At 53.6% G+C, this 57,671-nt stretch carries 47 protein-coding genes (2 of these 47 only partly in view); 32 read left to right on the plus strand and 15 right to left on the minus strand.

The annotated features are described in order from the left end of the window. The 5 genes from ssuD to HV213_RS06380 all read left to right on the plus strand — a co-directional run. Positions 1–768, plus strand: the 3' portion of a protein-coding gene (ssuD, locus tag HV213_RS06360; RefSeq protein WP_181485074.1) for an FMNH2-dependent alkanesulfonate monooxygenase. 405 nt of this gene lie to the left of the window's left edge; only the last 768 of its 1,173 coding nucleotides appear in the window; its start codon lies off the left edge, out of view; its stop codon occupies positions 766–768. 30 nt (positions 769–798) lie between these two features. Beyond that, positions 799–2,196 (plus strand): FAD/NAD(P)-binding protein, encoded by a 1,398-nt coding sequence (locus HV213_RS06365; RefSeq protein ID WP_181485075.1) that lies wholly within the window; start codon positions 799–801, stop codon positions 2,194–2,196. A gap of 73 nt (positions 2,197–2,269) precedes the next feature. Then, positions 2,270–3,676 carry an LLM class flavin-dependent oxidoreductase gene (locus tag HV213_RS06370; RefSeq protein ID WP_181485076.1) on the plus strand — a complete coding sequence of 469 codons (1,407 nt, stop codon included), beginning with the start codon at positions 2,270–2,272 and terminating at the stop codon, positions 3,674–3,676. Positions 3,677–3,948: 272 nt separating this feature from the next. After that, positions 3,949–4,911: an IS110 family RNA-guided transposase gene (locus tag HV213_RS06375; protein WP_197975051.1), complete on the plus strand. Its 963-nt coding sequence runs from the start codon at positions 3,949–3,951 to the stop codon at positions 4,909–4,911. A gap of 214 nt (positions 4,912–5,125) precedes the next feature. After that, the gene (locus HV213_RS06380) at positions 5,126–6,148 is read left to right on the plus strand and encodes an IS110 family RNA-guided transposase (RefSeq protein WP_181482372.1); all 1,023 of its coding nucleotides are present in this window, start codon (positions 5,126–5,128) and stop codon (positions 6,146–6,148) included. Between the two features lie 321 nt (positions 6,149–6,469). Here HV213_RS06380 and HV213_RS06385 read toward each other — a convergent pair whose 3' ends face one another. From HV213_RS06385 to queF, 5 genes are all read right to left on the minus strand, one after another. Then, positions 6,470–7,411: an aliphatic sulfonate ABC transporter substrate-binding protein gene (locus tag HV213_RS06385; RefSeq protein WP_181485077.1), complete on the minus strand. Its 942-nt coding sequence runs from the start codon at positions 7,409–7,411 to the stop codon at positions 6,470–6,472. A gap of 133 nt (positions 7,412–7,544) precedes the next feature. After that, a complete protein-coding gene (locus HV213_RS06390; RefSeq protein ID WP_181485078.1) occupies positions 7,545–8,912 on the minus strand; it encodes an L-serine ammonia-lyase in 1,368 nt (455 codons plus the stop codon). A 48-nt stretch (positions 8,913–8,960) separates the two neighbouring features. Continuing rightward, positions 8,961–10,250, minus strand: a complete 1,290-nt coding sequence (locus HV213_RS06395) for an HAAAP family serine/threonine permease (RefSeq protein WP_181485079.1) — start codon at positions 10,248–10,250, stop codon at positions 8,961–8,963. Between the two features lie 676 nt (positions 10,251–10,926). Beyond that, on the minus strand, positions 10,927–12,294 hold the full coding sequence (ppnN, locus tag HV213_RS06400; protein WP_181485080.1) for a nucleotide 5'-monophosphate nucleosidase PpnN: 1,368 nt from the start codon (positions 12,292–12,294) through the stop codon (positions 10,927–10,929). A gap of 111 nt (positions 12,295–12,405) precedes the next feature. After that, positions 12,406–13,251 (minus strand): NADPH-dependent 7-cyano-7-deazaguanine reductase QueF, encoded by an 846-nt coding sequence (gene queF, locus HV213_RS06405; RefSeq protein WP_181485081.1) that lies wholly within the window; start codon positions 13,249–13,251, stop codon positions 12,406–12,408. Positions 13,252–13,320: 69 nt separating this feature from the next. Between queF and syd the strand changes: the two genes are divergently transcribed. From syd to HV213_RS06445, 8 genes are all read left to right on the plus strand, one after another. Continuing rightward, positions 13,321–13,866: a SecY-interacting protein gene (gene syd / locus HV213_RS06410; RefSeq protein ID WP_181485082.1), complete on the plus strand. Its 546-nt coding sequence runs from the start codon at positions 13,321–13,323 to the stop codon at positions 13,864–13,866. 633 nt (positions 13,867–14,499) lie between these two features. Then, positions 14,500–14,829 (plus strand): YqcC family protein, encoded by a 330-nt coding sequence (locus tag HV213_RS06415; protein WP_181485083.1) that lies wholly within the window; start codon positions 14,500–14,502, stop codon positions 14,827–14,829. Further along, positions 14,829–15,623 (plus strand): tRNA pseudouridine(65) synthase TruC, encoded by a 795-nt coding sequence (truC, locus tag HV213_RS06420; protein ID WP_181485084.1) that lies wholly within the window; start codon positions 14,829–14,831, stop codon positions 15,621–15,623. The genes HV213_RS06415 and truC overlap by 1 nt, the downstream gene beginning before the upstream one ends. Positions 15,624–15,625: 2 nt before the next feature. Next, positions 15,626–16,069, plus strand: a complete 444-nt coding sequence (locus HV213_RS06425) for a flavodoxin (protein WP_181485085.1) — start codon at positions 15,626–15,628, stop codon at positions 16,067–16,069. Between the two features lie 484 nt (positions 16,070–16,553). After that, positions 16,554–17,912: a galactarate/glucarate/glycerate transporter GudP gene (gudP, locus tag HV213_RS06430; protein WP_110275879.1), complete on the plus strand. Its 1,359-nt coding sequence runs from the start codon at positions 16,554–16,556 to the stop codon at positions 17,910–17,912. Next, a complete protein-coding gene (locus HV213_RS06435; RefSeq protein ID WP_181485086.1) occupies positions 17,909–19,249 on the plus strand; it encodes an enolase C-terminal domain-like protein in 1,341 nt (446 codons plus the stop codon). The genes gudP and HV213_RS06435 overlap by 4 nt, the downstream gene beginning before the upstream one ends. A 21-nt stretch (positions 19,250–19,270) precedes the next feature. Then, on the plus strand, positions 19,271–20,611 hold the full coding sequence (gene gudD, locus HV213_RS06440) for a glucarate dehydratase (RefSeq protein ID WP_181485087.1): 1,341 nt from the start codon (positions 19,271–19,273) through the stop codon (positions 20,609–20,611). 70 nt (positions 20,612–20,681) lie between these two features. Then, positions 20,682–21,821, plus strand: a complete 1,140-nt coding sequence (locus tag HV213_RS06445; protein ID WP_181485088.1) for a glycerate kinase — start codon at positions 20,682–20,684, stop codon at positions 21,819–21,821. A 39-nt stretch (positions 21,822–21,860) separates the two neighbouring features. Here the strand turns inward: HV213_RS06445 and barA are convergent, their stop codons facing one another. Next, positions 21,861–24,614 (minus strand): two-component sensor histidine kinase BarA, encoded by a 2,754-nt coding sequence (gene barA / locus HV213_RS06450; RefSeq protein ID WP_181485089.1) that lies wholly within the window; start codon positions 24,612–24,614, stop codon positions 21,861–21,863. Between the two features lie 123 nt (positions 24,615–24,737). Between barA and rlmD the strand changes: the two genes are divergently transcribed. From rlmD to eno, 11 genes are all read left to right on the plus strand, one after another. Beyond that, positions 24,738–26,039, plus strand: a complete 1,302-nt coding sequence (gene rlmD / locus HV213_RS06455) for a 23S rRNA (uracil(1939)-C(5))-methyltransferase RlmD (RefSeq protein ID WP_181485090.1) — start codon at positions 24,738–24,740, stop codon at positions 26,037–26,039. 46 nt (positions 26,040–26,085) lie between these two features. Beyond that, entirely contained in the window at positions 26,086–28,326 is a 2,241-nt protein-coding gene (gene relA / locus HV213_RS06460) for a GTP diphosphokinase (protein WP_181485091.1), read from the plus strand. A 199-nt stretch (positions 28,327–28,525) separates the two neighbouring features. Continuing rightward, positions 28,526–28,984 (plus strand): IS200/IS605-like element IS1541B family transposase, encoded by a 459-nt coding sequence (gene tnpA / locus HV213_RS06465; RefSeq protein WP_141132629.1) that lies wholly within the window; start codon positions 28,526–28,528, stop codon positions 28,982–28,984. A 438-nt stretch (positions 28,985–29,422) separates the two neighbouring features. Then, positions 29,423–29,959: a fimbrial protein YehD gene (gene yehD / locus HV213_RS06470; protein WP_181485092.1), complete on the plus strand. Its 537-nt coding sequence runs from the start codon at positions 29,423–29,425 to the stop codon at positions 29,957–29,959. 54 nt (positions 29,960–30,013) lie between these two features. After that, positions 30,014–33,112, plus strand: a complete 3,099-nt coding sequence (locus tag HV213_RS06475; RefSeq protein ID WP_228288594.1) for a fimbrial biogenesis outer membrane usher protein — start codon at positions 30,014–30,016, stop codon at positions 33,110–33,112. A gap of 12 nt (positions 33,113–33,124) precedes the next feature. After that, the gene (locus HV213_RS06480) at positions 33,125–33,382 is read left to right on the plus strand and encodes a fimbrial protein (protein ID WP_181485093.1); all 258 of its coding nucleotides are present in this window, start codon (positions 33,125–33,127) and stop codon (positions 33,380–33,382) included. A gap of 114 nt (positions 33,383–33,496) precedes the next feature. After that, complete coding sequence (locus HV213_RS06485; protein WP_181485094.1) at positions 33,497–34,147, plus strand: fimbrial protein; 651 nt, start codon at positions 33,497–33,499, stop codon at positions 34,145–34,147. A 136-nt stretch (positions 34,148–34,283) separates the two neighbouring features. Next, entirely contained in the window at positions 34,284–34,616 is a 333-nt protein-coding gene (locus tag HV213_RS06490) for a hypothetical protein (RefSeq protein ID WP_181485328.1), read from the plus strand. A 21-nt stretch (positions 34,617–34,637) separates the two neighbouring features. Next, positions 34,638–35,444: a nucleoside triphosphate pyrophosphohydrolase gene (gene mazG / locus HV213_RS06495; RefSeq protein ID WP_181486346.1), complete on the plus strand. Its 807-nt coding sequence runs from the start codon at positions 34,638–34,640 to the stop codon at positions 35,442–35,444. 226 nt (positions 35,445–35,670) lie between these two features. Then, positions 35,671–37,308 (plus strand): glutamine hydrolyzing CTP synthase, encoded by a 1,638-nt coding sequence (pyrG, locus tag HV213_RS06500; protein WP_181485095.1) that lies wholly within the window; start codon positions 35,671–35,673, stop codon positions 37,306–37,308. 80 nt (positions 37,309–37,388) lie between these two features. Then, complete coding sequence (gene eno, locus HV213_RS06505; protein ID WP_110275870.1) at positions 37,389–38,687, plus strand: phosphopyruvate hydratase; 1,299 nt, start codon at positions 37,389–37,391, stop codon at positions 38,685–38,687. Positions 38,688–39,455: 768 nt separating this feature from the next. Here the strand turns inward: eno and HV213_RS06510 are convergent. The 3 genes from HV213_RS06510 to HV213_RS06520 are packed head-to-tail and all read right to left on the minus strand — an operon-like array spanning position 39,456 to position 41,777. Next, a complete protein-coding gene (locus HV213_RS06510; RefSeq protein ID WP_181485096.1) occupies positions 39,456–40,244 on the minus strand; it encodes a hypothetical protein in 789 nt (262 codons plus the stop codon). A 25-nt stretch (positions 40,245–40,269) separates the two neighbouring features. Further along, the gene (locus HV213_RS06515) at positions 40,270–41,172 is read right to left on the minus strand and encodes a TPM domain-containing protein (RefSeq protein ID WP_181485097.1); all 903 of its coding nucleotides are present in this window, start codon (positions 41,170–41,172) and stop codon (positions 40,270–40,272) included. Positions 41,173–41,186: 14 nt separating this feature from the next. After that, positions 41,187–41,777: a LemA family protein gene (locus tag HV213_RS06520; RefSeq protein ID WP_181485098.1), complete on the minus strand. Its 591-nt coding sequence runs from the start codon at positions 41,775–41,777 to the stop codon at positions 41,187–41,189. 211 nt (positions 41,778–41,988) lie between these two features. Here HV213_RS06520 and queE point away from each other — a divergent pair, with 211 nt between their 5' ends. Beyond that, a complete protein-coding gene (gene queE, locus HV213_RS06525) occupies positions 41,989–42,660 on the plus strand; it encodes a 7-carboxy-7-deazaguanine synthase QueE (RefSeq protein WP_181485099.1) in 672 nt (223 codons plus the stop codon). 39 nt (positions 42,661–42,699) lie between these two features. Here queE and HV213_RS06530 read toward each other — a convergent pair whose 3' ends face one another. After that, positions 42,700–44,178, minus strand: coding sequence for an FGGY-family carbohydrate kinase (locus HV213_RS06530; RefSeq protein WP_181485100.1), 1,479 nt, complete (start codon positions 44,176–44,178; stop codon positions 42,700–42,702). A gap of 26 nt (positions 44,179–44,204) precedes the next feature. Then, complete coding sequence (locus tag HV213_RS06535; protein WP_181485101.1) at positions 44,205–45,503, minus strand: MFS transporter; 1,299 nt, start codon at positions 45,501–45,503, stop codon at positions 44,205–44,207. Between the two features lie 321 nt (positions 45,504–45,824). On the opposite strand from HV213_RS06535, the gene HV213_RS06540 reads away from it, so the two are divergent. From HV213_RS06540 to HV213_RS06560, 5 genes are all read left to right on the plus strand, one after another. Beyond that, positions 45,825–46,610, plus strand: a complete 786-nt coding sequence (locus HV213_RS06540; protein ID WP_181485102.1) for an SDR family oxidoreductase — start codon at positions 45,825–45,827, stop codon at positions 46,608–46,610. A 192-nt stretch (positions 46,611–46,802) separates the two neighbouring features. Next, positions 46,803–48,257 (plus strand): FAD-binding oxidoreductase, encoded by a 1,455-nt coding sequence (locus HV213_RS06545; protein ID WP_181485103.1) that lies wholly within the window; start codon positions 46,803–46,805, stop codon positions 48,255–48,257. A 131-nt stretch (positions 48,258–48,388) separates the two neighbouring features. Further along, the gene (locus tag HV213_RS06550; RefSeq protein WP_181485104.1) at positions 48,389–49,801 is read left to right on the plus strand and encodes an MFS transporter; all 1,413 of its coding nucleotides are present in this window, start codon (positions 48,389–48,391) and stop codon (positions 49,799–49,801) included. Next, positions 49,779–50,561: an adenine nucleotide alpha hydrolase family protein gene (locus HV213_RS06555; protein ID WP_181485105.1), complete on the plus strand. Its 783-nt coding sequence runs from the start codon at positions 49,779–49,781 to the stop codon at positions 50,559–50,561. The genes HV213_RS06550 and HV213_RS06555 overlap by 23 nt, the downstream gene beginning before the upstream one ends. Then, positions 50,558–51,412 (plus strand): electron transfer flavoprotein subunit alpha/FixB family protein, encoded by an 855-nt coding sequence (locus HV213_RS06560; protein ID WP_181485106.1) that lies wholly within the window; start codon positions 50,558–50,560, stop codon positions 51,410–51,412. Before HV213_RS06555 ends, HV213_RS06560 begins: the two co-directional genes overlap by 4 nt. Before the next feature lie 122 nt (positions 51,413–51,534). On the opposite strand, the gene HV213_RS06565 is transcribed toward HV213_RS06560, so the two are convergent. The 4 genes from HV213_RS06565 to queD all read right to left on the minus strand — a co-directional run bounded on the left by HV213_RS06565 (position 51,535) and on the right by queD (position 54,208). After that, the gene (locus tag HV213_RS06565; protein WP_181485107.1) at positions 51,535–52,110 is read right to left on the minus strand and encodes a glycerol-3-phosphate responsive antiterminator; all 576 of its coding nucleotides are present in this window, start codon (positions 52,108–52,110) and stop codon (positions 51,535–51,537) included. 132 nt (positions 52,111–52,242) lie between these two features. Beyond that, positions 52,243–52,503: a ferredoxin family protein gene (locus HV213_RS06570; protein WP_181485108.1), complete on the minus strand. Its 261-nt coding sequence runs from the start codon at positions 52,501–52,503 to the stop codon at positions 52,243–52,245. After that, positions 52,494–53,765, minus strand: a complete 1,272-nt coding sequence (locus HV213_RS06575; RefSeq protein WP_181485109.1) for an FAD-dependent oxidoreductase — start codon at positions 53,763–53,765, stop codon at positions 52,494–52,496. The genes HV213_RS06570 and HV213_RS06575 overlap by 10 nt, the downstream gene beginning before the upstream one ends. A gap of 80 nt (positions 53,766–53,845) precedes the next feature. Continuing rightward, positions 53,846–54,208, minus strand: a complete 363-nt coding sequence (gene queD / locus HV213_RS06580; protein WP_181485110.1) for a 6-carboxytetrahydropterin synthase QueD — start codon at positions 54,206–54,208, stop codon at positions 53,846–53,848. 446 nt (positions 54,209–54,654) lie between these two features. Between queD and cysJ the strand changes: the two genes are divergently transcribed. Together cysJ and cysI are read left to right on the plus strand one after the other, a co-directional pair. After that, positions 54,655–56,454 carry an NADPH-dependent assimilatory sulfite reductase flavoprotein subunit gene (gene cysJ, locus HV213_RS06585; RefSeq protein WP_181485111.1) on the plus strand — a complete coding sequence of 600 codons (1,800 nt, stop codon included), beginning with the start codon at positions 54,655–54,657 and terminating at the stop codon, positions 56,452–56,454. Beyond that, a protein-coding gene (gene cysI, locus HV213_RS06590; RefSeq protein ID WP_110275854.1) for an assimilatory sulfite reductase (NADPH) hemoprotein subunit crosses the window boundary here: on the plus strand, positions 56,454–57,671 show its 5' portion. 495 nt of this gene lie beyond the right edge of the window; only the first 1,218 of its 1,713 coding nucleotides appear in the window; it begins with the start codon at positions 56,454–56,456; its stop codon lies off the right edge, out of view. Before cysJ ends, cysI begins: the two co-directional genes overlap by 1 nt.

Consider the following 57,671-nt stretch of genomic DNA (forward strand, 5'->3'; position numbering starts at 1 on the left):
CAGGTCACCCGCGAATTTCTCGATGTCTACTCGCGCCTGCTGAAAGGCGAAAAGCTGGACTATCACGGCGAGCATATCCACGTTGAGGGCGCGGAAGTGCTGTTTCCTCCGGTGCAGGAAAACGGACCGCCGCTCTATTTTGGCGGTTCTTCTGAAGATGCCATCGATGTCGCTGCTGACCAAATCGATACTTACCTGACCTGGGGCGAGCCGCCCGCGCTGGTGGCCGAAAAGCTGGCCGTAGTGCGCGAACGTGCCGCCGCTCGTGGACGCACGTTGCAATACGGTATTCGTCTGCACGTGATTGTTCGTGAAACCGAAGAGGAAGCGTGGGCTGCTGCCGATCGCCTGATTTCTCATCTTGATGACGAGACTATCGCCCAGGCGCAGAAAGTTTTTGCCCGCATGGACTCCACCGGACAGTCGCGGATGAGCGCGCTGCATAAAGGGTCGCGCGACAATCTGCGCATTGCGCCAAACTTGTGGGCGGGCGTAGGGCTGGTGCGAGGTGGGGCAGGGACGGCGCTGGTTGGCAACCCACAGCAGGTGGCGGAACGCATTCGTGAATATCAGGCGCTCGGTATCACCAACTTTATCTTCTCCGGCTATCCGCATCTGGAAGAGGCGCATCGCTTCGCAGACCTGGTGATGCCGCTACTGCCGCTGGCAGGCCATGATCAGCCGAAAGCACGTAGTGTGAATACCGGCCCGTTTGGCGAAACCATCGGCGGCGATAAGCGCCCGGTAAAACAGGTCAGCGCAAGCTGAGAGGAGGCCAAATGTTGAAGGCGCTGGACTATGCAAACTGAACCCCATGTGGTGATTGTCGGCGGCGGATTCAGCGGCGCGGCGGTGGCGATTCATCTCCTGCGCCTGGCCCCGGTTGGCGTGCGGGTGACTCTACTGGAACCGCGCGAGGTTCCCGGCGCGGGCGTCGCGTATTCGACTACCGAACCGAGCCATCGGATCAACGTTCCTGCCGCACGGATGCAGCTTGCGGGTGAAGAGGAGGGCGCGTTCGATAGCTGGTACCGCCGCCAGCCTGCTTTTGCTGATGACCCGCAGGCCCTGCTAGCGGACGGTGTGGTTTATCCGCAGCGCGGGCAGTTTGGCCGTTACGTTGCCGAGCGTTTTGCCGGGGCAGCGCGCGCCAGTGAAGGACGGCTGGTACATCTGCGCGAACAGGCGCTGAGCTTTAATGATGGCGAGGTGGTCACCGACGGTGGTCGTCGATTATCAGCCGATCTGTTGGTACTGGCGATAAGCCATCCGCCGCCTTCTTTACCGCTGCTGGCTAAACCGTTTGAGAAACATCCGGCGTTAATCGCGAACCCCTGGCGAGCGGGCGCTCTGGAAAATATCGCACCAGAGGTGAGCGTGGCGGTTATGGGGACTGGCCTGACGATGGCGGACACCGTTGCCACCCTAACGCGCCTGGGCCATCGGGGGCCTATTACCGCGTTTTCACGCCGTGGGCTGTTATCCCGCAGCAACCTGAGCGGCAACAGCGGGAGCTGGCCCGCTGAATACGGCGAGGGTTCGCTGCGCCAGCGGCTGCGGAAGATCCGCAAGGATATCGACTGCGCAGCGGAGCAGGGACAGGCCTGGCAGGTGGTACTGGACGCGGTGCGTAATCAGGGGCAACGCATCTGGCAGGGACTGACGGTTGCCGATCGTCAGCGTTTTCTGCGCCATTTGCGCAGCTACTGGGATGTTCACCGCTACCGTATCGCCCCGCAGGTTGCTGAGGTGCTTGAACAGCGCCAGCGTGACGGCAACCTGAGCGTACAGGCCGCCAGGCTTATGGCACTTGAAGGAGACGCGCAAAAGCTGACGCTAACCCTGTCACCCCGGCGCGGTGAACCGCAACGAGTGACTGTTGAACATTTAATTTTAACCACCGGCCCGGCGCACGGCGCGTTGACCGACAGCCAGCCGCTGCTGCGCCAACTGAGCCAGCGCGGGCTGATTCGCGCCGATGCCCTTGGGCTGGGGCTGGATGTTGATGAGCGCTCCCGCGCCGTTGATCGGGAGGGCCGTGCCGTGCCCAACTTGCTGATCTCCGGTCCTGCCGCGCGGGGGTTCTTTGGTGAACTGATGGGCCTGCCGCAGGTGGCTGACCATGCCGCCGACGTCGCCGCCGAAGCTCTGCTAACCCTGGGCATCAAACAATCCACCCGATGTCCGGCGTTCTGAACGTCTTTTATCCCTGATTCCCTTAATGATTATGCGTGCGTCCCGCTGCCGGGGCGCGCCGTGGAGAAGTGCTATGTCATCACAACGTGAAATCCGCCTGAATGCTTTTGATATGAACTGCGTCGGCCATCAGTCGCCGGGGCTATGGGCCCATCCGCGCGACCGCTCCTGGCAGTATAAAGACCTTGAGTATTGGGTCGATCTGGCGCGGTTGCTGGAGCGCGGTAAGTTTGATGGCCTGTTTATTGCCGATGTGCTCGGCGTTTACGATGTGCTGAACGGCAATGGCGATGCGGCGCTTCGCCAGGCGGCACAGGTGCCGGTTAACGATCCGCTGGCCCTGATTACGCCGATGGCGCTAGTGACGGAGCATCTGGGATTCGGCCTGACCGCTTCGCTCTCCTTTGAGCATCCGTACCCGTTCGCCCGCCGTCTGTCGACTCTCGACCATCTGACCAAAGGGCGGGTCGGCTGGAATATTGTGACTTCATACCTTGAGAGCGGCGCGCGTAATATTGGCCAGAAAGCGCAGACCGATCACGACGCCCGCTATGACTATGCCGATGAGTATCTGGAGGTGGTCTATAAGCTGCTGGAGGGGAGCTGGGAAGATGGTGCGGTGCTGCGCGACAGGGAGCGTAAGATCTTCAGCGATCCGCGAAAGATTCACCCGATAAACCACCAGGGCAACTTTTTTTCGGTGCCGGGGATCCATCTATGTGAACCGTCACCGCAGCGCACGCCGGTGCTCTATCAGGCGGGAGCTTCCAGCCGCGGTAAGCAGTTTGCCGCCGGGCATGCGGAGTGCGTGTTCGTTGGCGCGCCGTCAAAAGTGTTGCTGAAAAAGACGGTGGCGGATATTCGCCGTCGTGCCGAAGAGGCCGGCCGCGATCCGCGCAGCATTCTGATCTTCAATATGCAGACGGTCATCGTCGGTGAGACCGATCGCGAAGCGCAGGCGAAATGGCAGGAGTATAAACCGTACGTCAGCTACGAAGGGGCGCTGGCGCTGCTCTCGGGCTGGACCGGAATCGACCTTGGTCAGTATCAGCCAGATCAGGTGCTGGAGTATCTGCATACCAATGCGATTCAGTCGATGGTGGAGGCGTTTTCAACCGCTGACCCGAATAGCCAGTGGACGGTGCAGAAGCTGGCGGATTGGGCGGGGATCGGCGGCTTCGGCCCGCTAGTGGTGGGTAGCCCGCAGACGGTTGCCGATGAACTGCAGTCCTGGGTGGAGGAGACCGACGTCGATGGCTTCAACCTCGCCTATGCGGTGACGCACGAAACCTTCCGCGACGTGGTCGACCTGCTGATCCCTGAGCTGCAAAAGCGTGGCGTGTTTAAGCAAGAGTATCGCGAGGGAACCCTGCGTGAAAAGCTGTTTGGCGCAGGTCCACGGCTGACAGCGCCGCATCCGGGGGCCAGCTATCGCCACGGCGCACCGGTCGCGGTCGGGAGCGAAGAGAAGGTGGGTTGAGTTTTACCAGGCCAGAACAGATGATGCAGTTGGTTCCCCTCACCCTAACCCTTATGTCTTGACCTTCTCCGTTCCGGCGGAGAAGATCCCCGACTGATCATCGGGAGGTTACCGGTGAGCATCACCCAGCCCTGGAGCCCCTGAGCCCGCGGGAGAGATTATGCCCCGGTAACCTGTTTCCCTGTCGCCTCAAGACCGAACGGTATCCTGTGCCCTGAGCACCCACATATAAGGATGGTCCGGCGATAATATTCATAAGGTTACGGAGTACCATGATGAATCTTGTCCCTGTCGGCGTTGATATCGCCAAACTCAAATTCGACGTTGCTGTCCTGCTGCCAAACCAGAAGTACAAAACCAAAAAATTCGCCAATACCCCAGCCGGATGCCGCGAATTTCTGAACTGGCTGGCGCGTTTTGGTCACTGTCATGTCTGCATGGAGGCAACAGGTTGCTACAGCACTGAACTGGCCACCCTGCTGGCCGATAATGGCTGCTGCGTCAGCCTTGAAAACCCGGCACGTATCCATGCGTTCGCAAACACTGAACTGACCCGCAATAAAACGGACAAAAGCGACGCGGCGCTGATAGCGCGCTACTGCGCTCTGTATCAGCCGGCCCCCTGGCATCCTGCGCCGCTGAGCGAACGACAACTGACGGCTCTGGTACGCCACCTGCGTAACCTGGAAGAGATGCGTCAGATGGAGATGAACCGCCTTGAGGCAGCAGATGAAGTCATCGTTCCTTCCCTGAATGAACACGTTACGATGCTGGATGAGCTGATTGAAGAAACCCGCAATAAAATCAACCGGCATATCGATGATAACCCAGACCTGAAGCGGGACCGGGAGCTACTGAAAAGTATCCCCGGAATAGGAGACATGCTGAGTGTGAGCCTGCTGGCGTTCGCAGGAAATCTGCGACGGTTCAGCAACAGCAAGGCACTGGTGGCGTATGCTGGTTTGAATCCTCGTCGTTGTGAGTCAGGGATGTGGAAAGGGAAAAGCAGGCTGTCGAAAGTGGGCCATGCAGAGCTGCGTAGCGCACTGTATATGCCAGCGGTAGTGGCAGGAAGATGCAATAAGGTGGTGAAAAACCTGATGGAAAGGCTTGCAGCCCGGGGTAAGACAGGGAAAGAGCGAGTGTGTGCAGGAATGAGGAAATTACTGCAGCTGGCTTATGGTGTGGTGAAATCCGGGCATGAATTTAACGCTGAAATACCACTTGCAGGATAACCGGCAAGACGGTATCTCTCCCCAAAGGGGCGAGGGACTGGCTCGTGCGGTTTGTGAGGGCGGAGCGCTTTCCCGGAGGCGGCGCGCTGCGCCTGTCCGGGCTACCGATCCGTGCTGTTTTGTAGCCCGATGTGATGGACACCTCCCACCTTACGGCATCAGAACGTGCCAGACTGGAAGTGTTACCTGCAGTCCACAGGAGGAGGTGTCCACCATGAATATTAAACGTATCGGTCTTGACCTGGCAAAAAATGTCTTTCAGATCCATGCTGTGGATCACCATGAACATGTCGTCGTGCGGAAATCTCTCCGCCGCGCCCACATGCACGCTTATTTCTCTCAGCTGGCTCCCTGCACCGTCGGGATTGAAGCCTGCGCGTCATCCCACTACTGGGCCCGCGAACTCACCCGCATGGGACATACCGTGCACATTATTCCCCCGAAGTTTGTTAAGCCCTACCTCAGGGGCAACAAGAATGATGCCAACGATGCCGAAGCCATCTGTGAAGCCATCAGCCGCCCCGCCATGCGCTTCGTCGCGGTTAAGACAGAGCGCCAGCAGACTCTTCAGGCTGAGCATCGCGTGCGGGCCAGAGTGATAAAAAGCCGCACGGCGCTGTGCAACGAGATACGGGGCTTTCTGGGCGAATTCGGCGTGGTGCTGCCGGTCGGCATCAGCCAGTTGCGTAAGGCGCTGCCGGAGATACTGTCACAGCAGGAGCAGTGGGATGACCGGTTTATGCGCCTGCTGTGCGAGCTGGCCGAAGAGCTGCGGATGCTGGATGACCGGGTGGCGGGGCATGACCGGCGGCTCGCAGAGGCGGCGCGGGAAGATATCTGCATCCAGCGGCTGATGAAAATAGAAGGTATCGGCGTGATAACCGCCAGCGCGATGGTGGCGTTGTTGGGTGACGCGACGCAGTTTAAGAACGGTCGGGAGATGGCGGCTTATGTGGGGCTGGTTCCCCGGCAGCACTCAAGCGGCGGTAAGCAGCAGCTGGGGCATATCAGCAAGCGGGGTGACAGCTACCTGCGTACGCTGGTCATCCACGGGGCACGGTCAGTTCTGAAGACATGTGCAGGCAAAGAAGACCGGCGGAGCCAGTGGCTGCAGTCGGTGGCGGAAAGACGGAACCGGAATATCGCGACGGTGGCGCTGGCGAACAAGAATGTGCGGATAGCGTGGGCGGTGATGAGTCGCGGAGAAGATTACCATGGCTCACGGGTCGCCGGTTAACCGACGCCCCGTGAGCCATGCAGTAAAAAGAGCAGTAACCCTGTCGTGAGATTGCGAAGCGATTTAGCGTGATGAGTAACCGGTAAGACCAGCACCTGAGAAATCCGGCCTGTCCGAAGGCTCCCTGCGAAGCAAAGCCGATAGCCCGAAAGGAAGCAGGTGCGCAGAACACATCATGGCCCGGGTACGACGGTACCGAAAGAGAGGCCGGATATACGAACGCAACTTACCCTGGTGACTCACACAAAAAATAGCTTGCATCACGGGAGGTGTCCATATACGGACAGATGCGTAGCATCGCCTCCGGGAAGGGAAAGCGAATTATTGTTTATCCAGCGACCAGGTGGCGCTGCGAACATCGACTTTCACCGGCAGCAGGCCGATGCGGGTGAAGGTGTCCGCCAGCGCCTGCTGCTCGTTGTAGACCGCAGGCGTCATGCGCTCGGCACCATAGGGCAGGCGCGCCAGCGTCTTCAGCCAGATGGCCTTATCCAGCCCGGTTGAGGTGGAAAGGATCCCGGCGGCATCATCCTGATGGCTATTGGCCCATTCGCTGAGTTTATCCAGTTCATCAACCACTTGCTTCGCAGTATCCGGATAAGTATCGGCAAATTTACGGCTTGCCAGATAGAAGGTGTAGTGCGGCACCAGCCCTTCGGCGTTGCGAATCTGTCGGGCTTTGGCATTAGTTTCCACTTCCGCCAGGAACGGATCCCAGATAACCCACGCGTCAATCGCCCCGCGCTGGAAGGCGGCGCGGGCGTCGGCAGGCGGTAGGTAGACCGGGGTGATATCTTTATAGCTTAGTCCAGCTTTTTCCAGCGCGGTCACCAGCAGGTAGTTCACATCGGAGCCTTTGTTTAACCCCACGCGCTTGCCTTTAAGATCGGCGACAGTCTTAATCGCTGAGTTTTCCGCCACCACAATGGCTTCTGTTTTCGGGTTCGCCGGTGAATGGGCCAGATAGACCAGATCTGCCTGTGCGGCCTGGGCAAAGGCCGGTGGCGCATCGCCGGTCGCGGCGAGGTCGATGCTGCCGACGTTCAGCCCTTCGAGCATTTGCGGCCCGGCCGGGAACTCTATCCAGCGCACGGCGATCCCCTGCTTTTTAAAGTTCTCATCAAGAGTGCCGCGATATTTAAGCAGCGCGAAGATGTTGGCTTTCTGGTAGCCGATATTGACGGTTTCCGGCGTTTTCGCCAGCGCGGAAGTGGATAAGCCAGCAAGTAGTAGCAGCAGGGCCGGGCGAGATAGTTTGAGCATGATTCGTTCTCCTTAAGCGGTTTTGCGTAAGGTAACAAATCGTCTTTATAACCAATAAATAACTAAATTTTCATTTATATAACGTAAATGAAGGAGAGAGGCCCGATATGCCGCAGCATACCGGGCGTGAGCGTTAATCGCAGGCGACAATCTTCATCGCCAGGCCGCCGCGAGAAGTTTCGCGGTATTTGGCATTCATATCTTTGCCGGTTTCGTACATGGTTTCGATGACTTTATCGAGGCACACGCGCGGCTCGCTGGTGCGGCGCAGGGCCATACGCGCGGCGTTGACGGCTTTGACCGCAGCGATAGCGTTACGCTCGATGCACGGCACCTGCACCTGCCCGGCAACCGGGTCGCAGGTCAGGCCGAGGTTGTGTTCCATGCCGATTTCTGCGGCGATGCACACCTGACCGGGGCTACCGCCCAGCAGTTCGGTCAGACCGGCCGCTGCCATTGAGCAGGCCACGCCGACTTCACCCTGGCAGCCTACTTCAGCGCCGGAGATCGATGCGTTCATTTTATACAGTGAGCCAATGGCGCTGGTAACCAGCAGATAGCGCGCCAGCGAGTTGGCGTTCACTTTGCGGATAAACTTGTCGTAGTAGGCCAGCACCGCAGGCACGATGCCGCAGGCACCATTGGTCGGCGCGGTCACCACGCGGCCACCGGCGGCGTTCTCTTCGTTGACCGCCAGGGCGAACATATTGATCCAGTCCACCACCGCCATCGGGTCGCTATTGGTGTTGTCCTGACTTACCAGCATCCGGCGCAGCGCGGCGGCGCGACGCGGTACGCGCAGCTTGCCCGGCAGGACGCCTTCGGTGGTGATACCGCGTTCAATCCCGCCGCTCATCACTTCCCAGACCGCAGCGAAGTGCTGTTCTAACTCTTCTTTACTGTGTAGCGCCAGCTCGTTTTGCATCATCAGGCCAGAAAGCGACAGCCCGCTTTCCTGGCAATGGCGCTGTAAATCGGCGGCGTTTTTGTAGGGATAAGGGACGGCGACCGAGGCGTCGTTGGTCAGACCGAAATGGTCTTCGTCGACGATAAAGCCGCCGCCGATAGAGTAGTAGGTCTGGCTATAGAGAACCTGGTCACCGCCCAGGGCGGTAATCCGCATGCCGTTCTCATGCAGCGACAGGTTGTCGGCATGGAAATTCATGCATTGATCGACCGGAAACGCGACTTCCTGCTGGCCGTTTGCCAGCATCAGGCGGCCATGGGTGTTGACGTCCTGGATAAAGCCAGGGATAGCGTCGATGTCGACGGTATCCGGCAGGTTGCCCGCCAGGCCCATAATAATCGCGATGTCGGTGTGGTGGCCTTTACCGGTCAGGGAAAGGGAGCCGTAGACGTCGACGATGACTTTGGTTACCTCGGGAAGCAGCCCGCGCTCAATAAGATCGTCCGTGAATTGTTTGCCCGCTTTCATCGGTCCAACGGTGTGGGAGCTGGAAGGGCCAATGCCGATTTTAAAAATATCGAATACGCTGATCATGATGCATCCAGTGCTGTCTGCGCCGCCGTTAAGCGGCGCGGGGGGATATTAGCTAAACAGGGAGTAGAAAATCGCGGAGATAGCAATCAGGCCCATCAGCACCACGAAGACGTTGCTGACGTGGCCGCTGTATTTGCGCATCGCCGGAACTTTCTGGATGGCGTACATCGGCATCAGGAACAGAATCATCGCAATAATCGGGCCGCCAAGGGTTTCGATCATCCCGAGGATGCTCGGGTTCAGGGTCGCCACAATCCAGGTGGTGACCAGCATGAACAGAGCAGTGATCTTGTTCAGTTTGGTGATTTCGATGGATTTTCCTTTACCGCGCAGGGATTTAATCACCATGCCGTTAAAGCCTTCACGAGCGCCCAGATAGTGGCCGAGGAAGGATTTGGTGATAGCAATCATCGCAATTATCGGGGCCATCCAGGCGATAACCGGCGCGTTAAAGTGGTTTGCCAGGTAAGAGAGGATGGAGATGTTCTGATCTTTCGCTGCCGCCAGGTCTGCCGGAGAGAGGCTCAGTACGCAACTGAAGACGAAGAACATCACGGTCAGCACCATCATGATGTGTGCGCGCGCCAGAATGCTTGAACATTTTTTCTCTGCGCCCTGGCCGTACTCTTCGCGTTTTGCCACGGCAAAGGAGGAGATGATCGGCGAGTGGTTAAAGGAGAACACCATCACCGGAATCGCCAGCCACAGGGTCATCCACAGGCCGTTGCCGGTAGAGGCTGCGCTACTCAAGGAGAGGGTTTCCAGCGCAGAGCCGTTCCACTGAGGGATTAGGTACAGAGCCAGAATCATCAGCGCCACAACGAACGGGAACACCAGTACGCTCATCGCTTTGACGATCATATGTTCGCCGAAGCGCACAATGGTCATCATGCCGACAATCAGAATCAGGGAAAGAATGGCGCGCGGCGGCGGCGTTATGTGCAGCTGGTGCAGCATAAAGCTCTCGACGGTATTGGTGATCGCCACGCTATACACCAGCAGAATCGGGTAGATAGCGAAGAAGTAGAGCAGGGTAATCAGCTTGCCTGCGCCGACGCCGAAATGCTCTTCGACCACTTCAGTGATGTCTTCACCCGGGTTTTTACCGGACAGCACAAAACGGGTCATACCGCGGTGGGCGAAGAAGGTCATCGGAAAGGCCAGAATCGCCATGATGATCAGCGGGATCAAACCGCCGACACCTGCGTTGATCGGCAGGAAAAGTACGCCCGCGCCGATAGCCGTGCCGTACAGGCCCAGCATCCACATGGTATCCGTTTTACGCCAACCGCTACGGGTAGCATCCGAAACGATGGTGCTGGTTTGAGTGGTTTCCATCTGTATCTCCTGGAGGAAGCAACAAAATCTAATGAAGAAAAACGACTGAATAATATGAAATTTGTTTGTTTACGGTTTTTTAGGCATTTTCTCCGTAACAATTGGTGCGGGAAGATACATTTATATGGTGAATGCATCAGTGATCGCGATCCCAAATGCAATAATCCACTTTGAATGTGCGTATTTTTAGTTCAACAGCCTGTTTATGGTAATCAGCTAGATATTTGTGGCGCGGAGGCTATCATTTTCAGCATATGAGATAATAGTGGGCTTGCGTAATAACGAGGTTTTTACTGCAGAAACGCGATGTTCTCGACGTTTTTGCGCTAAAAAGTATTTTTTATAGTGATATTTATTGCTTTTTTTGGAAACGCAAACGATTGGCTGTGCAAAAATGTTTTAAAAGATTCATAAAGAAATCGAATTTATTGGAAAGCATGCGGACTGATTAATGGACGAGGGGGCGGGGCTTTTGTGCAGAGTGAGGCTTTAGCGGTTTGTGAGGAAGGGTAGCCCGGACAGATGCGCAGCATCGCCTCCGGGAAATGTGCCGGACCTGAGACATCACCGCGGCTTCTTCCCGGCTCGCGCTGCGCTTAGCCGGGCTACAGGTTTACAGCCATCTACTGGAAGGTAGCCCGGACAAGGCGTTAGCCGCTGTCCGGGATAAAAGAACTCAGGAGCAGATTTCGTAGCAGGGGATGTAGGCGGTACCGCCAGGCAGTTTCATACGATGCTGAGCAACAAAGCCCTGCAGCAGGTCATCCATGCGGCGCATCATCGACTGATCGCCATGAATTTTATACGGACCGAACTTCTCGATAGCCTGGATGCCCACTTCTTTTACGTTACCGGCGACGATACCGGAGAAGGCACGACGGAGATCGGCGGCCAGCACTTCCACCGGCTGATCCGGGTAGAGCTTGAGATTGGCCATGTTTTCATGCGTCGGTTCGAACGGCATTTGCAGATCCGGGGCGATGCGGATAGACCAGTTGAAGCTATAGGCATCACCGGTTTCGCGGCGATTCTCTTTCACCATTGGCATCGCTTTTTTCATCTGCCGCGCCACTTCTGCGGCGTCGTCAATGATAATGCGATAGTGACGGCGCGCGGATTCGCCCAGCGTATGCACGATAAACTCATCCAGCACGCGGAAATAATCGGCGCTCTCTTTTGGCCCGGTAAGGATCAACGGCAGCACCTGCGACTTGTTCGACGGATGCATCAAAATGCCGAGCAGATAGAGCAGCTCTTCCGCCGTCCCCACGCCGCCCGGGAAGATGATGATGCCGTGGGCGATACGCACGAAGGCTTCCAGACGTTTTTCGATATCCGGCATGATGATTAATTCGTTCACCAGCGGGTTCGGCGGCTCGGCGGCGATAATAGACGGCTCGGTCATGCCGATAAAGCGACTGTCTCTGTAACGTTGCTGCGCATGGCCGACGGCGGCGCCTTTCATTGGCGCTTCCATCGCGCCCGGCCCGCAGCCGGTGCAGATGTTCAGTTCGCGCAGGCCTAGCTGATTGCCGACGCGGCGGGCGTACAGATACTCATTTTCGTTAATCGAGTGGCCGCCCCAGCAGACAATCATATTTGGCGCTTCGCCGACGTGCAGGGCACGGGCGTTACGCAGAATAGAAAAGACCAGGTTGGTGATATGCACCGAGCTTTCCAGATCAAGATTCGGGAAGCGCACGGTGTTGTGGATTTGGCCGTAGACGAACAGGATATCGCGCAGTACGGCAAACAGGTTGGCCTGCAGGGAACGGATAATACGCCCGTCAACGAAAGCGTCTTCCGGCGGGTTGATCAGTTCCAGCTTCACGCCGCGTTCGCGACGCAGCACGTTAATATCGAAGTTTTCAAAACGAGACAGGAGCTCCTTGCTGTTATCGGTCAGGCTCCCCGAGTTGAGCACAGCAAGCGAGCAGTTGCGAAAGAGTTGATACAGGTCACTGCTGGCGGTGCGTTTAAGCATATCCACTTCCAGCTGCGACAGCATATCCATTGAACCAAGCGGGCTAACATGTGTAATCAAGTGAACTCCTTACAGGACGATTATCGTCTTCCTGTGATTACAATAGCCCTGCTGACGGCGTTTTCACAACCTTGCGCGCGCGTTAACGCACGCAAATTGTGAAAATGTTTACTATTGACGGGCGAGGCGAGCGATGGCCGGGACAAATTCGCTATTGCTGCGCCACGGGTTGATATCCAGACCACCACGTCGCGTGTAGCGAGCATAAACGGAAAGGGATTCCGGCTGGCAGAAACGCTGAATATCGTTGAAGATGCGCTCAACGCACTGCTCGTGGAACTCGTTGTGGTGGCGGAATGACACCAGGTAGCGCAGCAGCTTTTCGCGATCGATTTTCGCCCCGCGATACTGAATCTGCACCGAGCCCCAATCCGGCTGGTGAGTAATCAGGCAGTTGGATTTCAGCAGATGGCTAACCAGCGTCTCTTCGACCACTTTGCCGCAAGCCGCACCCTGTAGATAGTCGGCGTTAAATTGGTAGTTGTCGATTTCAATATCCTGACTGTCGATGCAGGTGCCGTGCAGATGCGCCACCGGCTGGCCTTCGAGTTCATCAAGGCGATACAGCGACACCTTTACTTCGCCCTGTGCGCAGGCGCTAAGATCGCGCGCCAGCGTCGCCTGTACTTCCTGCCAGTCGGCGAAGCGGGTCTGGTTAAAACTGTTGAGATAAAGCTTAAAACTCTTTGATTCCACCAGATTCACGGTGGTGTCGTTCAGCTCAACGTGGCCCACGGCGACCTGCGGCAGACCTTTGGCGTTCAGCCAGGAGAGTTCATACAGCGTCCAGATATCGGCACCGTGAAACGGCAGGTTATCGGCGTGCAGATCCAGCGGATCGCGGTTCAGGCTGCGCGGGACGCCCTGAAGCAGGCTGGCGTCGTAGGTATCGCGGTAATCAGTTGATTTACCGAGCGTCAGGCCAGCCAGCGCCTGATGATTATCGTAAGAAGACATGTTTCACCATAGTTAAAGCGGTTACACTATATGCCAAGTGTATCCTGTCTAACGTGAAGAGAGAAACCGGTGGACCATCAAACCGCAGAAGCGCTGCAAGCATTTACTCAACGTTATTGCGATGCGTGGCAGCAGCAATACTCCAGCCTGCCGCGTAGCGAGGAGCTTTACGGCATCCCGTCGCCGTGCATTAGCGCGACGGATGATGATGGCGTTTTCTGGCAGCCGCAGCCGTTTTCTTTAGAGCCCAACATTAGCGCAGTTGAACGGGCGCTGGATATTGTGGTACAACAGCCGCTTCATGCTTTTTATACCACTCAGTTTGCGGGTGATATGACGGCGCGCTTTGCCGATGAGTCCATGACGCTGCTGCAAACCTGGAGCCCGGATGACTTCCAGCGGGTGCAGGAGAATTTAATTGGTCATCTGCTGGTGCAAAAGCGTTTGAAGCTGTCGCCCACATTGTTTATCGCCACGCTGGACAGCGAACTGGATGTGATTTCGGTCTGTAATATGAGCGGTGAAGTGATCAAAGAAACGCTCGGAACCCGTAAACGGACCACCCTTTCTCCCTCGCTTGCGAGTTTCCTTAATTCCCTTAAGCCTGGTCTGTAATCCAAACCACCCAAAACTTTGTGAGAGATCTCTTACAAGACCTGTAAGAGATCGTCATCATTTAAGCCGATCCGTTATCACCCTTGTTTTGATAAAAGCAATATTATTCAATTGATTATGGATTTTTCGATTCTTGCTAATAGCGATAAATCTTAAGATATTGTCTCAAGAAGGGTTGTAAGACGAGGCGGAATCAGGGATTCTATACACATCGACAGGGAGTCGAGAGATGAAGTGAACATCAGGATGATGACACTTCTACAGGACCCGCCGGGAAGGCGTAGCAAGGACAGGCTTCAGGATGAAGCACAGGATAACGCAGGATAGCGTAAAGGGACACCTCCAGGAAGGAGAACGAGAGCCGGTCAGGATGTTCGGTGGATCAGGAAGATCAGGATAGACTTACGGATGAGTTATTTCACATCGGGGTGGTGTGGAAGCAGGATGCAACAGTTTACGGATGAACATGGTCAGGAGACCTCAGGAAAAGTTTTCAAGGATGAGCAGGGAGCACCAATGTAGCTGGACTGCTGCAAAACGAACCGGGAGCACTGTTTTATACAGTGCTCCCTTTTTTTATTTCTCTTCTGAATTTGCTATTCTGCGCCGGTTTACAACTCACTGAGGTTCCCCATGACTCTTCACCATCGCGTGCGTGAGCGCCTGCTCACCATTGAAGCGCTGCTGCGCGAAACGGAACACTGGCAGGAAAATGCGCCAGAGAGCCGTGCGTTCGCCAGCGATCAACCGTTCTGCCTCGACACCATGGAACCGCTGGAGTGGTTGCAGTGGGTATTAATCCCGCGTATGCATCAACTTCTGGAAAGCGAGATGCCGCTACCGCAGAATTTCGCCGTCGCCCCCTATTATGAGATGGCTCTGGATAATGCCCATCCGGTACGTGAGCAGGTACTGGCGGAATTAGTCCTGCTGGATACGCTGTTTGCGGGCGGTAAGGTCTGATGCTGGAGATCGTCTATCAGGACCAGTGGCTGGTGGCGGTGAACAAACCTTCAGGCTGGCTGGTGCATCGTAGCTGGCTGGATCGCGATGAAAAAGTGGTGGTGATGCAAACCGTGCGCGATCAGATAGGCCAGCACGTGTTTACCGCACACCGCCTCGACCGACCCACCTCCGGCGTGCTGCTGATGGGGTTATCGAGCGAAGCGGGAAGACTGCTGTCGCAGCAGTTCGAGCAGCATCAAATGCAGAAACGCTATCATGCGATAGTTCGCGGCTGGTTGAGTGAAGAAGCGGTGCTTGATTACCCGCTGGTCGAGGAACTGGATAAAATTGCCGACAAATTCGCCCGCGAAAATAAAGACCCGCAGCCAGCGGTGACGCATTATTGTAGCCTGGCGACGGTAGAAATGCCGGTGGCAACCGGGCGCTATCCCACGACTCGCTATAGCCTGGTGGAGCTTGAACCGAAAACCGGGCGTAAACACCAGTTACGCCGCCACCTCTCCCATCTTCGCCATCCGATTATCGGCGATAGTAAACATGGCGATCTGCGGCAAAATCGCAGCGCGGCGGAGCATTTTGGCTGCGAGCGGCTGATGCTGCACGCCAGCCAGCTATCGTTAACGCATCCCTTTACCGGCGAGCCGCTGGTGATTCGCGCTGGTCTGGACGACGTCTGGATGCGCGCGCTGTCGCAGTTTGGCTGGCGCGGCCTTCTCCCGCTAAATGAAAGGGTTGAGTTTGCCGACGACAGCGGTCAGGATGAGAGTGTTGAGGATAATCCAGGGAGATAGTCATGGCGGAAGTCGGAATTTTTGTCGGCACGATGTATGGAAATTCGCTCCTGGTCGCAGAAGAGGCGCAGGCCATTCTGAGCGGACTGGGGCATCAAGCAAAAGTGTTTGAAGATCCAGAGGTCAAAGACTGGGAATCATATACCGGGAAATACGCGCTGGTTGTGACATCGACCACTGGGCAGGGTGATTTACCGGATAATATTGTGCAATTGTACGAAGGCATCAAAGACATGTATCAGCCGCATTTGCGCTATGGAATTATCGCGTTGGGCGATAGCACCTACGCCAACTTTTGCGGCGGCGGTATGAAGTTTGATGCGTTATTACAGGAGCAGGGCGGTAAGCGAATTGGCGAGATGCTAATGATTGACGCCAGTGAAGATCCTGAGCCCGAAAGCGTCTCTAATCCCTGGGTAGAGCAGTGGGCGACGCTGCTGGATTGAAAAGTTTCGCCCTCTCCCTACGCAGAGGGCGTCCCTTTTTACTTATTTTCAATGCCAGTGGCCGGATTAACGGCCAAAAAGATCGTAACAATTCTCTGCCGTCCCGGCTTCGGGCATTTGCCTTAAAACCTCTACCATACCAGGGTATTTGCCGGGCTATTTCACGGGGTCAAGAGAGTTGATTCACACTCCTGTCTTTTGTGCCGCTATTTCCCCTTCAGAACCGGCTTTGCTTTTCATTTCCGTGAACTATCCCCCATGCCGTTAGGCATAAGCCACAAATCAGATTTACTACTGCAATGAAAGCTGTGTATTTGCACGGTGAGCCCGTCAACCCCTCTTTTTATACTTTTCCTGCCAGTTACAAATGCAGTGCCAGATATAACGACAATTATGAAAAAACACTAACACGTCATTCTGAGTACCCTACAGGTTGTGCTGTTCAGAATGAACGTAGCTAACGCTATGATTCAGGAGTGCAACAATGAGTTCATTAAGTCAGGCGGCGAGCGGCGCTGAAAAGCGCACCAATGCTCGCTACTGGATAGTGGTGATGCTGTTTATCGTCACATCCTTCAACTACGGTGACCGCGCCACCTTATCCATTGCCGGTTCGGAGATGGCCAAAGATATTGGCCTTGATGCTGTCGGTATGGGGTACGTTTTCTCTGCGTTCTCATGGGCTTATGTTATCGGCCAGATCCCCGGCGGCTGGTTGCTCGACCGCTTTGGTTCAAAACGCGTCTACTTCTGGTCCATCTTTATTTGGTCCATGTTTACCCTGCTGCAAGGCTTCGTCGATATCTTTAGTGGCTTCGGCATTATCATCGCGCTGTTTACGTTGCGATTCCTTGTCGGTTTAGCTGAAGCACCTTCCTTCCCCGGCAACAGTCGCATAGTCGCGGCGTGGTTCCCGGCACAGGAGAGGGGCACGGCGGTATCGATTTTTAACTCTGCTCAGTACTTTGCCACCGTTATCTTTGCGCCAATCATGGGTTGGCTGACTCACGAAGTGGGCTGGTCGCACGTGTTCTTCTTTATGGGCGGCCTCGGGATCATTATCAGCTTTGTCTGGCTGAAGGTGATTCATGAACCGAATCAGCATCCCGGCGTAAACCAAAAAGAGCTGGATTACATCGCCGCAGGCGGCGCGCTGATCAACATGGATCAAGCCGCAGCCAAAGCCAAAGTACCGTTTAGCGTGAAGTGGGGACAAATCAAACAACTGCTGGGTTCACGCATGATGATTGGCGTGTATATCGGCCAGTACTGTATTAACGCTCTGACCTACTTCTTTATCACCTGGTTCCCGGTCTACCTGGTGCAGGCGCGGGGGATGTCGATTTTGAAAGCGGGTTTTGTCGCTTCGGTGCCGGCTATCTGCGGCTTTGTCGGCGGCGTGCTTGGCGGAATTATTTCCGACTGGCTGATGCGTCGTACCGGCTCGCTGAATATTGCGCGTAAAACGCCAATCGTCATGGGGATGCTGTTGTCGATGGTGATGGTGTTCTGTAACTACGTCAACGTGGAGTGGATGATCATCGGTTTTATGGCGCTGGCCTTCTTTGGTAAAGGTATTGGTGCGCTGGGCTGGGCGGTGATGGCGGATACCGCGCCGAAAGAGATCAGCGGCCTCAGCGGCGGTCTGTTCAATATGTTCGGTAACATTTCCGGTATCGTCACGCCGATTGCTATCGGCTACATCGTTGGCACCACCGGTTCGTTCAACGGCGCGCTGATCTACGTCGGTGTCCATGCGCTGATTGCGGTGCTGAGCTATCTGGTGCTGGTGGGCGATATTAAGCGTATCGAACTGAAACCTGTCGCAGGACAATCATCATGACAACACAATCAAGCCCCGTTATCACCGACATGAAGGTTATTCCGGTGGCCGGGCATGACAGCATGTTGCTCAACATCGGCGGCGCACATAACGCGTACTTTACCCGCAATATCGTGGTACTTACCGATAATGCCGGGAATACCGGCGTCGGTGAAGCGCCGGGCGGTGAAGTGATTTATCAGACGCTAGTCGATGCTATCCCGATGGTATTAGGCCAGGAAGTCGCCCGCCTGAATAAGGTGGTACAGCAGGTGCATAAAGGTAATCAGGCCGCTGACTTTGATACCTTTGGCAAAGGTGCCTGGACCTTTGAACTGCGGGTGAACGCGGTAGCCGCTTTGGAAGCGGCGCTGCTCGACCTGCTGGGCAAAGCGCTCAACGTGCCAGTTTGCGAACTGCTAGGGCCGGGCAAGCAGCGCGATGAGGTCACCGTGCTGGGCTATCTATTCTACGTAGGCGATCGCACGAAGACCGATTTGCCTTATCTGGAGACAACGCCGGGCAACCATGATTGGTATCACCTGCGCCATCAGCAAGCGATGAACAGCGAGGCGGTAGTGCGTCTGGCGGAAGCCTCGCAGGATCGCTATGGCTTTAAAGACTTCAAACTCAAGGGCGGCGTGCTGCCCGGCGAGCAGGAAATTGAAACCGCCCGTGCGCTGAAAAAACGCTTCCCGGACGCGCGTATTACGGTTGACCCCAACGGTGCCTGGCTGCTGGATGAAGCTATCGCACTGTGTAAAGGGCTGAACGATGTGTTGACCTACGCCGAAGATCCTTGCGGTGCCGAACAAGGTTTCTCTGGTCGCGAAGTGATGGCGGAGTTCCGCCGCGCGACCGGTTTGCCTGTGGCGACCAACATGATTGCCACTAACTGGCGCGAAATGGGTCACGCGGTGATGCTTAACTCGGTGGATATTCCGCTGGCCGATCCGCACTTCTGGACGCTTTCCGGCGCGGTACGCGTGGCGCAGTTGTGCGATGACTGGGGCCTGACCTGGGGTTGCCACTCGAACAACCACTTTGATATTTCGCTGGCGATGTTTACCCATGTTGGTGCAGCAGCACCCGGCAAGCCGACGGCTATCGATACTCACTGGATCTGGCAGGAGGGCGATTGCCGCCTGACCAAAAGTCCGCTGGAGATTAAGAACGGGAAAATTGCTGTTCCGGATGCGCCTGGGCTGGGCGTAGAGCTGGATTGGGATCAGGTTAACAAGGCTCATGAAGCCTACAAGAGACTGCCCGGCGGCGCGCGTAATGACGCGGGTCCGATGCAGTATCTGATCCCTGGATGGACTTTTGACCGTAAACGCCCTGTTTTCGGCCGTCACTGATTACGCAATAAGGATTGAATTATGAGCACTCAATTTACGACTCCAGTTGTTACCGCGATGCAGGTGATCCCCGTTGCGGGCCACGACAGTATGCTGATGAACCTGAGCGGCGCACATGCCCCGTTCTTCACGCGTAATATTGTGATTATCAAAGATAACTCCGGGCACACCGGCGTCGGCGAAATTCCCGGGGGCGAGAAAATTCGCCAGACCCTGGAAGATGCGATTCCGCTGATAGTGGGTAAAACTCTTGGCGAATATAAAAATGTGCTGAACGCGGTACGTAACCAGTTTGCCGATCGCGATGCCGGTGGACGCGGTTTGCAGACCTTCGATCTGCGTACCACTATTCATGTGGTCACTGGCATTGAAGCCGCAATGCTTGACCTGCTCGGCCAGCATCTGGGCGTAAACGTCGCGTCTCTGTTGGGCGATGGCCAGCAGCGTAGCGAAGTCGAAATGCTCGGTTATCTGTTCTTCGTCGGCAACCGCAAAGCGACGCCGCTACCGTATCAGAGCCAGCCGGATGAGAAATGTGACTGGTATCGCCTGCGTCATGATGAAGCGATGACCCCGGATTCGGTGGTGCGCCTGGCGGAAGCGGCGTATGAGAAATATGGTTTCAACGACTTTAAACTGAAAGGCGGCGTGTTGGCTGGGGAAGAAGAGGCGGAATCCATTGTTGCGCTGGCGAAACGCTTCCCACAGGCGCGTGTGACGCTGGATCCAAACGGCGCTTGGTCGCTCAATGAAGCGATCAAAATTGGTAAGTATCTGAAAGGCTCTCTGGCTTACGCAGAAGATCCGTGTGGTGCAGAGCAGGGCTTCTCCGGGCGTGAAGTGATGGCGGAATTCCGTCGGGCTACCGGTCTGCCGACCGCGACCAATATGATCGCCACCGACTGGCGTCAGATGGGGCATACGCTGTCGCTGCAATCCGTGGATATCCCGCTGGCGGACCCGCACTTCTGGACCATGCAGGGCTCAGTTCGCGTGGCGCAGATGTGCCATGAGTTCGGCCTGACCTGGGGCTCGCACTCTAACAACCACTTTGATATTTCACTGGCGATGTTCACCCACGTCGCGGCTGCGGCTCCGGGTAAGATCACCGCCATCGATACCCACTGGATCTGGCAGGAAGGCAACCAGCGCCTGACCAAAGAGCCGTTTGAAATTAAAGGCGGCATGGTGCAGGTGCCGGCGAAACCGGGTCTGGGCGTAGAGCTGGATATGGATCAGGTGATGAAAGCCCACGAGCTGTATCAGAAACACGGTTTGGGCGCGCGCGATGACGCCATGGGGATGCAGTATCTGATCCCAAACTGGACGTTTGACAACAAGCGTCCGTGCATGGTGCGCTAAGAAAACGCCGGTTCCTGCGGGGACCGGCATATTCGCGTTACCGGGTAAATGCTCATTTTAAGGACAGCTTATGAAGATAGTGATCGCACCGGATTCATACAAGGAGAGCCTGAGTGCGCTGGATGTTGCAACCGCGATAGAGCAGGGTTTTCGGGAAATTTATCCGGACGCGGAGTATGTCAAACTGCCGGTTGCGGATGGTGGTGAAGGAACCGTCGAAGCGATGGTTGCAGCGACTCAGGGGTATCAGGTTGAGGTCACCGTCACCGGTCCGCTTGGTGAACCTGTCGCGGCTTTTTACGGACTTTCAGGCGACAAGCAGTGCGCTTTTATCGAAATGGCGGCGGCGAGCGGTCTGGAGAGCGTGCCGTCGGCGCGACGTAACCCTCTGCTGACCACGTCATGGGGGACGGGAGAGCTTATTCGTCATGCGCTGGACGCAGGCGTGAAGCAAATTATTATCGGCATCGGCGGCAGCGCCACTAACGATGGCGGAGCCGGAATGGTACAGGCGCTGGGGGCGAAGCTTCTGACCCACGACAACCAGCAGATTGCGCTCGGCGGCGGTGCGCTGGATAGCCTGGCGCGTATTGACATCAGCGAGCTTGATGAACGTCTGGCTAAATGCCGTATTGATGTCGCCTGCGATGTGACTAATCCGCTGACTGGCCCGCAAGGGGCAACGGCGGTATTTGGTCCGCAGAAAGGGGCGACGGCGGAAATGATTGTCAGCCTGGATAAGGCGCTGGCCCATTTTGCCGGGATTATTCACCGCGATTTAGATCTCGACGTGCTGAACCTTGAAGGTGGCGGCGCGGCGGGCGGTATGGGGGCTGGTTTGTACGCCTTTTGCGGCGCGAAGCTGCGACCAGGAATTGAGATTGTCACCGACGCGTTGCATCTTGCCGATATCGTAGCAGATGCGGACCTGGTGATTACCGGTGAAGGGCGTATCGACAGTCAGACGATTCACGGTAAAGTGCCGGTTGGCGTGGCGAGGGTGGCTAAACGTTACAACCTTCCGGTGATTGGTATCGCCGGCAGCCTGACGGCGGACGTTGGTGTGGTGCACGATCACGGTCTGGATGCGGTATTCAGCGTGATTTATTCCATTTGCACGCTTGATGAGGCACTTGAAAATGCCGCCGAAAACGTGCGCATGACGGCGAGAAACGTCGCCGCGGTGCTGAAAATGGGGCAAGTGCTATAAGTTTTCCCCGGTCGTGCAGCGCAGACCGGGGATGACGTTTTAAATGCCCATCAGCTTGCATGCTTCGCGTGCGACGTTATCCATTTCATCCAGCAGTTCCAGAAACTCCGGCTCTAGTTCTTCGGCGACCGTGCCCGCCCGTAGCTGGCTTTCGATGGTTTGACACAATTTCTTCAGGCGAGGCACCCCGCTGTAGCTACAGCTGCCGTGGAGTTTATGAATCAAATCCAGCAACCCTTCCGGCTGCTCGCCGACCAGTTGCTCTTCCACTCTATTACGAACCTCTGGCATAAAGGCGATCAGCATTTGCAGCATTTCCTGCGCCAGATCTGGCTTCATTGCCGCCTGGCGTAGCGCCAGCTGCCAGTTCAGGGTGACGTTATGATCGATCGGCAGTTCGACAGGCTCTGTTACCGCGAGCGGTGCAACATGCTTGCCTGGTTGATAGCGCAGCAGCAGGCTGTAGAGCTTATCTTCTTCAATCGGTTTCGCCAGATAATCATTCATTCCCGCGCTCAGGAGCTTTTCGCGCTGCCCTTCCAGCGCGTGCGCCGTCACGGCAATCACTGGGGTTTGCTGTTGATGGGGAAGCTGGCGAATCAATTCGCAGGCGCGGATACCGTCCATTTCCGGCATCTGAATATCCATCAGAATCAGATCCTGCTGTAGATCCCTGGCCTGATCGACGGCGTGCTGACCGCTATCGCAAAGGATGACGTGTTGAACTTTGTCTTCCAGTAGCGCACCGATAAGCTTCAGGTTTGCCGGGTTATCATCGACCGCCATCACCGTCATCGGCAGTTTTTTACTGTCTGAATACGCTGGTAGCATAGCGGGTTGTGCCTGGCAGGTGGCCGTCAGCGCGGGGAGCAAGCGCGTTGAGGTTAGCGGCTTGAGTAGGCAGGCCGTAATGCCATCTTGTTTCAATGCTTCGGCGCTGACCTGGGCGTGGCACGGCAGCGCCAGTAGCAGGTGATCGGCAAGCATACAGGCCCTGGTCAGCTTATCGCGATGCTGCCCCAGGTCACGCACTGACACTGGAGTACCAACTAACAGAATATCGTAATGAGCATCAGGCAGGGCGGACATGGTTGGGCTGTAGACCACCTCCAGAGGTGTCGTTGCCAGCAGTTCCATGGTGCATTGCGCCGCCGTGGCGTTAGCTTCAATATAGGCCAGCTTTTTGCCTGCCAGACAGTCGGTTGACACGCTATCGGGGACGGCGTTGGGGTTAAGATCGAGGCTGATGTGGAACCAGAACGTTGAGCCGCGATTAGGCTGGCTGTGGAATGAAATATCGCCACCCATCTCCTTCACCAGGCGCTGGGTGATGACCAGTCCCAGTCCGGTGCCGCCGTGGCGGCGTGAAATACTGGCGTCAGCCTGGCGGAAAGCCTGGAACAAGCGCGACTGATCGCGCTCAGGAATACCGATACCGGTATCGTGAATTTGGACTTCAATTTGCACTCTGGAGTTGCTGATTGCGCGCTGTTCCACCAGTACGTCGATATTGCCGTGCTCGGTGAATTTAATGGCGTTCCCCATCAGGTTAGTCACAATTTGCTGCAGGCGCAGCGGGTCGCCAATCACGTTATCCGGAACATCATTTTTGATGTTCAGCGTCAGCTCCAGGCCTTTATCATGCGCCGAATGGGCCAATAATGTGACCACTTCATCCAACGAGTTGCGCAGCAGGAATGGGATACTTTCCAGAATCAGCTTGCCCGCTTCGAGCTTAGAGAAGTCCAGAACATCGTTAATGATCGCCAGCAGATTGTTGGCTGAACGCTCAATAGTGGTCAGGTGATCGCGCTGGGTAGTATTTAAGTTGGTTTTCAGCGTCAGGCGCGTGAAGCCGATTACGCCGTTGAGCGGGGTGCGCAGCTCGTGGGACATATTGGCCAAAAACTCGGATTTAATTCGCGCCGCTTCCTGAGCGCGCTTTTTCGCCAGATCCAGTTCGACGTTCTGAATCTCCATCTGCTCAAGCGTTTCACGCAGGTCGGATGTGGCCTGATCGACGTTATGCTGCATCTCTTCATGATAGGCCGCCAGCGACATGGCCATCGAGTTAATGCCATTTTTGAGCATATCCAGTTCGCCGAGCATAAAGCCCTCGACGCGACTATCCAGCTGGCCGCGGCGAATGCGGTCGACGGTATTCACCATATTGCGAATCGGGCCGGTGACATCACGCATCAGACGCCAACCGAAAATTAACGCAATACCGATACAGAACAGCATCATCACGCTGGAGATGAAAATCTCTTTGTACTGCTGCAGCCGTACCGATTTGAGATCCAGCTCAAGGGCCACGTAGCCCAGCATATTGCCCGGCATTTTGGCATCAGTTCCCGATGATTCATCTGGTGAATAGCTTTCCGAGACGATCGGGGTGCGCAAAATCATCAAGTCACCATTGCGAATCACGCTTAAGCGCCGAGGGAAAGGAGCCCCTTTGGGAAGCTGAAGTTCGCCGGGATCAAGTTGAAAGTTGGAGGTGACAAACAGCTTGTTATGCGAGTCGTAAATAGAAATGGCGCGCACGATATCGGAATGGCGGCGGTGCAAAACGCTAATCAGGTGCCTGATTGACTCGCGATTTTGCAGATTCATACCATATTCACTGGAAACCGCCAGCGGCTCAATAATACTGGCTCCGGCATCTTCCAGCTGGCGCTGAAGGTCGTTATAGCGGTGTGCGACGAAGAAAATACTGAGCAACAAACCGATCAGAACGGTGGGCGCCAGAATTAGAATCATCATGCGAGCACGAAGGCTGTAGTTGGTCATGCGGTTCCATTATGGGAGAATATAGGAATTATCCTTCAGGCTGCTTTCATGTCGGCTGCACTTGCTTGCCGCCGACGCATCTCTGAACGATCTCGTTATATTTAATTGAGACAAATCTCTACGATGGCGCAATTCTACTCTGCAAAACGGCGTGTGACGACGCGCCAGATCATAACCGTTACAGTCAATGACCTTGACCCTTTTGGTCAGGGCGTTGCGCGTCATCAGGGTAAAGCGCTGTTTGTCAGCGGCTTATTACCGCAAGAGCAGGCGGAAGTTGTCCTGGTCGAAGATAAAAAACAGTATGCCCGCGCGCAGGTTAAACGCCGTCTTAGCGACAGCCCGCAACGACAAACACCGCGCTGCCCGCATTTTGGTGTCTGCGGAGGATGCCAGCAACAGCACGCCAGCATCGACTTGCAGCAGCAGAGTAAACGCGCTGCACTTACCAGGCTAATGAAATACGATGTCGATGACATTATAGCCGCTTCACCCTGGGGCTACCGTCGCCGGGCGCGGCTGAGCTTGAATTATCAGCCAAAGACCCAACAATTACAGATAGGCTTCCGGAAGGCTAATTCTAACGAAATTGTCGATGTGGTGCAGTGCCCTGTTTTGGTGCCCGCTCTTGGTGCGTTATTGCCTGCCGTCCGTGAGTGTTTGTCGGGGCTGAAGGCGGCTCGTCAGCTTGGTCATGTCGAACTGGTGCTGGCGGATAACGGCCCGCTGATGGTATTGCGCCACACCGCCGCCCTTTCTGCGGCAGATAAAGAAAAACTGGAACGCTTTTCGCAATCTCACGGTCTTTCCCTGTATCTGGCACCGCAAAGCGAGATACTGGAGCATATTAGCGGAGAATCTCCCTGGTACACATCTGACGGTCTACGCTTAGTGTTCAGTCCGCGCGATTTCATCCAGGTGAACGACGGTGTGAACCAGTTAATGGTGCGCACGGCGCTGGAGTGGCTGGATCTTCAGCCAGAGGACCGGGTGCTGGATCTGTTTTGCGGAATGGGCAACTTTACTCTGCCGCTGGCGAAACGCGCGGCGCAGGTCGTCGGCGTTGAGGGGGTTCCCGCGCTGGTGGAAAAGGGCCGTGAAAACGCAGCGCTTAACGGGTTGCACAACGTGACGTTCTTTCATGAAAACCTGGAAGAGGATGTCACCCGCCAGGACTGGGCGAAACACGGTTTTGATAAAATTTTGCTCGACCCGGCGCGAGCCGGTGCGGCGGGCGTAATGTTACATATTATAAAGTTAGCCCCGCGCCGGGTGGTGTATGTTTCTTGTAACCCGGCGACGCTGGCGCGCGATAGCGACGTTTTATTACAGGCGGGGTATACCATTCAACGCCTGGCGATGCTGGATATGTTCCCTCATACCGGACATCTGGAATCAATGGTGTTGTTTGAGCATAAAGATTAGTTGAGGCTTGCCGACTTCGGCAGGCCGGTCCCTTAAGGAGAGGACAATGGTTGCGGTAAGAAGTGCACATCTAAATAAAGCTGGTGAATTTGACCCGAAGAAATGGATCGCGAGTCTGGGAATTTCCAGCCAGCAGTCGTGTGAACGCTTAGCCGAAACCTGGGATTACTGTCGAGAGAAAACGCAGGGACACCCACTGTCGTACATCTTGCTATGGCGTGGTGTGGAGATGGTGGAGATTCTCTCCATGCTCAGCATGGATATCGACACGCTGCGGGCTGCGTTGCTTTTCCCGCTGGCGGACGGCAACGTCGTCAGCGAAGAAGTCATGCAGGAGAGCGTAGGTAAATCCGTCGTCACCCTCATTCACGGCGTGCGGGATATGGCCGCCATACGTCAGCTTAAAGCCACCCATACCGACTCGGTCTCTTCTGAACAGGTAGACAACATTCGCCGCATGCTGCTGGCGATGGTCGATGATTTCCGCTGCGTGGTTATCAAACTTGCCGAGCGGATTGCCCATCTGCGCGAAGTGAAAGATGCGCCGGAAGATGAGCGCGTGCTGGCGGCGAAAGAGTGTACCAATATCTACGCGCCGCTGGCTAACCGCCTGGGGATCGGTCAGCTCAAGTGGGAGCTGGAAGATTACTGCTTCCGCTATCTGCATCCGGCGGAATACAAACGCATTGCTAAGTTGCTGCATGAACGGCGTATCGATCGTGAACATTACATCGACGAGTTTGTGGGCCATTTACGCTCGGAAATGAAAACCGAGGGCGTCAAAGCTGAAGTGTACGGGCGACCAAAACATATCTATAGCATCTGGCGCAAAATGCAGAAAAAGCACCTCGCGTTTGACGAGCTGTTTGATGTGCGTGCGGTGCGCATTGTCGCCGAGCGTCTGCAGGATTGTTATGCCGCGCTGGGCATTGTACATACTCACTACCGTCATCTGCCGGATGAGTTTGACGACTATGTTGCCAATCCTAAGCCCAATGGCTATCAGTCGATTCACACCGTGGTGCTGGGTCCCGGCGGCAAAACGATAGAAATTCAAATTCGTACTAAACAGATGCATGAAGATGCTGAGCTGGGCGTGGCTGCGCACTGGAAGTATAAAGAGGGCGCCAGCGCGGGGGCCAGCGGCGCGCGCGGTTACGAAGATCGCATTGCCTGGCTGCGTAAGCTGATCGCCTGGCAAGAAGAGATGGCGGATTCCGGCGAAATGCTGGATGAGGTTCGTAGCCAGGTCTTTGATGACCGGGTTTACGTCTTTACGCCGAAGGGCGACGTTGTGGATTTACCTGCCGGCTCAACGCCGCTTGATTTTGCCTACCATATTCACAGCGATGTCGGACACCGCTGCATCGGGGCAAAAATCAGCGGGCGCATCGTACCTTTTACCTATCAGCTGCAAATGGGCGACCAGATTGAAATCATCACCCAGAAACAGCCGAACCCGAGCCGCGACTGGCTGAACCCGAACCTTGGCTACGTCACGACCAGCCGTGGCCGTTCCAAAATTCATGCCTGGTTCCGCAAGCAGGATCGCGATAAGAATATTCTTGCCGGGCGGCAGATCCTCGACGACGAGCTCGAGCATCTGGGTATCAGCCTGAAGGATGCGGAAAAACATCTGTTGCCGCGCTACAACTTTAACGAGCAGGACGAGCTGCTGGCAGCGATTGGCGGCGGTGATATTCGTCTTAACCAAATGGTCAACTTCCTGCAAGCGCAGTTCAATAAACCGAGCGCCGAGGAGCAGGATGCCGCCGCGCTGAAACAGCTGCAGCAGAAAACCTATACGCCGCAGAATAACCGCAGCAAAGATAACGGCCGGGTGGTGGTTGAGGGCGTTGGTAACCTGATGCACCATATTGCGCGCTGCTGTCAGCCGATTCCTGGCGATGAGATTGTCGGTTTTATTACTCAGGGACGTGGGATCTCGGTGCATCGCGCGGATTGCGATCAGCTTGCGGAATTACAATCACATGCTCCGGAGCGCATTGTGGACGCGGTGTGGGGCGAAAGCTACTCGGCGGGCTACTCGCTGGTCGTGCGTGTTCAGGCTAACGATCGTAGCGGCCTGCTGCGCGATATCACCACCATTCTTGCCAACGAGAAGGTCAACGTGCTGGGCGTTGCCAGCCGCAGCGATACCAAGCAGCAGCTTGCCACGATCGATATGACTATTGAGATCTACAACCTGCAGGTGCTGGGGCGCGTGCTTGGCCGACTGAATCAGGTACCGGATGTGATTGACGCCCGTCGTCTTCACGGCGGGTAAATTCCCCTTCCTGTAGCCGTAGCCGCGGCGTTGGATTCCAACGCCGCGGTTTTTTTGTGCACAGAAAACCTCCAGCTAGGCTGGAGGTTCTGTAAAGCTTTCAGCTTTGAGCCAGTTATAAAAACCCCTTTTGATTTGTTAAAACAGTTTGCGGTCTGGCAACTGCAAACGTTCAACAAGAAATCAAAAGGGGGTCCCAATGAGGGACGAAAAGAGCTTAGCGCACACGCGATGGAACTGTAAATATCACATAGTTTTTGCGCCGAAGTACCGAAGAAAGGTGTTCTACGGGGAAAAGCGCAAAGCGATAGGCAGTATCTTAAGAAAGCTGTGCGAATGGAAAAACGTGAATATTTTGGAAGCAGAATGCTGTGTGGATCACATCCATATGCTTTTGGAAATCCCGCCCAAAATGAGTGTGTCGGGCTTTATGGGATACCTGAAGGGAAAGAGCAGCCTGATGCTTTATGAGCAGTTTGGCGATTTGAAGTTCAAATACCGTAACAGGGAATTCTGGTGCCGAGGGTATTACGTTGATACGGTTGGGAAAAATACAGCCAGGATACAAGAATACATAAAGCACCAGTTGGAAGAGGATAAAATGGGTGAGCAACTCTCGATCCCCTATCCGGGCAGCCCGTTTACGGGCCGTAAGTAATCCATAAATGCAAATGTCAGATCGCGATGCGCCTGTTAGGGCGCGGCTGGCAACAGAGCCTTATAGGCGCATATGAAAAACCTCCGGCTATGCCGGAGGATATTTATTTTTGCTTTGCTAACGGTAATGATGCTTTTACTGCAATCAGCAATCTATTTTTACATTTAGGTATTTTTGTATTTATTCTAAATTTCGATCATTTAATGATAAATATACGCATATTGAATATCTCTGGTTGAATTAAAATCATTATTGATCTGTGGGGTGAATATATTTTAATTAAAAGATCTACTCGTATTATGTTAATTATTTTAAATTGAGTTAAGTCAATAAAACTATTTTATTACATTGTGGCAACGTTTTTGTTGATGTATTTTCATTTGCACGGAATGACTAACACCAATACACAATTAGAATTATTTAAAAAAGGAATGTCTTATGAAAAAGTCAATGATTGCGGCCGTTGTCCTGTCTTCACTGTTTTCTGCACAATATGCTTTAGCAGCTGATACTGAAGAAGGAATATTACAAATTAACGGTGTTGTTTTGCCGACAACCTGTAAATTTACTGATGGGAATTCTCAGGCAACAATTACTATGGCTCCTGTAGGTAAAGCACAGTTTGCGGGATTAACGGCCGGGCAGTCCTATGTCGGATATTCAAATGATGCGAATCAGGAATTAAAGTTGAAGTGCGAAGGAAATAAAGTTCCTCAAATTTCATTTGTCACTACCGGATTTGATGCTACCCACCCAACAATTACTGCGGCAACCGGTGGGGCAAGCGGAGTGGGTTATACGTTGAAGCTGAATGGAACATCGGTTAATCCGAGAGATGGCGTAAAATTAACCGCCAATGCGACCGGGGAATATGACCTGAATTTCTCCGCACAATATGCGATTACTACTGCACCGGGTAATGTACAGGCTGGCAATGTGAACTCTACCGTTGTTATGCAGGTTAACACTGACTAAAGAATTTAGCCGACGGCCTGGCCGTCGGCTCATTTCCCCCGCAGGAATCTCACCATGAAACGTCTAATCGCATTATTATTGGTAAGCATGGTCATGCCTGCCTGGGGCGGCATTATTATTTACGGCACTCGGGTGATTTACCCCGCACAGAAAAAGGATATTACGGTTCAGATATTAAATGATGATTCGCGCAGTTCGCTGGTACAGGCATGGATTGATGATGGTGATGTCAGCATTCCGCCTGAAAAAATCAAGGTGCCATTTATGCTCACGCCGCCGGTTGTCCGGGTGGCCGGCGGTGCCGGGCAGCAGCTGAAAATTAAGATCCTGGCTAATCAACTGGCGACCAATCGTGAAAGCCTGTTCTATCTTAACGTCCTTGATATACCGCCGAACTCTGCGGAGGGTGAGAGTAAAAATCGCATTAAATTTGCGATGCAGAATCGGGTTAAATTCATTTATCGCCCGCAGGGGATTAGCGGGGTAGACAAAAAATCTTTTTCACGGCTCAAATTGAATCCAACCGCAGGTGGCATAAAAGTAAAAAATGAATCAGCCAACTGGATAGTTATTCCTTCTATTGAAAATAGCGGGAAAATAAACAATCAAACTTTGTTGCTGGCTCCACGCTCAGAGCAGTTGGTCCCTGTGAAAACATCTGCCAGCCGCTATACCGTGACGTTGATTGACGATCATGGAAATCTTTTAGCGCTTGCCGCCGGGCCAGCATATGCTGAAAAAGAAAGCTTTGATACCCATTTTATGGTCGGTGGGTTTAATGGTGAAAAGGTTGATGAATACTGGTTTGATGAAACAAAACCTTTGCCTGGCGATTATGAGTTGGATGTTTATTTGAACGATCAGTTTCGTGGTCGCTATGAAATTCATATTAAAGATGATGTTGATGCGACCTGCCTATCCCTGGCGCAAATAGAGGCGATGGGAATTGACACTAAAAATATATCGGCGATAAAAAAACAGGATTGTCTGCCATTAACGATAGCGGTGCAGGGCGGCTCAGTACATTATGATATAGGTCAATTTAACCTTTTTCTAAGCGTGCCGCAGATCTATATCCGGGAATATGAGGCGGGCTATATACCGCCGGAAAGTTGGGATCGGGGCGTTAACGCATTGTTTACATCTTATTATGCCAGCCAGTACTACAGCGATTATAAAAACGGCGGTTACAGTAAAAATAGTTATCTCAACTTTAATAGCGGAATGAATCTATTAGGCTGGCAGCTAAGGGCGACAACCAGTTTTACCCAAGCCAACGACGGTGCAGGGCAGTGGCATAGCAATACTGTTTATCTGGAGCGCGGTATCGCGCAAGTGCTTGGCACATTTCGCGCGGGAGATATGTATACCTCTTCCGATATGTTCGATTCTTTACGTTTTCGCGGCGTGCGCTGGTTTCGCGATATGCAAATGCTGCCAGATTCACAGCAAAATTTTACGCCAGTGGTTCGCGGTATTGCGCAGAGTAATGCCCTGGTCACCATCGAGCAAAACGGATTTGTCGTTTATCAGAAAGAGGTGCCGCCCGGTCCTTTTGCTCTTCAGGATCTGCATCTGTCCGGCGGCGGAGCCGATCTCGACGTCACGGTAAAAGAAGCGGATGGTTCTACCAGCCAATATTTGGTCCCGTACTCTTCGGTGCCGAATATGTTACAGCCAGGGGTCACGAAGTACGATTTCGTCGCTGGCCGCAGTCATGTAGAAGGCGCCAGCAACCAGGCTGATTTTTTACAAACCAGCTATCAGTATGGGCTGAATAACGTTCTGACCTTATACGGCGGGGTGATGGCGGCGGATCGTTATCATTCTGAAGTTATTGGCACCGGCTGGAATACGCCGATTGGCGCAGTGTCATTTGATGCCACCTTTTCGCATAGCAAACAGGACAATGGCGATGTCTTTGACGGGCAGAGCTATCAAATCGCCTGGAATAAATATATGCAGGCTACCGGCACCCATTTTGCGCTGGCGGCCTGGCGCTACTCTTCGCGTGGGTTTCGTACCTTTAATGATTATATCTGGGCGAATAACAAGCAGGAATACCAGCGGGATAACAATGATATCTACGATATTGGTGATTATTACACTGAAGATTTTGGCCGCAAAAATAGCTTTTCGGTCAACATCAGCCAGACGCTGCCGGACAATTGGGGGTCGCTTGCGCTAAGCGGTGTATGGCGAGATTACTGGCAGCATCAAGGGACAGGTAGAGATTATCAGTTCAGCTATAGCAATAGCTGGAAGCAGATAAGCTATACCCTTTCGGCCAGTCGTACGCAGAATGATGATGGCGAGCATGACAATCGCCTCAACCTATTTTTCTCTATCCCTTTCAACTGGGGAGACGGAATTACCACGCCACGTCGACATTTATCGCTAACTAACTCAACGACCTTTGAAGATAAATATCAATCGAATAACACCTGTCTTAGCGGGATTGTCGGCAACCGAGATCAGTTCAGCTATGGCGTTAATTTTAGCCAGCAACAACAGGGAAATGAAACTGCTGTTGGCGGCAATCTGGGCTGGCGCACGCCATTTACCACCCTGAACGGCAGCCTCAGTCAGTCGAACAAATATAATCAGGCAAGCGCCAGTATGCAGGGGGGAATTGTTGCCTGGTCCGGCGGGATTGAACTGAGCAATCAACTTTCCGATACCTTGGCCATTGTTCGTGCGCCAGGGTTAAAAGGCGCGGCGGTGCAGGGCCATCGTTATCTGACGACCGATAACCAGGGCAAAGCGATTTACAGTGGTTTAACGCCTTACCGGGAAAATTCGCTAACCCTCGATCTTTCACATACGGATAGCGATGTGGCGCTATTAGGCAATCGGCGGTCGCTGGCACCTTATCGCGGGGCGGTCGTACTGACGGAGTTTGAAACCGATAGTCGTAAACCCTGGTATTTGCGTGCGGAACGGGTCAACGGCGATCCGCTGCCTTTTGGTCACGAAGTGGCGAACGAGGCCGGGCAGTATATCGGCCTGGTGGGTCAGGGAAGTCTGCTATTTATGCGTGCTAACGAAATTCCATCGCAGATTCGCGTTGAGCTGGATAAGGCACAACAGCAGTTTTGCACCATCGCTCTTGAGAAGCATCTGGAAGATGGACGCGTTTATGTCTGCCGATAAGAGGATAGGGACATGATCAGAGTTTTAAATATATTTGGCGGCGTGCTGCTTCTCTTTTCAGGAATGTCTTTTGCAACCTGCAACTCGCCTGCTTCGCAAATCAGCCATTTCACGATCAACGCGGATGGTTCTGCGACGCAGTCGGCGATTCAGGTCAATTTTTCCGGGCTGTCGTGCACCAACAATACCACCGTCAACTACCCCAATTTTAGCGATGTGGTCATCGGTTTTAATGGTGGTGAGGATAAGTTTAAGCTGAAATTCGCCTAGCAAAGCGGCAACAGCGGCTCGCTGCAATCAAGCAATAACAGCATCAATATTGGCTTTACCGTGTCGGCGAGTCGGGATACCGGAACCGCAACATATACTAGTAGCGGTAATACCGTGACGATTCCGGGGGCGATGTTGGCTTCAACGGCTTCTAACACCGATTACAATAGCGCCTGGACTGCCTTTTTTTGGTGCGTAATCAACCCGTTGCAGTGGGGAACGTGTCGGGAGCGGTTTAGTCAGGCTCTGTATAAAGCAGGCGGCGCATTTTCTTCCGATTTGGTGGTGACCTACAATCGCATTGCCACCACCTGCAAACCAGAAAACCTGCAACTGGATCTCCATGCGATCCCCATCGGCAAAGTTCGCAGCTATGGCGTGGTGACCGAGAACAGCATGGGGGGGAATATCACTCTGAACTGCAACGCCAGCCAGACTAATCAAAAAGCGAACCGCACGGTGACGGTGTATCTGAAAAGCAGCACCTTGCTGGACACAGATCCTTCGATACTGCAGGCCAGCACGAATAACGGCGTTGGGTTTATCCTCGAAAACGGCTCCGGGCAGCGCATTGTTCTTGCTCGTGCTGGCGATGCCGTTAGCGGGGCGGTCACTAAGCTAGCGATTATTCCGAAGAGCACAACCGCCACTCTGGCGGCGAAACTACAAATCCCTGTTCGGGCGAAGTACTTTGTCTTCGACACAAATAAGAGTCGCTCGGGGACGTTATCCGCCACGGCGACTATCGTTGTGGAGCATCAATAGCGTCGCTATGTAGAAAATGACATCGTCGGTAAAAAAGCGCGGGTGCAATTTAGCCTGCGTTTTTTTATCATTGTGCACAGACATCGCTACCTTATGTTGCGCGCTGGCGGGATGCCCGTGCGCGGGACGTTCATTGATGAACCTGAGCTTCAGTTTTTTCGTGCTTTATCTCTTCTCCTCCCTCACGCTGATCGCCGTGCAATTCTGGCTATTTTTTGTCGTTTATTCGCCTACTGGATCGTTGATTTCGCATCTGATTTGCCGTGCTGGAAATGCCTTCGCGGTATTTGCGCAGCTTTGCCTGGCGGTCAATGGAAAGTTTCCTTTTGGCATACTTACATCGCAAATCCGCTATATTGACGACATGGTACGCGTGCTGGCTCTGATGTTTACACTGCTACACTGCATTATTTATATTTTCGTAATAAACGGCGGCTTGCCGAAACTCAGACGCGACTGGCGCGACTGATACTGTAAAGAGTTCAGAATGATGAATACGATAGTTAACAATGAAATGACAAGGCTGCTCGGCATTATGCAGCGCCTGCGCGACCCGGAAAATGGCTGCCCGTGGGACAAAGAGCAGACTTTTGCCACCATAGCCCCCTACACCCTCGAAGAGACCTATGAAGTGCTCGATGCTATCGCTCGGGAAGATTTCGACGATCTGCGCGGCGAGTTGGGTGATCTATTGTTCCAGGTGGTGTTCTATGCCCAGATGGCACAGGAAGAGGGGCGCTTTGATTTCAACGATATCTGCGCCGCCATCAGCGACAAGCTGGAGCGCCGTCACCCGCATATTTTCGGCGATGCTTCTGCGGGTAACAGCAGCGAAGTACTGGCGCGTTGGGAACAAATTAAAAGCGCTGAGAGAGCCGAAAAGTCCCAGCACTCTGCACTGGACGATATTCCGCATAGCCTGCCCGCGCTGATGCGTGCGCATAAAATCCAGCGACGCTGCTCGGCAGTAGGTTTTGATTGGACTTCGCTTGGCCCGGTTTTGGACAAAGTGCACGAAGAGATTGATGAAGTCATGCACGAGGCGCAGCAGGCGGTGATTGATGAGGCTAAACTGGAGGAGGAAGTCGGCGACTTGCTGTTCGCGACGGTCAACTTATCCCGCCATTTAGGGGTGAAAGCCGAAGTCGCACTGCAAAAAGCGAACCTCAAGTTCGAGCGCCGTTTCCGTGAAGTTGAGCGGATTGTCGCCGCGCGGGGCCTGGAAATGACCGGTGTTGACCTCGATACCATGGAAGATGTGTGGCAAGAGGTAAAACGCCAGGAAACTGATCTCTAAAGGGTTTTCGTGATCAAGCGCTATTTGTGTGATTTTTTAAATAACAAGCGCTTGATTTACGTCAAAAACATTTCGCCGAAAGCGGCTATTTTCTCACTCCCTGCGTTGTGTGGGCCTGATGAAAAGGAGGGATAATGAAAGTTTGTGGCGTTAGTCATGATCGGGTATACTGCTTTCCCGTCTTGGTTATTCCATCGTCTTTTAAACCTAACTTCTCAGGTTCAGCATGACAACGAACTATATTTTTGTGACCGGCGGGGTCGTATCCTCTCTGGGTAAAGGCATTGCCGCAGCTTCCCTGGCAGCCATTCTTGAAGCCCGTGGGCTTAACGTGACCATGATGAAACTGGATCCGTACATCAACGTCGATCCGGGCACCATGAGCCCAATCCAACACGGGGAAGTGTTCGTTACTGAAGACGGCGCTGAAACCGATCTGGACCTTGGCCACTATGAGCGTTTCATTCGCACCAAAATGAGCCGCCGTAACAACTTCACTACGGGTCGTATCTACTCCGACGTTCTGCGTAAAGAGCGCCGTGGCGATTATCTGGGCGCAACCGTACAGGTTATTCCGCATATCACCAACGCTATTAAAGAGCGCGTGCTGGCGGGCGGCGAAGGCCATGATGTGGTGCTGGTTGAAATTGGTGGTACCGTTGGCGATATCGAATCTCTGCCGTTCCTCGAAGCGATTCGCCAACTGGCGGTGGATATCGGTCGTGAAAACGCACTGTTTATGCATTTGACCCTGGTGCCGTACCTGGCCGCTGCGGGTGAAGTCAAAACCAAGCCGACCCAGCACTCCGTTAAAGAACTGCTCTCCATCGGTATTCAGCCTGATATTCTGGTCTGCCGCTCCGATCGCGCTATTCCGGCGAACGAACGTGCCAAAATTGCATTGTTCTGCAATGTGCCAGAAAAAGCCGTTATTTCGATGAAAGACGTCGATTCTATTTATAAAATTCCAGGCCTGTTGAAATCTCAGGGGCTGGACGATTATATTTGTAAACGATTCAGCTTAAGCTGTCCGGAAGCGAACCTGGCCGAATGGGAACAGGTTATTTACGAAGAAGCCAATCCGGCAGGTGAAGTCACCATTGGTATGGTCGGCAAGTACATTGAACTGCCGGATGCCTACAAATCGGTGATTGAAGCGCTGAAGCACGGTGGTCTGAAAAATCGCGTTACCGTCAACATCAAGCTGATCGATTCGCAAGATGTAGAAACGCGCGGCGTCGAAATTCTGAAAAATTTAGATGCTATCCTGATTCCTGGTGGCTTCGGCTATCGCGGGGTTGAAGGTAAGATTGCCACTGCGCGCTATGCACGTGAAAACAATATCCCATATCTGGGAATTTGCCTGGGTATGCAGGTTGCGCTGATTGAGTTCGCGCGCAACGTAGCGGGGATGGAAAACGCCAACTCCACGGAATTTGTGCCAGACTGTAAGTACCCGGTTGTGGCCCTTATTACCGAATGGCGTGATGAAGAAGGTAATGTCGAAGTCCGTTCTGATAAGAGCGACCTCGGCGGCACGATGCGTCTTGGGGCGCAGCAGTGCCAACTGGGTGACGATAGTCTGGTGCGCCAGCTGTACGGCGAACCAACCATTACCGAACGCCATCGCCACCGCTATGAAGTCAACAACATGCTGTTGAAACCGATTGAAAATGCGGGCCTGCGTATTGCGGGACGTTCCGGGGATGATCAGTTGGTCGAGATCATCGAGGTGCCGAATCATCCGTGGTTTGTTGCCTGTCAGTTCCATCCGGAGTTTACTTCGACGCCGCGTGATGGTCACCCGCTGTTTGCTGGCTTTGTGAAAGCCGCAGCCGAGTACCAGAAGCGTCAGGTGAAGTAAAAGAGTTAGAACGGCAATGCACCCATCCGGGTGCATTGTTTGTCTGGAGTTTTAGTTTAACTTGTACTGAGGAAAACCTAATGTCCAAAATCGTTAAAGTCATCGGTCGTGAAATCATCGACTCCCGTGGTAACCCGACTGTTGAAGCTGAAGTACACCTGGAAGGTGGTTTCGTCGGTATGGCAGCTGCTCCGTCAGGTGCTTCTACTGGTTCCCGCGAAGCGCTGGAACTGCGTGATGGCGACAAATCCCGTTTCATGGGTAAAGGCGTACTGAAAGCTGTTGGCGCGGTTAACGGCCCGATCGCTCAGGCAATCCTTGGCAAAGACGCCAAAGATCAGGCTGGCATCGACAAAATCATGATCGACCTGGACGGTACTGAAAACAAATCTAACTTCGGTGCGAACGCAATCCTGGCCGTATCTCTGGCTAACGCCAAAGCCGCTGCTGCTTCTAAAGGTCAGCCGCTGTATGAGCACATCGCTGAACTGAACGGCACCCCGGGCAAATACTCCATGCCGGTTCCGATGATGAACATCATCAACGGTGGCGAGCACGCAGACAACAACGTCGACATCCAGGAATTTATGATTCAGCCAGTTGGCGCTAAATCCCTGAAAGAAGCCGTACGTATGGGTTCTGAAGTGTTCCACAACCTGGCTAAAGTTCTGAAAGCTAAAGGTATGAACACTGCAGTTGGTGATGAAGGCGGCTACGCGCCGAACCTGGGTTCCAACGCTGAAGCACTGGCTGTTATCGCTGAAGCGGTTAAAGCTGCTGGCTACGAGCTGGGCACCGACATCACCCTGGCGATGGACTGTGCAGCTTCTGAATTCTACAAAGACGGTAAATACGTTCTGGCTGGCGAAGGCAACAAAGCGTTCACCTCTGAAGAATTCACTCACTTCCTGGAAGACCTGACCAAACAGTATCCGATCGTGTCTATCGAAGACGGTCTGGACGAATCTGATTGGGATGGTTTCGCATACCAGACTAAAGTACTGGGCGACAAAATCCAGCTGGTTGGTGACGATCTGTTCGTAACCAACACCAAGATCCTGAAAGAAGGTATCGACAAAGGCATCGTTAACTCCATCCTGATCAAATTCAACCAGATCGGTTCTCTGACCGAAACTCTGGCTGCGATCAAAATGGCGAAAGACGCTGGCTACACTGCCGTTATCTCTCACCGTTCAGGCGAAACTGAAGACGCTACCATTGCTGACCTGGCTGTTGGTACCGCTGCAGGCCAGATCAAAACCGGTTCTATGAGCCGTTCTGACCGCGTTGCTAAATACAACCAGCTGATTCGTATCGAAGAAGCTCTGGGCGAAAAAGCACCGTACAACGGTCGTAAAGAGATCAAAGGCCAGGCATAAGCCTGAACTTTCGTTCTGATGTTAAAACCCGCTTCGGCGGGTTTTTTTATGGCTTCTGTTTATTGATAATCTGCTGCTATGTATCGTGCGGTTGTATATCGGTGGGCAGAGTTTTTTAACAGTGCCGTGGAAATAACACTAATTTGGTAGAATTCAAGAAAGAATAGCTAATCTGAATTTTTATGATTTAAAATCAGTTGGTTAGATGCTCTTTAATAATGCGTCTTTGTAATGATTAGGTTGGTAGAATGTTGTTGTGAGAAAAAGTTTTTTATAAACAGATAAATATTCTTAGAGTGTTCCCCGCGCCAGCGGGGTGTCATATTTACTGGTTCAGTAGCATACCCGGGTATAAAAAGGACTCTTTCATCAGGTCGCGTAGTACCACGATATTCATTACCACCATTCCCACAATAATCATTATCCTGATAAATTTTTACCGTTTGTAACATATGAGACAAAGCCGTCGAGAGATACATTGCGAAAGCTCATACGTTTTCGCTGCCAGACCTTATAATCCCATCGGAGATCCTTTCTCTCGGGAGTGGGGTTGATTAAGCTATAAATACAAAAGTAAATAAGTACATCAAAAGCGATAAGCGATATCAGCATCGCCAGAACAGGCGTTCCCCAATGATTCGCGTCCATATCCTTGATCAGATAAATACTGGCAGCAAAATAGAGTGCACTGAAAATAAACTTACATAGCCTGGGGGGCTGGGCTAAAAAAGATTAATATGCATTTGTTTGCTCCTGAATAAGGCATAACTACCAGCGCCCGGATGCGCCGCCTCCCCCTGAAGAGCCGCCGCCGCCGCGAAAACCTCCGCCGGATGACGAGCCTGATGAACCTCCGCTCCCTCCGGATTTAAAGCCACCGCTGAGTACAATGACGACAATCGCCAGGACGGTGAGGATAAATTCTGCGAACCGACTTGCAGCATTTGCTAACCATTCGGTACCCAGGCAGAGGGCAAGGCTAATCAATGTGACCACGATGACCAGTACAATTACCGCTATCTTTCTCCTGTTTTTGGGTTCTTCAATTAAGTCGGAAGTGGGAGACGATGCGTGAGATTTTTTTCCTGCCCTGGCGGATTTCTTTTTTCCCTTCACGGCATCGCTTATTTCCGCGATTATTATGCGGCCGTAAACGAAAATATTACGTAGACGCGACAACAATGGCATAAATATCAACAGGCTGAAACTAAAGTTCCCAACCTGGCGCATGATAACGTCTTCCCGAAGAACGAAGGACCACATACTCATTGTGACCAGTGAAATCACGGCAATAATCGTTTTGCTACAGCCGAATCGGTATAAGGCGACGATGATAACCATCATCAGCAGCGTGAAGGTGAAGCAGGGGAGGGTCAGTTTCGGCTTGGCGAGTAAATGGTCCGCTAATGCGTCAAAGACGTCGCCTCCGCTCTCCGGCAGGTGAGTGGACATTTGTTCTGCCGCCGTCAACGTACTGGTGAGATCGGTAACCAGCGGCGTTTGGTCAGCAAACGCAGGCAATCCGCACAGCGCCAGCAATAAAAGAAGAATACGCATTATGATTCCCTTGCGTGGAGTCATGTTACCAGCGCCCGGACGCGCCACCGCCGCCTGAAGACCCGCCGCCGCCGCGAAAATTATCACGCGATGAGCGGCGAGTACGAACGCCGCTACGGCCTGAAGATCGACCGTTCTTTTGTTCGTTCGCGGTGTTTGATGCCCGGACTATTTTTCTGAAGGCTTTTCCGGCGGCGGTCGGCGTCAGCATAAGAATCAAAAACACGATAAACGGCGTGGCGAAGCTAAGCAGGGCGAACAGTTTCCCCCAGCCCGCCGCGTGGCCTGAAATGGGCAGCGCAAATGCCAGGACTATAGCTGTCAGACAAATCAGCCCCAGGGTTTTGAAGCTGCCTTTTATGGCGATTCCCAGCAACGCCACGGTCCAAATGAGCAGCGCCCAGCCCCCATTGAACGGCATGGGCTTGTTCGCAGGGACGATCGAAACTGCGTTTGCTGGCTGCTGTTCACCGTTGGCGAGGTATCCCCCGATAGCGGCAACCCCTAGCTGCAGCCCAGCCATCAGATCACCATTTTTAAACGCCGGAATAATCTTCTGACGGATAATTTGCCCGGCCTGAGCGTCGGTTAGCGTGCCTTCGAGACCATATCCGACTTCAATACGTATGGTATGATCCTGCCAGGCGACCAGCAGTAAAATGCCGTCATCGCGCTTCTGGTCGCCCAGTTTCCAGGCGTCAAAAACTCGGGTGGTATATTGCTCAATCGTTTCTTCGCCGCTGGTCGGTACCACCAGAATGGCCACCTGGCCGGGTATCGCACGAACCTCTTGTGTCAGAGCGTTGGTTTGCGCCTCGCTGAGCGTGCGGGTTAAATCCGTCACCTGATAGCGCAGTTCCGGAACAGGAACAGGTTCGGCGAATGATTGAAAACTAAAGACAATCAATAAAAACACGATGACGCGCACGGCTTAACCTCCTGTTAATGCTGGCTGAAATCAACAGTCGGCGCTTTGCTGATAGAGGCGACATCATCCGGTAGATAATTCTTCTTCGGCTGGTAATCCATAACCTTTGCCGTCATGACGGCAGGAAACTGGCGGATGGTGATATTATATTTTTCAATAGATTTAATATAACGACCGCGCGCGACCGTAATACGGTTTTCGCTGCCTTCCAGTTGAGTCATCAGATCCTTATATAACTCTTGCGCTTTTAATTCAGGATAACGTTCGCTGATAATGGTTAATTGCCCAAGAGAACGGGTCAGGTGCATTTGCGCTTGCTGCCAGGCGGCTAAGTTTTGCGCATCATCGGGGGCCTGCTGCAGTTTACCACTGGCAAGATTAGCCTGAGCACGAGCCAGCGTCACCGCTTCCAGCACCTCACTTTCATGGCTGGCGTAACCCTTTACGCTGGCGACAAGGTTAGGGATCAGATCTGCGCGGCGCTGGTACTGGTTAAGAACCTCCGACCAGGCTGAGTTGGTTTGTTCATCATAGGCCTGGATATCGTTATAGCCGCAGCCGGATAAATTCACTATAAATATAAAAATAACAAATATTCTGAGCATGTCATATCCTTTTGAATTATTGCTCCCTCAGCATATATTAAGCATGATTGGTTATAATTTTATCTAATTATTTTCTGAATTTTAGCCAGTAATTATTTAAATGAAACACTCTGTAAAGCATTTTATTGTGTCCGATGGAAAGCAAAGCAGTTTTGCCTGATTATGCACGATCTGCGATAATGTGCGCTCATAACCCCAGACAGAGACGATTATGCAGTACCCGATTAACGAGATGTTCCAGACCTTGCAAGGCGAGGGTTACTTCACCGGCGTTCCCGCCATTTTTATTCGTCTACAGGGATGCCCGGTAGGTTGCGCCTGGTGCGATACCAAACATACCTGGGATAAGCTTGCCGATCGGGAAGTGTCGCTGTTCAGCATTCTGGCAAAAACCAAAGAGAGCGATAAGTGGGGCCCGGCAAGCGGCGAGGATCTGCTTGCGATCATCGGGCGTCAGGGTTGGACTGCCCGCCATGTGGTGATTACCGGCGGCGAGCCCTGCATTCATGATTTAACGCCATTAACCTCGCTGCTGGAGCAAAATGGGTTTAGCTGTCAGATAGAAACCAGCGGCACGCACGAGGTGCGCTGTACGCCCCATACCTGGGTGACGGTATCGCCAAAGGTGAATATGCGCGGTGGCTATGATGTGCTATCTCAGGCGCTACAGCGAGCGGATGAAATTAAACATCCGGTTGGGCGCGTGCGTGATATTGAAGCGCTGGATGAACTGCTGGAAACGCTGGCTGACGACAAACCGCGGATTATTGCTCTGCAACCCATTAGCCAAAAAGACGATGCAACTCGTCTGTGTATCGAAACCTGTATTGCCCGCAACTGGCGTCTCTCCATGCAGACGCATAAATATCTCAATATTGCCTAGATATTGTGCCGGGTGGATTTCATCCGCCCGGCGTACTCATTACGCGTTCGACCAGCTTTGAATCGCGTCGACGTTGTCCAGATTACCGTGGGTGACTTCGTACGACTTTTTCAAAATCACATCGGTATATTGGGTTAAATCCCTGAAGATCCCTTTATTCAATGCCTCGTATCGGCTGGCATTGTTCTCAATCGGCATAAACACATCTTTTACCCGAACCATGTTTTCGATCGCCGTCTCGTAAGAAGGATATAAACCCAGTCCAACCGCCGTGTTGATTGCAGCACCCAGACTCGCGCAGCCGTTAATGGCGTTGCGCCTGGCCGGAAGATTGAATACATCGGCAAAGATTTGCATAAACAGATCGCTATTTGAACCGCCACCGGTAATGATGACATGCTTAGCGAAGTGGTTCATTTCATTGCACATATTGTCGTAGTTATTTTTCAACGTCAGCGCAACGCTCTCCAGAATAGAGCGGTAAATCCACGCGTAATCCATGCTGGAATCAAAGCCGATCATAATGCCGCGTTTGTAGGGCTCCCAGGGATTGGTCAGCCAGTCCAGTACGGTCATCAAACCGTTGCAGCCAGGAGGTACGACGGAGGCCTTTTTATTGAGCAAGTCTTCCGGCGACAGCCCCTGCGCCTGAGCATCCTGAATTAAGGATTCGCCCAGCATGTCCCGCAGCCAACTCACCGTCCACATCCCCTTGCGAATACCATACCCTTCGTACAGCAGAGTCTCTGGAATGGAGGACATAATTGGCCAATAGGCGACAGGGTCTTTTGGCAACGCCTTGCCGTTCATCATCAGGGCGATATAGGTGCCTAACGAGATCACCGCCGTTTCATCATCCAGTAACCCAGCGCCGAGCGCCTCTACCGGTTTGTCGCTGGTGGTGCAGATCACCGGCAGCCCAGCCGGGAAGCCGGTGGCGAGAGCCGCCTGCTCGGTAAGATGGCCTAAGATGGTACCCGGCATCTGCACATCGAACAGCATCTTGCGCGGAATATTAAACTTCTTCACTACCTCGTCGTCGTCGCTCCACGCCCAGGTTTTATAATCCACCGGCCATTGGCCAAAGTAGTTGGCAATGTTGTCCTTGAACTCGTCGGTTAAGCGGTGCGACAAATAGCCTGAAAACGAAGTAACCCAGGCAACATCGGGATTGGTATGCTCATAGGGCCGGGTGACGCGGGCGTCCTGCCAGCTAATAAGCGGCTCTGCGGGCGTACCGTCGGCTTTCAGTAACGCGCGGCAGCAGCGGATGGAGCCCAGTCCGATGCCGACAATATCTTCTCTATGTCCGGCGAATTGACTCATCAAGTCCTTTCCGGCGAAACATAAAGAGGTCCATAAATCGTCGTCAGGGTGCTCAGCTGTATCGGCATCCGGGGTGTGCATCGGCTGCAGCAGGCCTTTTCCCTCGCAGACCACGTTGCCTTGCAGATCGTACATCACGACCTTGGTACTCTGGCTTCCGCCATCAATTCCAATGATGTATTTCTTCGACATTATTATTCTCCTTTAAATTTTCACCATCACTCGCCAGTAGCGTTAGCGGCCAGCGATGTTTCGTTTTCTGGTGCGGCATCGGCGCTACGTATTTTTCTGAACAACAGGAAGGTAAAGAGGATCACCATGCACAGCGCGACTAAGCCCATCAGCCACATATTGCGGTAGGCTTCTGTCGGGGGGAGGGTGTCCTGCCAGTGGCCGATAATCGGATAGACAAAAACATCGGGCAGGAAGCCAATGACCGAGCAGATACCGACGGTGGTTCCCATGATGTAATTTGGCGTTCTCGCTTCGCCAGGGCAGGCCCAATAGAGTCCGCGTGAGGCATAGCAGGTGAAGCCCAGCAGCAGAATCAGGCCGATACCCATAGCGACGGATTGCGGGTTTGAGTTGGTTGCCAGCAGCGCGATCAGCGCCACGACCCCAATAATCGACAGCAATTGAATGACCCGGGTCGGCGATTTTACTTTGCTATAAGTCGTGATAATGCCGCCCAGCGGGCCGCAGAAGGCGCGGAAGATCTTGTTGATCACAATTCCCATATAGCTCGCGGCCACCAGCGACATACCGTACATTTCCGTCAGATAGTTGGTGGAGTAGCTGAGAATGGCGTAGATAGTAAAGACGCCAAAAATCACCATGCTGCAGTACCAGGTGGTGCTGATGCGCAGGACGGCCAGAATATCGCTGAGCTGGAACGCTTTTTTCTCTTCTTTTTCCGCATTGCTGTGCTGAGGGGCGTCACTAACGAAGAACCAGCACAATATTCCCAACAGGATATAGACCACGCTGTAGATGATGATGACCGTCTTCAGGCTGTTGCTGTCATCAGGCTCGAAGCGGGAAAATGCCCACATGGTAAATACCGCCAGCGACATCACGCCGACGCCGCGCAACCCCTCCATCCAGCCCATGATTTTTCCCTGCTCGCTATGATCGCCAAGCAGAGAGGCCGCTTTAATTGACACTGACCACAGCATCAGAATGGTGGTGATCGCAAAGGCGACCTGAATACAAAGCATGACCCACAGCGGCGGATAAGTGGCCATTAATAAACCCAGTAGCCCGGTAATAATCATCGCTGAAGTAATCATTTTGCGATGGGAGAATTTATCGGCAATAACCCCGCTGGGTGCGTAAAGAATAATGGCGGCAATACCGAATGTGCTCATTATTAAGCCGATCTCGGTATTGCTGAATCCCATAAACTTAGCCATTGGAATTTGATAGATATAGCGTAAATAGGCAAGGTCGAAACTGACGCCACCGCTGAAACTAATAATGGCAAGCGTTATCCAACGGCGATATGAGGTTTGTTGCATATCGTAATCTCATTTTGTATAGACGAAAAAAAGAGAAAAGTAAACCCGCCTTGTTCAGGTGGATTACTTTTCTCAGGTCTCTAGTAATTGTGACTAGAAATAGCATGTCAGCGTGACATTTAGTGTGAGAATAATCACGATTCGTAGTTTTACGCTTGATTGTGAAGTGAAATATTCATCTGTGATTACGATCACATTAGATGCTTAAGCGTTGTGTTAAAAATTTACCCCAGTTACCAGAGATAATGAGAAAGGTGACTTCCCTCTTGCGGGGGAAGTTGCCTTTCTTTTTTTTTGCCTAAAGGAATTTGGAGCTTAACTATGTCGATCGAATCTCTTAATGCATTCTCAATGGATTTCTTCTCACTGAAAGGTAAAACGGCGATTGTTACCGGCGGCAATAGCGGGCTGGGTCAGGCCTTTGCCATGGCGCTGGCGAAAGCCGGAGCGAATCTGTTTATCCCAAGCTTTGTGAAGGATAACGGTGAAACAAAAGAAATGATTGAAAAACAGGGTGTTGAGGTTGAATTCATGCAAGTGGATATCACCGCTAAAGGTGCCCCACAGCAGATCATCGCCGCCTGTTGCGAGCGCTTTGGCACGGTAGATATCCTGGTCAACAACGCCGGGATTTGTAAGCTGAACAAGGTTCTTGACTTCGGTCGTGCGGATTGGGATCCGATGATTGACGTTAACCTGACGGCGCCATTTGAGCTGAGTTATGAAGCGGCAAAAATTATGATTCCGCAAAACAGCGGAAAAATAATCAATATTTGTTCTTTATTCTCTTACCTTGGCGGACAGTGGTCTCCGGCTTATTCCGCAACCAAACATGCGCTTGCCGGTTTCACAAAAGCATATTGTGATGAATTAGGGCAGCATAATATTCAGGTTAATGGTATCGCTCCGGGTTATTACGCTACCGATATTACTCTGGCTACCCGTAGCAATCCTGAAACTAATCAACGGGTGCTCGATCATATCCCGGCAAATCGCTGGGGTGATACTCAGGACTTAATGGGGGCAGCCGTATTTTTAGCCAGCCAGGCATCAAATTATGTTAACGGTCATCTGTTGGTCGTCGATGGTGGTTATCTGGTGCGTTAATTTGTAACCGGTGGTTTCTGTTTCCATTTATTATATTACACAAAATCATTCAAGATGCATCGAGGCGGCAAGGGAATTAAATCCCCAGGAGCATAGATGACTATGTGACTGGGGTTTATGAGCGCAGCCAACAAAGAGGCAGTTTGAAGGATGACGTGTATATTCCGAATTAATTATCAGGAAGGAATTACTATGTCTCTATCCCGTGAAGCGATTGTTGACCAATTAAAAGAAATTGTTGGCTCCGATCGCGTTATTACTGATGAAACCGTTTTAAAGCGAAATAGTATTGACCGTTTTCGTAAATATGCGGACATCCATGGCGTCTTTACGCTGCCGCTGCCTGCCGCAGTGGTTAAGTTAGGCTCGACCGAACAGGTTTCCAACGTGCTGGCCTTTATGAACCAGCATAAAATCAATGGCGTACCGCGTACCGGTGCATCCGCGACTGAAGGCGGCCTGGAAACCGTGGTGGAAAATTCCGTAGTGCTGGACGGCGCTGGAATGAACCAAATCCTCAATATTGATATTGAGAATATGCAGGCGACCGCGCAGTGTGGGGTACCGCTCGAAATTCTGGAAAACGCGCTGCGGGCTAAAGGCTACACCACAGGACACTCACCGCAGTCTAAACCGCTGGCACAGATGGGCGGCCTGGTGGCAACCCGCAGCATCGGTCAGTTTTCCACGCTGTACGGGGCGATTGAAGATATGGTGGTCGGGCTGGAAGCCGTACTACCTGACGGCACCGTTACCCGCATCAAAAACGTCCCGCGTCGTGCTGCCGGCCCGGACATTCGCCACATCATTATCGGCAACGAAGGTGCGCTGTGCTACATCACTGAAGTTACAGTGAAAATCTTCAAGTTTACCCCGGAAAATAACCTGTTCTACGGCTATATCCTGGACGATATGAAGGTTGGGTTTAATATCCTGCGCGAAGTGATGGTGGAAGGGTATCGCCCGTCAATTGCTCGCCTTTACGATGCAGAAGATGGCACCCAACACTTTACCCATTTTGCCGACGGCAAATGCGTTCTGATCTTTATGGCGGAAGGCAACCCGCTGATGGCCAAAGCGACCGGTGAAGGGATTGCGGAAGTGGTTGCGCGCTATCCACAGTGCCAGCGCGTGGACAGCAAGCTGATCGAAGCCTGGTTTAATCACCTGAACTGGGGCCCGGAAAAAGTGGCTGCCGAACGTGTGCAGATCCTCAAAACCGGCAATATGGGCTTCACTACCGAGGTTTCCGGCTGCTGGAGCTGCATCCATGAAATCTATGAAAGCGTGATCAACCGTATCCGCACCGAATTTCCTCACGCGGACGATATCACCATGCTGGGCGGCCACTCTTCACATAGCTACATGAACGGCACCAACATGTACTTCGTCTACGACTACAACATAGTGGACTGCAAGCCGGAAGAGGAAATCGATAAGTACCACAACCCGCTGAACAAGATTATCTGCGAAGAGACGATTCGTCTCGGCGGTTCGATGGTACATCACCACGGGATTGGTAAACATCGCGTTCACTGGAGCAAGCTGGAACACGGTAGCGCCTGGCCGCTGCTGGAAGGGCTGAAGAAGCAGTTTGATCCAAACGGTATCATGAATACCGGAACAATTTATCCGATTGAGAAGTAGTTAGTTATACGCAAAATATACGCAAAATCATTCGCGTTGCATCAAGGCGGCAAGTGAATAAGTCTCCAGGAGCGTACAAAAGTACGTGACTGGGGCTTATGAACGTAGCCAACGAAGAGGCAGCGTGAAGGATGACGCGTATAAGCGGCTTCTCAACCGGGAAGCCGTTTTTATCGGACCATGAAGGGATAGAAATGAACACTTCACCGGTGCGAATGGACGATTTACCGCTTAACGGTTTTCACTGCCGCATTGCCGCGCTGACTTTTGGCGCACATCTGGTTGACGGCTATGTCCTCGGCGTTATCGGTTACGCCATTATTCAACTGACCCCTGCTATGCATCTGACGCCTTTTATGGCCGGGATGATTGGCGGGGCGGCGCTGCTTGGGCTTTTTATCGGCAGCCTGATTCTGGGATGGGTCTCAGATCATATTGGCCGCCAGAAAATTTTCAACTTCAGCTTTGTGCTGATTACCGTCGCTTCATTTCTGCAATTTTTTGCCACCACGCCCGAACAGCTGATTGGTTTACGAGTCCTGATAGGGATCGGCCTCGGCGGAGATTACTCCGTGGGCCACACGTTGCTGGCCGAGTTCTCGCCGCGCAAACACCGGGGGATTCTGCTCGGTTCGTTTAGCGTGGTATGGACCGTCGGTTATGTGCTGGCAAGTCTTGCCGGGCATCATTTTATTAGCGAAAACCCCGACGCCTGGCGTTGGCTGCTGGCATCGTCAGCCCTGCCAGCACTGCTCATCACACTGTTGCGCTGGGGAACGCCGGAATCCCCACGCTGGTTGATGCGTCAGGGTCGATTCGCTGAAGCCCATGCCGTGGTGCAGCGCTGTTTTGGTATGCATGTACAACTGGGCGATGAGGTAACGAAAGAGACGAATAAGCATATCCTAACCCTGTTCTCATCCCGCTACTGGCGGCGCACGGCTTTTAACAGCATCTTTTTTGTCTGTCTGGTGATCCCATGGTTCGTTATCTACACCTGGCTCCCGACGATCGCCGAAACCATCGGCCTTGAAGATGCATTGACCGCCAGCCTGATGCTGAATGCGCTGCTGATCGTTGGTGCGCTGCTGGGCCTGGTATTGACCCATCTGCTGGCCCATCGCCATTTCCTGCTCGGCAGCTTTCTGCTGCTTGCGGCGACATTAATCGTGATGGCCTGCTTACCTCAAGGTAGCCACTGGACGTTGCTGCTTTTTGTTTTATTCAGCACCACGATTTCGGCGGTGAGTAACCTGGTAGGGATTTTACCCGCAGAAAGTTTTCCGACGGATATTCGCTCGCTGGGCGTTGGATTCGCCACCGCTATGAGCCGACTCGGCGCCGCAATCAGCACCGGCCTGCTGCCCTGGACCCTGGCGCAATGGGGGATGACGGTGACGCTGCTGCTATTGGCCGGGGTATTGCTGGTTGGCTTCGTGGTGACCTGGCTGTGGGCGCCGGAAACCAAAGCGCTGCCGCTGGTGGCTGCCGGAAGCGGCGACCAAAGACAAGGAGGTAAAAATGAACATTCTATTGGCGTTTAAGCCGGAACCTGATGCCAGCATGTTGGCGGAGAAAGACTGGCAGGCCGCCGGGCGGGATACCTGCGGCCCTGACGTCTCGCTATTGCGTTGCACTATCGGCGCCGATGAACAGGCCGCTGCTGCGCTGCTGTTGGCCCAGCGCAATGCAGGTTGCGAGATGAACCTGACCGCTTTAAGCATCGGCGATGAGCGCGCGCTGCACTGGCTGCGCTACTTCGCCGCGCTGGGATTTGATCAGCGGGTGCTGCTGGAGGTGGCTGCGGATTTACGCTTTGCGCCATCGTTTATCGCCGGACAAATTGCCGACTGGCAGCGCAGCCACGGCGCTGAGCTGATTGTCACCGGCTGTCAGAGCAGCGAAGGACAGAATGGCCAGACGCCGTTTCTGCTGGCAGAAATGCTGAACTGGCCCTGTTTCACCCAGGTTGAACGCTTTACGCTTGAGCCGCCTTTTGTCGTCATCGAGCAGCGAACAACCCACGGTATCCGCCGTTGCAAGGTGCGGCTACCGGTGGTGATTGCCGTCAGGCAGTGCGGTGAGGTAGCGCTTGCGGTGCCCGGTATGCGCCAACGTCTGGCGGCGGCAAAGGCGGATATCGTGCGTCAGGCGGTCACCGCTGAGGTGATGCCCGCCGTTCAGTACTTGCGTCTGACGCGACCGGAACAGCGACGCAGCGCGGTTATTGTCGAGGGGGCGACGGCGCAGGAGAAAGCCAGGATGTTGTGGGAGAGTTATCTACGCCAGAGGATGCAGCCATGAAGATAGCGATGGTGATGACAACCGGTGATCGCGCCGCGATGGGACACTGGCTGGCGACAAATGAGCCTGGTCAGGCGGAGGTGGAGCGCTGGATTATTGATGCCGAACCGGAAGTTGCTGAGCAGCTTCTTGATGCGCTGGTCATCCAGTGGCGGCAGACGCCGGTCGATATGTTGATATTTCCGGCCGGGATTTTGGGCGATGAGCTGGCAACAAGGCTGGCCTGGCGTTTACAAGGCGGCAGCGTATGTCAGGTGCTGTCAGTCAATGCGCAAGAGGGCAGAGTGACTAAATCTCATTGGAGCAATGCATTGACGGCTACCCTGGGGTTTAGCGCCCGACCGCAGTGCCTGTCTCTGGCGCGGCAAACCGGCGGTAGCGTGACTGGTGATTTTCCCGCCGATATGACGACACGCCATATTGCGCCGACGGTTTTACCCGACTGGTTAATCAGTGTTGAAAGCGTGGAGCGCTCGGGAGATCATCCCTTGCTGGAGGCGAAGCAGGTGCTGGTTGTCGGGCAGGGCGGTGAGGACGTTGATGCCGAAAAAATAGCGGCTATCGCGCAACGTCTGGGGGCGGAAGCGGGATACAGCCGTGCGCGGGTGATGAACGGCGGCTATGATGCCGATCGCCTGATTGGCATCTCCGGTCATCTGCTGGCGGCGGATGTCTGCATTGTGGCGGGCGCATCGGGCGCAGCGGCGCTGATGGCAGGCGTTCGGGATAGCCGGTTTATTGTGGCGATCAATCATGATGCCAGCGCGCCGGTATTCACTCAGGTGGATGTTGGTATTGTTGACGATTGGCTACCGGTGTTTGAGGAACTGGTCGCCTGCGTAGAAGCATAGTGCCAACCTTCTGCCATCAGTGGATTTTACCCGGCTCGCGCTACGCTTAGCCGGGCTACAGGTTGTGGTCCGGTAGCCCGGGTAAGGCGTTTACGCCGCGACCCGGGAACAAAGCCGATAAATTAATTAAGCTGCTTTGCTAATTTCCAGACGTTGGTGTTGGTGGTGGAAAGAGCTGCGACGCCCGCTTTCATCGCATTACGCGCATCTTCCTCATCGCAAACCAATCCCCCGGCGATCAGCGGCTGGCGAATTTTCTCCGTTACCCATCCCAGGACTTTCGGCATACAGCCCGGCAGGATTTCAATACAATCCGGATTAGACTGCGCCACCTGCTTATCAATATTGTGAAAGGAAATAGAGTCGACGATAAACAGACGATGAATGCAGAAGAAGCCTTCCGCTCTGGCCGCTTTGAGCATCGGCGCTTTAGTGCTGATGATGCCGTCCGCCTCGGTAACCAACTTCAAAAACTGAATCACCACCTCTTTATTAGACGCGCCCTCCAGCAGGTCGACATGAATAAACGCATATTTACCGGCGTTTTTGATCTTCTTGACGATGTTGCTGATGGTGCAGATATTGCCGTACAGCACGGAGATAAACTGGCATTCGGAATCGATGGCTAATTGCAGGCTGGCGTTATCTTTGACGGCCGCAATAACCGGATTTTGTCGGAGCAGGTGTAGCAGGGGCATGGTGTGTCCTTTGTATTTTATTCGTCATACTTCAAGCTGCTGGTACGGTTTTCTCCCTCTCCCCGAAGGGGAGAGGGAACCGTTCTGCTGGCGTTTTTTATTACATAACAATGTATTAGCCTTTCAGCTTTATTACCCAAAACGGAATGTAATACCAAAACCAGAGTCAGGATAGCGCCATTCTTTCAGCGTTGCCTCATCGCATAACAACCGGCAGGTGCCGCATTCCAGACAGCCGCGATAGTCGACCCGCAGCTCACCTTCCGCCGTGCGTGAGAAAAGCCCGGCGGGGCAGGATTGAATCAGCAACTCGGCGATTTCCGGAGTCGGTGAAGCGGATGGAACAATATGCGGGCTGTCGGCGGGACGCCAGACGTTGCGGGCTACAGACATCGTAAACTCCTGACAAGATCGCCTGCCAGATGGCGCAGGCCGTGACGGCGAAGCTGACGCCAGACTATCTGGCGCAGCGGCGGAACCGGGCTCGCGCCCTGCAGCCAAAGTTCGCGGGAAATGTCTTCCATTAACGCAGGCCACTGGCGATACCAGCCGGGGCGTTGCAGCAGTGCGGGCACATGCTGATAGCGCTGAAGAATCTCCCACAGCAGGCTGCGTTCAACGTCCTGGTGATATTGTGCAAACAGATTTTGCGGCGTGCTTTGCTGACAGGCCCGAACCAACGTTTGCGCCGCCGCCTGAGCACCGATGAGCGCCATATCCATCCCGCGCACGGTAAAGCCGGTATTGATACAGGTGCGCAGCGCATCGCCAACCAGTAGCCAGCCGTCTCCGCCGTACTGCACGGGCATGCTATGCAGACCGCCTTCGGGCACCAGATGCGCACCATACTCCAGCGTTTCACTCCCACGTAGCAAAGGGCGCAGGGCCGGATGTGATTTGAGATTCTCCAGCAGTTCAGAGGCCGGAGCCGCGCCTTTTCCCAGCGAGGAGAGCGGGCAAACAATGCCGAATGAGAGCGTATCCTGATTGGTATAAAGAAACGCGCCGCCGGGCAAATCCCCGCAGACGCCGCCGGTGAAGAGCATCGCCGCCCCCTCGTTACCTTCCAGGCGAAAGCGATCTTCCAGCGTTTTTTGCTCCAGCGCCAGCACCGCTTTAATCCCTAACGCCATTGACGATGGGGAAGGGCGAGGCACTAAATCATGCCGCTCCGCCAGCTCACTGTTAGCCCCTTCAGCCAGTACGACGTAGCGGGCGTGCAGGGTTTCATTATCGCAAATGACGCCGCAGACCCGACCATTTTCGCGATACAGCGCCTCGACCGTCGCCCCGGTAATACACTGGACGCCTTCATCTTCGGCCTGGCCGACAAACCACGGATCGAAGCGGGCGCGCAGGAGACTCCAGGAGTCGCCGTTGGGTTGCAGGCTGGAATATGTCGTTGCGCCGTTTGCGGTCATCAGGGCCAGACTTTCCTGGGTGATGCGGCGTTCAAGCGGAGCGGATTGCTGAAAATGAGGAAGGAGTTCGGCAAGCGCATGGCAATACAGCCGCCCGCCGGAAAGATTTTTACTGCCGGGAAGTTCGCCGCGTTCAAGCAACAGAACGGAAAGTCCTGCCCGCGCACAGCGTAAAGCACAAGCGGTGCCAGCTATCCCTGCACCAATGATAATAATATCAAAATCGTCAGCCATATTGCGCCCCAGATATCCAGAGCGCATAAGCTAACATGACGTTATTTAAGGAATATTGACCGCCGACACAAACGCTTTAATCACTCGCCGCGATAGACGCAGCCCGCCGTGCAGGTCTCTTTAATCATCACCGCGCTCAGTAGCGGAATCAGCGGTTTCATCTGATCCCAGATCCATTTTGCCAGCACTTCGCTGGTAGGATTTTCTAGTCCCGGAATATCGTTCAGATAGTAGTGATCCAGCCTGTCGTAAGTCGGCTTAAACGCGGCCTTCAGCTCGGCAAAATCCATGATCCACCCGGTATGGGGATCGACTTCACCGGTAATCTCCAGGCGCACCATAAAAGAGTGACCGTGCAGGCGACCGCACTTATGCCCTTGCGGTACATGCGGCAGGTGGTGAGCGGCTTCGAAGGTGAAATCTTTAAACAGCGTGGTGGACATCTTTTATTCTCAATATGGCAAAAAAACCGCCGTAGGGTACCGGAAAGCACCTTTTTTCGCATTAACTAAAACGGCCCTGAACAGAAAATGGACACATTCATCTGGTTTATTGGGATTAAATTATTATATATCATAGGGTTATTTAATCGATTTTGTTGTTAATAACTATAACTAAAACAGGTTAGTCCATTTGGTTATTTGTTATTTCCATCCCTTCTTTAATTGTTACTATCTGCACCGTTACCCTTATCACTCGTCATACTTCGAGCCGCATGTGCGTTGGCTTTACTCGCTCACCCCAGTCACTTACTTATGTAAGCTCCCGGGGATTCGCTGCGTCGCCGCCTGCCTGCAACTCGAATTATTTAGAGTGAACACATTCTCTTTTGTTTTATCGCGCTGACAGGCTGCGACTAACAGCTTTGCTTACTGGAACATAACGACGCATGACGACACAGGCCCCACCTTCTAATTTGCTACCGCTTAACCCGGAGCAAATGGCGCGCCTTCAGGCGGCCACGACTGACTTCACGCCAACCCAGCTGGCCTGGGTTTCCGGCTATTTCTGGGGCGTGCTGAATCAGCAGCCCGGCGCGGCGGTTGTCGCTCCAACCCAGGCAGCAGAAGTCCCTTCCATTACCCTTATTTCGGCATCGCAAACCGGCAACGCCCGCCGCGTCGCTGAAGCGCTGCGTGACGATTTGCAGGCCGCGCAACTGAACGTGAAGCTGGTTAACGCAGGCGACTATAAATTCAAACAAATTGCCTCCGAGAAACTGCTGGTTGTCGTGACGTCAACGCAAGGCGAAGGTGAGCCGCCGGAAGAAGCCGTCGCGCTGCATAAGTTCCTGTTTTCGAAGAAAGCGCCGAAGCTGACCGATACCGCGTTTGCCGTATTTGGCCTTGGCGATACCTCCTATGAATTCTTCTGCCAGTCCGGCAAAGATTTTGATAACAAACTGGCCGAACTGGGCGGTGAACGCCTGCTCGACCGGGTTGACTCGGATGTGGAATACCAGGGGGCCGCCGCTGAATGGCGCGCCCGCGTGGTTGACGTCCTGAAAGCGCGTGCACCAGCAGCAGCCCCGTCCCAACTGGTGACCAGCGGGGCGGTGAATGAGATTCACACCAGCCCGTATACCAAAGAAGCGCCGCTGACCGCGACGCTTGCGGTGAATCAAAAAATCACCGGTCGTGATTCAGAAAAAGATGTGCGCCATATTGAAATCGACCTCGGCGACTCCGGCCTGCGCTATCAGCCGGGCGATGCGCTGGGCGTCTGGTATCAGAACGACCCAGCTCTGGTCAAAGAACTGGTGGGGCTGCTGTGGCTGCAGGGCACGGAACCGGTGACGGTTGACGGTAAAACCCTGCCGCTTGCTGAAGCGCTGGAGTGGCACTTCGAGCTGACGGTTAACACCGGCAATATCGTTGAGAACTACGCCACCTTAACCCGCAGCGAATCTCTGCTGCCGATGGTGGGCGATAAGGCACAGCTCCAGCATTACGCCGCGACCACGCCGATCGTCGACATGGTGCGTTTCTCTCCGGCGCAACTGGATGCTCAGGTAGTGATTGACCTGCTGCGCCCGCTGACGCCGCGCCTGTACTCTATCGCTTCGTCACAGGCGGAAACCGAAAACGAAGTGCATGTCACCGTCGGCGTTGTCCGCTATGACATCGAAGGCCGGGCTCGCACTGGCGGCGCTTCCAGCTTCCTTGCCGACCGCGTCGAAGAAGATGGCGAAGTTCGCGTCTTTATCGAGCATAACGATAACTTCCGTCTGCCTGCTAACCCAGAGACGCCAGTTATCATGATTGGCCCGGGTACCGGCATCGCGCCGTTCCGCGCCTTTATGCAGCAGCGCGCGGCAGAAGGAGCTGAAGGTAAGAACTGGCTGTTCTTCGGCAACCCGCACTTTACCGAAGATTTCCTCTACCAAGTGGAGTGGCAAAGCTACGTCAAAGAGGGCGTACTGAGCCGCATCGACCTGGCCTGGTCTCGCGACCAAAAAGAAAAAGTATACGTACAAGACAAACTGCGCGAACAGGGCGCAGAGCTGTGGCACTGGATTAACGACGGTGCCCATATTTATGTCTGCGGCGATGCCAATCGTATGGCAAAAGACGTTGAGCAGACGTTGCTGGAAGTGATTGCCGAATTTGGCGCGATGGACGCCGAAGCGGCGGACGAATTTTTAAGTGAGCTGCGCGTTGAGCGCCGTTATCAGCGAGATGTCTACTAATGAGCGAAAAACATCCAGGCCCGCTGGTGGTCGAAGGTAAACTGGTCGATGCCGAGCGCATGAAGACTGAAAGTAACTACCTGCGCGGCACCATTGCGGAAGATCTGAACGACGGTCTGACCGGCGGTTTTAAAGGCGATAACTTCCTGCTGATCCGCTTTCACGGCATGTATCAGCAGGATGATCGCGATATTCGCGCCGAGCGTGCGGCACAGAAGCTGGAGCCGCGCCATGCGATGCTGCTGCGCTGCCGCCTGCCGGGCGGGGTGATTACCACCAAACAGTGGCAGGCGATTGACAAATTCGCCGCCGATAACACCATTTACGGTAGCATCCGTCTGACCAACCGTCAGACCTTCCAGTTTCACGGCATTCTGAAGAAGAACGTCAAGCCGGTGCACCAGATGCTGCATTCGGTCGGGCTGGATGCGCTGGCGACCGCCAACGATATGAACCGTAACGTGCTGTGTACCTCTAACCCGAACGAGTCTCAGCTTCATGCTGAAGCCTATGAATGGGCGAAGAAGATCTCTGAGCACCTGTTGCCGCGCACTCGCGCTTATGCAGAGATCTGGTTGGATCAGAAGAAGGTCGCCACCACCGATGAAGAGCCGATCCTCGGTCAGACCTATCTGCCGCGTAAGTTCAAAACGACCGTGGTGATCCCGCCGCAGAACGATATCGATCTGCACGCTAACGATATGAACTTCGTAGCGATTGCCGAAAACGGCAAGCTGGTGGGCTTTAATCTGCTGGTTGGCGGCGGTTTATCCATCGAGCACGGCAACAAGAAAACCTACGCCCGCACGGCGAGCGAATTCGGCTATCTGCCGATTGAGCACACTCTGGCGGTGGCGGAAGCGGTGGTGACCACCCAGCGCGATTGGGGTAACCGTACCGACCGTAAAAATGCCAAAACCAAATATACTCTTGAGCGCGTTGGCGTTGAGACCTTCAAGGCGGAAGTAGAGCGCCGGGCGGGGATCAAGTTTGAGCCGATTCGCCCTTACGAGTTTACCGGCCGTGGCGATCGCATCGGTTGGGTAAAAGGTATCGACAATAACTGGCACCTGACGCTGTTTATTGAAAACGGTCGTATCCTTGATTACCCGGGGCGTCCGTTGAAAACCGGCCTGTTGAAGATTGCGAAGATCCATAAAGGTGAATTCCGCATTACGGCTAACCAGAACCTGATCATTGCCGGTGTTCCTGACGAT

This window comes from Klebsiella sp. RHBSTW-00484 (genome assembly GCF_013705725.1).
Classification (GTDB): domain Bacteria; phylum Pseudomonadota; class Gammaproteobacteria; order Enterobacterales; family Enterobacteriaceae; genus Klebsiella.

What these genes read in the sequence shown, in the direction of transcription:
- HV213_RS06365 (WP_181485075.1), top strand. Translation starts at nt 799, where the DNA reads ATGCAAACTGAACCCCATGTGGTGATTGTCGGCGGCGGATTCAGCGGC.
- HV213_RS06370 (WP_181485076.1), top strand. Translation starts at nt 2,270, where the DNA reads ATGTCATCACAACGTGAAATCCGCCTGAATGCTTTTGATATGAACTGC.
- HV213_RS06375 (WP_197975051.1), top strand. Translation starts at nt 3,949, where the DNA reads ATGATGAATCTTGTCCCTGTCGGCGTTGATATCGCCAAACTCAAATTC.
- HV213_RS06380 (WP_181482372.1), top strand. Translation starts at nt 5,126, where the DNA reads ATGAATATTAAACGTATCGGTCTTGACCTGGCAAAAAATGTCTTTCAG.
- HV213_RS06385 (WP_181485077.1), bottom strand. Translation starts at nt 7,411, where the DNA reads ATGCTCAAACTATCTCGCCCGGCCCTGCTGCTACTACTTGCTGGCTTA.
- HV213_RS06390 (WP_181485078.1), bottom strand. Translation starts at nt 8,912, where the DNA reads ATGATCAGCGTATTCGATATTTTTAAAATCGGCATTGGCCCTTCCAGC.
- HV213_RS06395 (WP_181485079.1), bottom strand. Translation starts at nt 10,250, where the DNA reads ATGGAAACCACTCAAACCAGCACCATCGTTTCGGATGCTACCCGTAGC.
- queF (WP_181485081.1), bottom strand. Translation starts at nt 13,251, where the DNA reads ATGTCTTCTTACGATAATCATCAGGCGCTGGCTGGCCTGACGCTCGGT.
- HV213_RS06415 (WP_181485083.1), top strand. Translation starts at nt 14,500, where the DNA reads ATGACTCTTCACCATCGCGTGCGTGAGCGCCTGCTCACCATTGAAGCG.
- truC (WP_181485084.1), top strand. Translation starts at nt 14,829, where the DNA reads ATGCTGGAGATCGTCTATCAGGACCAGTGGCTGGTGGCGGTGAACAAA.
- HV213_RS06425 (WP_181485085.1), top strand. Translation starts at nt 15,626, where the DNA reads ATGGCGGAAGTCGGAATTTTTGTCGGCACGATGTATGGAAATTCGCTC.
- gudP (WP_110275879.1), top strand. Translation starts at nt 16,554, where the DNA reads ATGAGTTCATTAAGTCAGGCGGCGAGCGGCGCTGAAAAGCGCACCAAT.
- HV213_RS06435 (WP_181485086.1), top strand. Translation starts at nt 17,909, where the DNA reads ATGACAACACAATCAAGCCCCGTTATCACCGACATGAAGGTTATTCCG.
- gudD (WP_181485087.1), top strand. Translation starts at nt 19,271, where the DNA reads ATGAGCACTCAATTTACGACTCCAGTTGTTACCGCGATGCAGGTGATC.
- HV213_RS06445 (WP_181485088.1), top strand. Translation starts at nt 20,682, where the DNA reads ATGAAGATAGTGATCGCACCGGATTCATACAAGGAGAGCCTGAGTGCG.
- barA (WP_181485089.1), bottom strand. Translation starts at nt 24,614, where the DNA reads ATGACCAACTACAGCCTTCGTGCTCGCATGATGATTCTAATTCTGGCG.
- rlmD (WP_181485090.1), top strand. Translation starts at nt 24,738, where the DNA reads ATGGCGCAATTCTACTCTGCAAAACGGCGTGTGACGACGCGCCAGATC.
- relA (WP_181485091.1), top strand. Translation starts at nt 26,086, where the DNA reads ATGGTTGCGGTAAGAAGTGCACATCTAAATAAAGCTGGTGAATTTGAC.
- tnpA (WP_141132629.1), top strand. Translation starts at nt 28,526, where the DNA reads ATGAGGGACGAAAAGAGCTTAGCGCACACGCGATGGAACTGTAAATAT.
- yehD (WP_181485092.1), top strand. Translation starts at nt 29,423, where the DNA reads ATGAAAAAGTCAATGATTGCGGCCGTTGTCCTGTCTTCACTGTTTTCT.
- HV213_RS06475 (WP_228288594.1), top strand. Translation starts at nt 30,014, where the DNA reads ATGAAACGTCTAATCGCATTATTATTGGTAAGCATGGTCATGCCTGCC.
- HV213_RS06480 (WP_181485093.1), top strand. Translation starts at nt 33,125, where the DNA reads ATGATCAGAGTTTTAAATATATTTGGCGGCGTGCTGCTTCTCTTTTCA.
- HV213_RS06490 (WP_181485328.1), top strand. Translation starts at nt 34,284, where the DNA reads ATGAACCTGAGCTTCAGTTTTTTCGTGCTTTATCTCTTCTCCTCCCTC.
- mazG (WP_181486346.1), top strand. Translation starts at nt 34,638, where the DNA reads ATGAATACGATAGTTAACAATGAAATGACAAGGCTGCTCGGCATTATG.
- pyrG (WP_181485095.1), top strand. Translation starts at nt 35,671, where the DNA reads ATGACAACGAACTATATTTTTGTGACCGGCGGGGTCGTATCCTCTCTG.
- eno (WP_110275870.1), top strand. Translation starts at nt 37,389, where the DNA reads ATGTCCAAAATCGTTAAAGTCATCGGTCGTGAAATCATCGACTCCCGT.
- HV213_RS06510 (WP_181485096.1), bottom strand. Translation starts at nt 40,244, where the DNA reads ATGCGTATTCTTCTTTTATTGCTGGCGCTGTGCGGATTGCCTGCGTTT.
- HV213_RS06520 (WP_181485098.1), bottom strand. Translation starts at nt 41,777, where the DNA reads ATGCTCAGAATATTTGTTATTTTTATATTTATAGTGAATTTATCCGGC.
- queE (WP_181485099.1), top strand. Translation starts at nt 41,989, where the DNA reads ATGCAGTACCCGATTAACGAGATGTTCCAGACCTTGCAAGGCGAGGGT.
- HV213_RS06530 (WP_181485100.1), bottom strand. Translation starts at nt 44,178, where the DNA reads ATGTCGAAGAAATACATCATTGGAATTGATGGCGGAAGCCAGAGTACC.
- HV213_RS06535 (WP_181485101.1), bottom strand. Translation starts at nt 45,503, where the DNA reads ATGCAACAAACCTCATATCGCCGTTGGATAACGCTTGCCATTATTAGT.
- HV213_RS06540 (WP_181485102.1), top strand. Translation starts at nt 45,825, where the DNA reads ATGTCGATCGAATCTCTTAATGCATTCTCAATGGATTTCTTCTCACTG.
- HV213_RS06545 (WP_181485103.1), top strand. Translation starts at nt 46,803, where the DNA reads ATGTCTCTATCCCGTGAAGCGATTGTTGACCAATTAAAAGAAATTGTT.
- HV213_RS06550 (WP_181485104.1), top strand. Translation starts at nt 48,389, where the DNA reads ATGACGCGTATAAGCGGCTTCTCAACCGGGAAGCCGTTTTTATCGGAC.
- HV213_RS06555 (WP_181485105.1), top strand. Translation starts at nt 49,779, where the DNA reads ATGAACATTCTATTGGCGTTTAAGCCGGAACCTGATGCCAGCATGTTG.
- HV213_RS06560 (WP_181485106.1), top strand. Translation starts at nt 50,558, where the DNA reads ATGAAGATAGCGATGGTGATGACAACCGGTGATCGCGCCGCGATGGGA.
- HV213_RS06565 (WP_181485107.1), bottom strand. Translation starts at nt 52,110, where the DNA reads ATGCCCCTGCTACACCTGCTCCGACAAAATCCGGTTATTGCGGCCGTC.
- HV213_RS06570 (WP_181485108.1), bottom strand. Translation starts at nt 52,503, where the DNA reads ATGTCTGTAGCCCGCAACGTCTGGCGTCCCGCCGACAGCCCGCATATT.
- HV213_RS06575 (WP_181485109.1), bottom strand. Translation starts at nt 53,765, where the DNA reads ATGGCTGACGATTTTGATATTATTATCATTGGTGCAGGGATAGCTGGC.
- queD (WP_181485110.1), bottom strand. Translation starts at nt 54,208, where the DNA reads ATGTCCACCACGCTGTTTAAAGATTTCACCTTCGAAGCCGCTCACCAC.
- cysJ (WP_181485111.1), top strand. Translation starts at nt 54,655, where the DNA reads ATGACGACACAGGCCCCACCTTCTAATTTGCTACCGCTTAACCCGGAG.